Origin of the sequence: Pseudomonas chaetocerotis, from assembly GCF_015712105.2 — a bacterium.
Classification (GTDB): domain Bacteria; phylum Pseudomonadota; class Gammaproteobacteria; order Pseudomonadales; family Pseudomonadaceae; genus Aquipseudomonas; species Aquipseudomonas chaetocerotis.
Genome location: NZ_JACFYX020000009.1, coordinates 164,132 through 220,765, shown reverse-complemented (window position 1 = coordinate 220,765; position 56,634 = coordinate 164,132). Strand labels below are relative to the sequence as shown.

Here is a 56,634-nt window from a genome sequence, read left to right as displayed (position 1 = left end):
GGGCGTCACGCCTGGGCTTACCGCTCGAGGGTGAAACCGAGTTCGCCCTGCAGCTGGGCGACGATGGGCTGCAACTGGTGGAGCTGGGCGACAAGGCGCCCGGCCCGGTACGGGTGGATTTTGTCGAGGGAGCTGCAGCGCATCGACGTCAGTTCGGCGGCGGCAGTGGGCAGATGATTGCTAAAGCCGTCGGCGTACAGTCAGGCGTTCGTCCACGAATTCTCGATGCGACGGCGGGGCTGGGGCGCGATGCCTTCGTGCTGGCCAGCCTGGGCTGCGAGATGACCCTGATCGAACGCCAGCCGCTGGTGGCGGCACTACTCGAGGACGGTCTGCAGCGTGCGGCGCTGAACCTCGACGTGGCGCCCATCGTGGCGCGCATGCGTCTGCTGACCGGTAACGCCATCGAGCTGATGCGCAGCTGGCAGGGGGAGGCGCCGCAGGTGATCTACCTCGATCCGATGTTCCCGCATCGCGACAAGAGTGCGCTGGTTAAGAAGGAAATGCGTCTGTTCCGCCCGTTCGTCGGCGATGACCTGGATGCGCCGGCGTTGCTCGAGGCGGCGCTGGCGCTGGCCACTCATCGCGTGGTGGTCAAGCGCCCGCGCAAGGCCCCGGTAATCGAAGGTGGCAAGCCAGGCTACGTGCTGGAAGGCAAGTCCAGTCGTTATGACATCTATCCGAAGAAGAAGCTGGAAGCCGGCGCATAGAGCGCTGTAGGTTCAGGACCGGTAGGCACGCAGGAACAGCTGCACGGCGTCCTGCACGTGATGCTCGGCGGCTTCGCCTTCCAGCGGTTCGCCACAACCGATCAGCAGGCGGAAATGCGCGCCACCCTTGAGCAGACTGAAGAAGTGATCGGCGGCCAGATGCGGATTATCCAGGCTCAGCAGGCCGCGCCCGGCAGCCTTGTGCAGTAGCACTTCCATCTCTTCCTGCACCCGCTTCGGGCCGGCTTCGTAGAACAGCTGCGACAGCTTCGAGCCCTGGCTGGCCAGGTTCACCATCATCCGGTGCATTTCTACCGATTCACGGCTGTTGACGAGTGCCAGGAAGCCGCGCGCGATGCCCAGCAGTTGGCTCTCCAGCGGCACGTTATCCGGCAGTTCGAACAGCAGTTCGGGAAGCTGCTCCTCGCACTTGGCCTTGATCGCCGCAGAGAACAGGGTCTCCTTGTCGGTGAAGTGACTGTACACCGTGAGCTTGGAAACGCCTGCTTCAGCGGCAATGGCGTCCATGCTGCTGCCGTCGTAACCGTTGCGCAGGAACAGACTCTTGGCTGCCTCGAGGATGGCACGACGTTTGGCGGGATCCTTCGGACGGCCGGGGCCGGAAGGTTGTAACAACTTGTCAGGCATTGGCGGATTTTAATACTGGACTGGCGAGTTTGCTATTTTTACTATACCCGCCAGTACAAATATTCCAAACCTTCTCCGAAAGGTCTTACACATGTCCCGCCACGTTCTCCCGCTTGTTGCGTCTTTGGCTCTCGTATCTCTGCTGTCTGCCTGCGGTAACGGTGAGCAGGTGGAGCAACCGATCCGTCCTGCCATGGTGGTGCAGCCGCAGCCGGCTACTGCGCTGGTCGACAGCTATCCGGGCGAGGTGCGCGCACGTTACGAGCCGGAGCTGGCCTTCCGGATCGCCGGCAAGGTGAGCAAGCGCATGGTGGACGTCGGCGACCGGGTGAAGAAGGATCAGCCACTGGCCGAACTGGACCCGCAGGACGTGCGCCTGCAGCTGGAAGCCACCCGCGCGCAGGTGGCGGCGGCAGAGGCCAACCTGCAGACCGTGCGCGCCGAGCGTGAGCGCTACAAGGCGTTGCTCGGGCGCAACCTGGTCAGCCGCTCGCAGTTCGATAACGTCGAGAATCAGTACCGTGCTGGCGCAGCGCGTCTGAAGCAGGTCCAGGCCGAATACGACGTGGCCCGCAATCAGACCGACTACGCCGTGCTGCGCGCATCGCAGGACGGCGTGATCGCCCGCCGTGCGGTCGAGGTGGGGCAGGTGGTGGCGGCGGGGCAGACGGTGTTCACCCTGGCTGCCGATGGGGAACGCGAGGTGTCGATCAGCCTGCCGGAGCAGAGCTTCGGTCGTTTCGAGATAGGTCAGGTGGTCGAGGTCGAACTGTGGTCGCAGCCTGATCAGCGTTTCCCCGGACGCATCCGCGAGATGGCGCCAGCGGCCGATCCACAATCACGCACTTTCGCCGCCCGTGTCGCGTTCACCGAAGGCAAGGTGCCGGCCGAGCTGGGACAGAGCGCGCGGGTATTCATCGCCAGTAATGGCGAGGTGCCGCTGGCTGTGCCGTTGTCGGCACTCAGCGCCGAGCAGGGCCAGTCGTTCGTCTGGGTCGTCGATCCCAAGGAGCACATCGTGCAACGCCGTCCGGTCCGTGTCGGCGCCTATGGTGATGATCGTGTGCCGGTGCTGGAGGGGCTGGCCGCTTCCGATTGGGTGGTCGCCGCCGGGGTGCAGATTCTGCGCGAGGGCCAGCAGGTACGCCCGGTCGATCGGGACAATCGCAACGTCGAACTGGCAGCCAAGGAGTAAGCCCGCATGAGCTTCAACCTGTCTGCCTGGGCGCTGCGCCATCGCCAGATCGTCCTTTACATCATGCTGCTGTTCGCCGTGGTTGGTGCGCTGTCCTACACCAAGCTGGGTCAGAGCGAAGACCCGCCGTTCACCTTCAAGGCCATGGTGATTCGCACCAACTGGCCGGGCGCCAGCGCCGAAGAGGTATCGCGCCAGGTCACCGAGCGCATCGAGAAGAAGTTGATGGAGACCGGTGAGTATGACCGTATCACCAGCTTCTCCCGCCCGGGCGAATCGCAGGTCACCTTCATGGCACGCGACTCCATGCGCAGCGCCGAGATTCCCGAGCTGTGGTATCAGGTGCGCAAGAAGATCAGCGACATTCGCCACACATTACCGCCCGGTATTCAGGGGCCGTTCTTCAACGATGAGTTCGGCACCACCTTCGGCAATATCTATGCGCTGACTGGCAACGGTTTCGACTACGCGGTGCTCAAGGACTACGCCGACCGCCTGCAGCTGCAGCTGCAGCGGGTCAAGGATGTGGGCAAGGTCGAACTGGTGGGGCTACAGGACGAGAAAATCTGGATCGAATTGTCCAACACCAAACTGGCGACCCTCGGCCTGCCGTTGTCGGCGGTACAGCAGGCGCTGGAGGCGCAGAATGCGGTCGCGGCTGCCGGCTTCTTCGAGACGCCCAGCGAGCGAATTCAACTACGTGTGACCGGGCGCTTCGAGTCGGTGGAGGAAATTCGCGATTTCCCCATTCGCGTCGCCGATCGTACGTTCCGCATAGCCGACGTGGCCGAGGTCAAGCGCGGCTTCAACGATCCACCCGCGCCGCGCATGCGCTTCATGGGCGAGGACGCCATCGGTATTGCCGTGGCGATGAAGGACGGCGGCGATATTCTGGTGCTGGGCAAGGCGTTGGAGGGTGAGTTCGCCCGCCTGCAACAGACGCTGCCGTTGGGCATGGAGCTGCGCAAGGTGTCGGATCAACCGGCGGCGGTGAAAACTGGCGTGGGCGAGTTCGTCAAGGTGCTGGTGGAGGCGCTGGTGATCGTGCTCGCGGTCAGCTTCTTCTCCCTGGGTGTGCGCACCGGCCTGGTGGTGGCGCTGGTGATTCCGCTGGTGCTGGCGATGACGTTTGCCGCCATGTACTACTTGGGCATCGGCCTGCACAAGATTTCTCTCGGCGCGCTGGTGCTCGGCCTCGGTCTGTTGGTGGACGATGCGATCATCGCGGTGGAGATGATGGCGATCAAGATGGAGCAGGGCTACGACCGCTTCAAAGCCGCCAGTTTCGCCTGGACCAGCACGGCTTTCCCGATGCTCACCGGCACGCTGATCACCGCGGCCGGATTCTTGCCCATCGCCACCGCGCAGTCCGGTACGGGCGAGTACACTCGGTCGATCTTCCAGGTGGTGGCCATTTCACTGATCGCTTCATGGATCGCGGCGGTGATGTTCGTGCCCTATCTGGGCGACAAGCTGCTGCCCGATCTGGCCAAGCTGCACGCGGCCAAACACGGAGGCAGCGCAGGCGGCCATGACCCTTATTCGACGCCGTTCTACCGCCGTGTTCGCGCCACGGTGGAGTGGTGCGTGCGCCGTCGTGGCGTTGTGATCCTGCTGACCATTGCGCTGTTCGTCGCCTCGGTGCTGCTGTTCCGCTTCGTGCCGCAACAGTTCTTCCCGGCCTCCGGGCGCCTGGAGCTGATGGTCGACATCAAGCTGGAGGAGGGCGCCTCGCTGAGCGCTACCGAAGCCGAAGTACATCGCCTGGAGAAGCTGCTCAAGGAGCAGTCCGGCATCGACAACTACGTGGCCTATGTCGGCACCGGCTCCCCGCGTTTCTACCTGCCGCTGGATCAACAATTGCCGGCGGCGAGTTTCGCTCAGTTCGTGGTGCTGGCTTCGAGCATCGAGGAGCGCGAGCGCCTGCGCACTTGGCTGATCCGTGTGATGAACGACGAGTTCCCGACCCTGCGCAGCCGCGTCAGCCGCCTGGAGAACGGGCCGCCAGTGGGTTACCCGATCCAGTTCCGCGTCAGCGGTGAGCATATCGATGAGGTGCGTGCCCTGGCCCGTCAGGTGGCGGACAAGGTGCGCGAGAACCCGCATGTGGTGAACGTGCATCTGGACTGGGAAGAACCGAGCAAGGTCGTGATCCTCAATATTGATCAGGATCGTGCCCGTGCCCTGGGGGTCAATACCGCCGAGCTGTCGCGCTTCCTGCAGGGCTCGCTGTCCGGCACCAGTGTCAGCCAGTACCGTGAGGGCAATGAGCTGATCGAGATTCTTCAGCGCGGTACGCCGCAGGAACGCAAGGCGCTAAGCCTGCTGCCGAGCCTGGCGGTGCCGACCGACAGCGGTCGCAGCGTAGCGCTGTCGCAGGTGGCGACGCTGGAATACGGCTTCGAGGAAGGCATCATCTGGCACCGCAATCGCCTGCCTAACGTCACCGTGCGTGCAGATGTGTATGGCAAGCAGCAGCCGGCCAGTTTGACCCAGCAGATCCTGCCGACGCTTGAGCCGATCCGCGCCGAGCTGCCGGATGGTTATCTGCTGGAGGTGGGCGGTACGGTAGAAGACTCAACTCGCGGGCAGAAGTCGGTGAATGCGGGTGTGCCGCTGTTCATCGTGGTGGTGCTGACGCTTTTGATGCTGCAGCTGAAGAGCTTCTCGCGCTCGGCGATGGTGTTTCTCACCGCACCGCTGGGTTTGATCGGCGTCACCCTGTTCCTGTTGATCTTCCGCCAGCCGTTCGGCTTCGTCGCCATGCTCGGCACCATCGCCCTGGCCGGGATGATCATGCGTAACTCGGTGATTCTGGTCGATCAGATCGAACAGGACATCAGCAGCGGGCTGGATCGCTGGCACGCCGTCATCGAGGCCACGGTGCGCCGCTTCCGCCCCATCGTGCTCACTGCACTGGCAGCGGTGCTGGCGATGATTCCGCTGTCGCGCAGCGTGTTCTTTGGGCCGATGGCGGTGGCCATCATGGGCGGTCTGGTGGTCGCGACGGCGCTGACCCTGCTGTTCCTGCCGGCACTGTATGCAGCGTGGTTCCGGGTCAGGGAGAACGAGGCGCGTTGAGTTGTGGGAGGTGCTTCAGCGGCGACTCGCTATCGCGGCTGAAGCCCTCCCAAAACGTTCGTTGTAGCTATAAAAAACGGGAGCCAGTGGCTCCCGTTTTCCGTCGAGCAGGTCGGACTTATTCGTCCATCTGCGATTGCAGGTAGTTCTGCAGACCGACGGCTTCGATCAGGCTGAGCTGGGTTTCCAGCCAGTCGATGTGATCCTCTTCGGAGCAGAGGATTTCTTCGAGCAGCTCGCGGCTGGCGTAGTCACCGATGCTTTCGCAGTAGGCGATGGCTGCCTTCAGGTCACCGTGTGCCTTGTGCTCGATTTTCAGGTCGCACTCGAGCATTTCCTTGGTGTTTTCACCGATCAGGATCTTGCCCAGGTCCTGCAGGTTGGGAATACCTTCGAGGAAGAGAATGCGCTTGATCAGTTTGTCGGCATGCTTCATCTCGTCGATGGACTCGTGGTACTCGTGTTCGCCGAGTTTCTTCAGGCCCCAATCTTCGTACATGCGCGCATGCAGGAAGTACTGGTTGATGGCGACCAGTTCGTTACCAAGAATCTTGTTCAGGTGTTGAATGACCTTCTTGTCGCCTTTCATGACCGCTCCTGCTGCTTCAATGACCGTGATGACCTCGAATTTTCGGCCTGGTTTTCTCTTATGTCAAACTTAAGTAGTTGAAACATAAGTAAAAATAAAACTGAATAAGAATGTTTTTATTCCGCATCACGGCGCCAAGTTATTGAATCAATGTAATAAAAAAGTTACTGAAAGTTCTGCGCTGACTGAAATGGATAAGTGACGTCGATATTTTATTTTTTCGTGCCCATAAAAAAGCCCCGCCAGGCGGGGCATGGGGCACGCAGAATTCAGGCGGCGTGAGCCGAATGCGGGTCGCGGCTGTTCAGGTAGTCCTGCAGTCGGGCCTGTTGCACCGGGGTCATGAACAGGCCCAGTTTGCTGCGCCGCCAGAGAATGTCGGCACTGCTGCGCGCCCATTCTTCACGGCGCAGGTATTCCACTTCACGGGTGTAAAGCCCGGCACCGAGATGTTCGCCGAGGTCGGTAAGGTTGTGTACGCCATCGAGCAGGCGCCAGGTACGGCTGCCATAGCTGGTGGCCCAGCGTCTGGCCAGGCTGGTGGGCAGCCAGCCATAGCGTTCGCAGAGCGCTTCGACCAGAGCGCTCTGGCCTTGTAGAACCTCGCCACCGGGGAGCGGGGCGGTGGCTGTCCAGCTCGGGCCCAGGTTGGTGAAATGCGCGGCCAGTTCCTGCATGGCGGACTCGGCCAGCTTGCGATAGGTGGTCAGCTTGCCGCCGAACACCGAAAGCAGTGGCGCTTCGCCCGGCGCACCGGAGAGCGACAGGGTGTAGTCGCGGGTAATGGCCGACGGCTCATCGGATTCGTCATCGCACAGCGGTCGCACGCCCGCGAAGCTGTGCAGCACATCGTCGCGGCTGAGCTGTTGCGTGAAGTGATCGTTGACCACCTTGAGCAGATAGTCGGTTTCCTCGGCGGTTATCGTCACCTGTGCGGGGTCGCCCTGATATTCGCGGTCAGTGGTGCCGATCAGGGTGAAGCGCTCCAGATAAGGAATGGCGAAGACGATGCGACGGTCTTCGTTCTGCAGGATGTAGGCCTGCTCACCGTCATACAGACGCGGCACGACGATGTGGCTACCCTGGATCAGGCGAATGCCGTACGGCGATTGCTGCTTGAGGTCTTCACGGATGAAGCGCGCGACCCAGGGGCCAGCGGCGTTGACCAGGGCGCGGGCGCGAATGGACAGCAGGCTGCCGTCGCTGCGCTCCAGATGGATATGCCACAGGCCCTTGCTGCGTCGGGCGCTGACGCAGCGGGTGCGCGGGTGAATATGCGCGCCTTTCTCCCGTGCGGCCATGGCATTGAGCACCACCAGGCGAGCATCGTCGACCCAGCAGTCGGAATACTCGAAACCGCGGCTGATCTCTGCTTTCAACGGGCTGCCGGCGCCGAAGCGCAGGCCACGCGAAGCCGGCAGGCGCTCGCGCTTGCCCAGGTGGTCATAGAGGAACAGGCCGGCGCGGATCATCCAGGCCGGGCGTAAGTGCGGGCGGTGCGGCAGAACGAAGCGCATCGGTTTGACGATATGCGGCGCCTTGGCCAGCAGCACTTCACGCTCGGCCAGCGCCTCACGTACCAGGCGAAATTCGTGGTGCTCCAGATAGCGCAGACCGCCGTGGATCAGCTTGCTGCTGGCAGAGGAAGTGTGGCTGGCCAGGTCGTCCTTTTCGCAAAGGAACACGGACAAGCCACGACCGGCTGCATCGGCGGCGATACCCACACCATTGATACCACCGCCAACGACGGCGAGGTCATAGACTTCCGCAACGGGGCTGGCGAACTGGTCATGGGGCATGTGGCACGCTCGGCTATTGGATTCGAATGCGTTTATGTTCACTTTCGAAAATATGCTAGACGAAAATGCGCAGTTTCGCTAGCCCGGCGCGCTGGGCGGTCATGCACAAAGGGGATCAGTCGTAGGGCGGGTGTAACCCGCCATCGGCATGTTGGCGGGTTTCACCCGCCCTACGTGAGTACCTGCTAACCGCGCTGATCAGACCAGGTCGAGCTGGACCTTGTGGCTGTGCAGCAGGCGGATGATGGCTGCAGAAGGCGCGCTATCGGTGAAGACGCGGTCGACCAGCGCGATTGAGCCCAGGCGCACCACCGCGTTGCGGCCGAACTTGCTGGAGTCGGCTGCAAGCAGAACCTGCCGAGCGTTGTCGATGATGGCCTGGGAAACCCGCACTTCCTGATAGTCGAAATCGAGCAGGCTGCCATCGTCGTCGATACCGCTGATGCCGACGATGGCGTAATCGACCTTGAACTGCTGGATGAAATCCACCGCGGCCTGACCGACGATGCCGCCGTCGCTGCGCACCGTACCGCCGGCTACCAACACTTCGAAGTCGGCCTTGGCGCTGAGCTGGGCGGCGACGTGCAGGTTGTTGGTGATGACCTTCAGGCCCTTGTGGTTCTGCAGTTCGCGGGCGATGGCCTCGGTGGTCGTGCCGATGTTGATGAACAGCGAGGCGTTATCCGGGATCTGTGCCGCCACGGCTTCAGCGATACGCTGTTTTTCCTCGCGCATCTGCCCGGCGCGCATGCCGTAGGCGGTGTTCTGAATGCTCGACGATTCGCACGCCGCGCCACCATGGGTGCGGCGCAACAGACCGTGCTCGGCCAACTGGTTGATATCGCGGCGAATGGTCTGTGGGGTAACGGCGAACGCTTGAGCCAGCTCGTCGATGCTGACGTAGCCGCGTTCGCGGGCGAGGTTGAGGATGTCGTGCTGGCGGGGAGCGAGATTCATGAGCGCTTCCTGTGAGGGTCACCCATTATAGGCTGTAGATACGGAGGATTTCGGCCTGTTAATGTAGGGTATCTTTCACAGCGTTTTCACATTCGAACATGACTCCAGCAATCGATCTGTTGAAGAAGGCCAAGGCCGAACACCGTGTGCATAGCTATCAGCATGACCCCAAGGCGCCGTCTTATGGGCTGGAAGCGGCGGAAAAGCTCGGTCTGGCGACCGAGTGCGTGTTCAAGACCCTGCTCGCGGCGTCCGAGAAAGGCGAACTGCTGGTGGCGGTGGTGCCGGTGGTCGGCAGTCTCGATCTCAAGGCGCTGGCCGCAGCGGCCGGTGTCAAGAAAGCCGATATGGCCGACCCGACCGCCGCGCAGCGCGCCACGGGTTATCTGGTCGGCGGCATCAGCCCGTTGGGGCAGAAGAAGCGCTTACGCACGTTTATCGACGAATCGGCACGTCAGCACCCAACCATTCACGTCAGCGGCGGCCGGCGCGGGCTGGAACTGGAACTCTCGGCCGAGACCCTGGCCCAGCATACCCAGGGACAGTTCGCCGCTATCGGCAAAGCCTGAACCGCGCAGTATGCTGCCAGTAAAAACAAGCCACTCTGCGGTCAACAGCAGCGAACGTTACCGATAACAACAAGGAATCTTGCATGACCCAATACCTGCTAGCCATTGACCAGGGTACCACCAGCTCCCGTGCCATCATCTTCAGTGCCCAGGGATTGCCGGTTGCGCGTGCCCAGCAGGAGTTCAAGCAGTATTTTCCGCAGGATGGCTGGGTCGAGCACGATGGACAGGAAATCTGGCTGTCCACGCTCAAGGTTTGCCGCGATGCGATTGCCAGCAGTGGCTTGCAGCCGGAAGCGATCGCCGCCATCGGTATCACCAATCAGCGCGAAACCACCCTGGTGTGGGATGCCGTCAGCGGCACGCCGATCCATCCGGCCATCGTCTGGCAGGATCGCCGTACCGCAGACTACTGCGCCGGGCTCAAGGATCAAGGACATGAGGCGATGGTCTCGGCCAAGACCGGCCTGCTGATCGACCCCTATTTCTCTGCCACCAAGCTGCGCTGGATCCTGGAGAGCGTACCCGGCGCCCGTGAGCGGGCCGAGCGCGGCGAGCTGCGTTTCGGCACCGTCGACAGCTTCCTGTTGTGGCGCCTGACCGATGGCAAGGTGCATCGCACCGACGCCAGCAATGCCTCGCGCACGCTGATGTTCAATATCCATACCCAGCAGTGGGACGAGGAGCTGCTCAAGCTGTTCGAAATCCCCGCCAGCCTGCTGCCCGAAGTGCTCGATTGCGCTGCCGAGTTCGGTCACACCGACAGCGAACTGCTCGGCGCCAGCATCCCGGTGTTGGGTATGGCGGGCGACCAGCAGGCAGCCTTGATCGGCCAGGCCTGCTTCGAGCCGGGTATGGTCAAGAGTACCTACGGCACCGGCTGCTTCATGATCCAGAACACTGGCGATCAGCCGGTGAGCTCGAAGAATCGCCTGCTGACCACGGTCGGCTACCGCCTCGATGGCAAGGTCACCTATGCGGTGGAGGGCAGCATCTTCGTCGCTGGCGCGGCGGTGCAGTGGCTGCGTGACGGTATCAAGCTGATCAGCCATGCGCGCGAGAGCGAGGCGTTGGCCGAAGCGACCGGCGAAGCCTGCGGCGTCTATCTGGTACCGGCTTTCACCGGCCTGGGCGCGCCGTATTGGGACCCCAAGGCACGTGGTGCCATCTTCGGCCTGACCCGCGACACCGGGATCAAGGAGATCGTCACCGCCGGTCTGCAATCGGTGTGCTACCAGACTCGCGACCTGCTCGAAGCCATGCGCCAGGATGGTGCTGCGGCGCCCAGCGCGCTGCGTGTCGACGGCGGCATGGTGGAGAACAACTGGGTCATGCAGTTTCTCGCCGACATCCTCGGCGTCAGCGTCGAGCGTCCCGAGGTCACCGAGACTACTGCGCTCGGCGTCGCCTACCTGGCGGGGCTTAAGCTCGGCCTGTATCAGGACCTCAACACCATCGCCAGCCACTGGCATCGGCAGCAGCGTTTCGAGCCGCGAATGAACGAGGCGCATCGCGAGCGTCTCTATGCCGGTTGGCTGGATGCGGTGAAACGGGTGCGCAGCGAAGCGTGAAGCGGCACGCTCTGTGGCGACGCAGCGGCGCTTGCGTGTTGCTGTTGCTGCTGCTTGGCAGTGGGTTGGCACGGGCCGAGAAACTGGTGATCGCCGGTGATCTGTGGTGCCCGATCAACTGTGCCGCTGATGCCGAGCAAAGCGGCATTTTTGTCGAGCTGGCCGAGCAGATATTTGCCGAGTCCGGCATCGAGGTGGAGTACCGCGTCATCAACTGGGCGCGTGCGGTGCACGATACCCGGCGCGGCAAGCTGGGGGCGTTGATCGGCGCCGGGGTGCAGGATGCGCCGGACTTCATCTTCACGCCCACGGCTCCCGGTGTGTCGCGCATGTGCTTCTACGCTCTGCGCGGCGGAACCTGGCGTTACCAGGGGCTGAAGTCGTTGCAGGCCGTACGTCTTGGCGCGATCAACGGCTACAGCTATGGCGCCGAACTCGATCTGTATCTGCGCGAGCACCATGACCTGGCTCGGGTGCAACTGATGACTGGCGACCGCGCGCTGCAGAGCAATTTGCGCAAGCTGCGTCACGATCGCATCGATGTGTTGGTAGAAAATGCCTGGGTGATGCAGGCGTTGCTCGGTGAACACTATCTGCACGGCGATGTCGTCGAAGTGGGTTGCCGTCAGCCAGATATACCCATCTACCTGGCATTCGCCCCAGGGCTGGCTGATAGCGCGCGTTATGCACGGCTGTTCGAGCAGGGGCTGCTGCGCTTTCGCGAGGACGGGCGCATGGACGAACTGTTACGGCGTTACGGCCTCCGTTGAGCCTTACTGTTCGGGGAAAATACAGACCGTCTGTACGTGGTTCGGCTTCGGTTAACTGGGCATGCTCTGCTTTCACAACTATGGCCAGGAACGCCCCATGTCCCTCGAATTTCACCAGATCGACGCCTTCACCGATCAGCCCTTCGCCGGTAACCCTGCCATTGTCTATCGCCTTGACCGCTGGCTCGATGAGGCGCTGATGCAGCGCATCGCCGCCGAGCACAATCTGGCGGAGACGGCATTCGTGGTGAAGGAGGGCAGGGCCTGGCATATCCGCTGGTTTACCCCGGTCAGCGAGGTACCGCTCTGCGGACATGCCACCCTGGCTGCGGCCAAGGTGCTGTTCGACGTCTATCGGGAACCGGCCGAGGTGCTGGATTTCAACTGCTTGTCCGGAGCGCTGCAGGTCACCCGGCAGGGCGATCGTCTGGAGCTGGATTTCCCGGTGCGGCGCGTGGAATTGGTGGTGCAGCCTCTACACGATCAGGCCGAATGTGCGCTGGAGCGCCAGGTCGAGCAGGTGCTGGCACTGCGCAACGGCGATGGCAGCGTGCAGGAGCTGATGGTGGTGCTGGGCTCCGAGGCCGAGCTTCGCGAGCTGAAGCCCAATCTGCCGGCGCTGGCCACCCTGCCTGGGCTCGGTGTGTTGGTGACTGCCGGCGGGCAAAAGCACGACTTTGTCTCGCGCTACTTCGCGCCGAGCATTGGTATCGATGAAGACCCGGTGACCGGCTCGACGCACTGCATGCTGGTGCCGTACTGGGCCGAGCGTCTGGGGCGTACCACGCTGAGTGCCTTCCAGTGTTCGGCGCGCGGTGGTGAGCTGCTCTGTCGTCTGGAGGGCGAACGGGTGAGGATCGCTGGCCACGCGCGGCATATCGCCAGCGGCCAGCTGATGCTCTGATCAGTTGCTGCTGACCCGGCGCACGCCACTTGATTCGCTCAGCTGCAATTGTGCGGCGACGCTGCCGAGAGCCGGAAAGGCCACCAGATGATCGGCGGCGACGCGGATGCCCACTTCGTCGCCCGGCTGGTGGTCGGCATGGCTGGGGAAGATCGATTCCAACTGGCTGCCGGTCGGCAGTTGCAGGCGGTAGAGCGTCGCAGCGCCGAGGAAGGTCTTGCCAACGATGCGCGCCTTCAGCTCGCTGCGCTCGTCCGGGACAATGTCGTCCGGGCGCAGCAAGACGTCCACCGCACTACCCTGAGCCCAGGTATAGGCACGGTTGCCGCGGATCATGCCGAGTTCGGTCTGCACCGTTTCCGGGCCGAGCAACTGGCCGCGAATGAAGTAACCCTGGCCGATGAAGCTGGCGACGAAAGGCGTCAGCGGCTCGTGATAGAGGTTGAACGGTGTGTCCCACTGCTCCAGACGACCCGCGTTGAACACGCCGACGTGGTCGCTGACGGCGAAGGCTTCTTCCTGATCGTGAGTGACCAGGATGGCGCTGGTGCCACGTGCCTTGAGAATTTCTCGTACTTCATGGCTCAGACGCCTGCGCAGTTCGCCATCGAGGTTGGAGAAGGGTTCGTCGAGTAGCAGCAATTTCGGTTCCGGCGCCAGAGCGCGGGCCAGGGCGACGCGCTGCTGCTGACCACCGGACAGCTCGTGCGGGTAGCGTTTGGCCAGGTTACCGAGTTTGACCAGCTCCAGCAGCTCTTGAGTGGCGCGCTCGGCGTTGGGCTGTTTGCGGATACCGAAGGCGACGTTCTCCGCCACGCTCAGGTGGGGGAACAGGGCGTAATCCTGAAACACCATGCCGATATGGCGTTTCTCCGGCGCCAGGGTAAAACCGGCGCGGGAAATCACTTCACCTGCCAGTTCGATCTCGCCTTCCAGGATCGGCTCGAAACCTGCAATGGCGCGCAGTGTGGTGGTCTTGCCGCAACCCGATGGGCCGAGCAGGCAACCGATATCACCAGCGTTGAGGTGCAGGTCGAGATCCTGCACCACCTTGTGCGCGTGGTAGCCGCAGTTCAGTCCGCGTAGCTGCAGCAGGGGCTGGCTCATGCGTGGTGGTACGCCGGCTCGACTAGCATCTCCAGCAGCGCCTTCTGGGCGTGCAGGCGGTTCTCGGCTTGATCCCATGCCACTGAGCGCGGGTCGTCGAGCAGGTCGAAGCTGATTTCTTCGCCACGGTGCGCCGGCAGGCAGTGCATGAACAGCACGTCTTCGGCGGCGGTGTCGAGCAGCTCGCGGGTGACCTGGTAAGGACGGAACAACGCCATGCGCTGCTCGGCTTCGTCTTCCTGACCCATGGAGGCCCACACGTCGGTGCTGACCAGGTGGGCGCCGGCCACGGCTTGGCGCGGGTCGCGCACGACCTGCACACGCTCGCCGGCCAGAGCGAGGAAGCGCGCGTCCGGCTCGTAGCCGGCAGGACAGGCGACCTTCAGCTGGAAGTCGAACTGCATCGCCGCTTCGATGTAGGAGTTGCACATATTGTTGCCATCGCCGATCCAGGCCACCGTCTTGCCGGCGATGCTGCCGCGGTGTTCGAGGAAGGTCTGCATGTCGGCCAGCAACTGGCAGGGGTGCAGGTCGTCGGACAGGCCGTTGATGACTGGCACCCTCGACTTGGCGGCGAACTCGGTAAGGTTACTGTGGGCGAAGGTGCGAATCATCACCGCGTCGAGCATGCTCGACATGACGATGGCAGCATCGCCGATCGGCTCGCCACGACCCAGTTGGGTGTCGCGCGGCGAGAGGAAGATGGCCTGGCCGCCGAGCTGGATCATGCCGGCTTCGAAGGACAGGCGGGTGCGCGTCGAGGCCTTCTCGAAGATCATGCCCAGTACGCGATTCTTCAGCGGCTCGAAGAGTACGCCACGGTTGCGCAGATTCTTCAGCTCGATGCCTCGGCGGATCAGTCCCACCAGTTCGTCCGGTGTGTAATCCATCATCGAGAGAAAGTGTCTGACGCTCATCGTTAACTACCTTTATCACTACAGTTCGCAAGCCCGCAGTCGGGGATAAAACCGACAAAAACAGCAGAACTTGCGGCAGGAGGCCGCAGGGTGCGACGAAACAGGGGAAGGCGCGATCTTATAAGGAAATGACGAGACGGCGCAAATTGCCGCCCGCAGGCTTGCTTGATCCTGTTTTGTAAGCCTTTTCCCAATTCGGCGTAAGCGATGTCATAAAACTGAAATTATAGATTGCGCCGCTCTAGAATGGGCCTCTAGGATACCGCCGCCTTTCCGAGGCAATGCATTGCCCCCCGCAATGGGGGACATCCATGGAATATCTGTGCAAAGGAGTTTTGCATGAAACACGTAGCCTATGCTGCCACCTTGTCCGCCCTGGTCCTGCTGACTGGCTGTGCCAGCCAGAACGTCAGCCAGCCGACCGCACCACTGAATGGTGCCGTTAAAACCAACCTGAAAGCCGACGTGAAAGTAGGCGAATCCATCTCTGGCCAATCTTCGGTGAACATCCTGTTCGGTGTGTTCAAGCTCGGTGGTGATACTCAGTTCGCCGACGGCGTGACGTACGGTGGTGGTGAAGGTGGTTTCGCGCTGGGTCTCGACCCGGTTGCTTCTGCCAAGTCCGCAGCTGCTTACAAGGCTGTCAAGGCTTCGGGCGCCGACCTGATCGTCGCCCCGCGTTACGAAGTTAACGTTCAAGATTACTTCGTATACAAAACCGTTAACGTCAGCGTTACCGGCAAGAAAGGCACCGTTACCTCCATCCGTTGAACGGATCGGTAATTGCCTGAATCGGCAGGCTTGATGCCTGCCGATTCATGAGACGAACGCTGCTGGCGTCGCTCCCGCGCTCGGCCCATAGTTCAAGACCCGCGACCTGACCGGTCGTCTCGGATCAGAACAAGAGGCCAGGCCATGACCAAGTCCCTCCATTACCGTGCGTGTCATCTGTGCGAAGCCATCTGTGGACTCGCCATCGAAACCGAAACCCAGGCAGACGGCGCAACGCAGATTCGCTCGATCAAGGGCGATGCCCAGGACAGTTTCAGCCGCGGCCATATCTGCCCCAAGGCTGTGGCGCTGCAGGATATTCAGAATGACCCGGATCGCATTCGCCAGCCCATGCGCCGCGTTGGTGAGCAGTGGCAGGCCATCGGTTGGGACGAAGCTTTTGCTCTGGTGGCAGAGCGCCTGAGCACAATCCAGGCGGCACATGGGCAGAACGCCGTGGCGGTCTATCAGGGCAATCCCAGTGTGCACAACTACGGGCTGATGACCCACAGCAACTACTTTCTCGGCCTGCTGAAAACCCGCAATCGGTTTTCCGCCACGTCGGTTGACCAGTTGCCGCACCACCTGACCAGCCACCTGATGTATGGCCACGGCCTGCTGATTCCGATTCCCGACATCGATCACACTGACTTCATGTTGATCTTGGGCGGCAACCCGCTGGCTTCCAACGGCAGCATCATGACTGTGCCCGATGTGGAGAAGCGCCTGAAGGCCATCCAGGCACGTGGCGGCAGGTTGGTGGTGGTCGACCCACGGCGCAGCGAGACCGCGGCCATCGCTGATCAGCATCTGTTCGTGCGCCCCGGCAGCGATGCGGCGCTGCTGCTGGCGCTGCTCAACACCCTGTTCGAGGAAGGCCTGACGCGTGACAGCCATCTGCCGGTGGAAGGGCTGGAGCAGGTACGCGAGGCGATAGCCGGCTTCGATGCCGAAACCATGAGCGCGCGCTGTGGAGTGCCGGCCGAAACCATTCGGCAACTGGCGCGGGATTTCGCCGCAGCGAACAAGGCGGTGTGTTACGGCCGCATGGGGGTTTCCACACAGGCGTTCGGTACGCTGTGTCAGTGGCTGGTGCAGGTGATCAACCTGGTGACCGGCAACCTCGATCGCAGTGGCGGCGTGCTCTGCACGACGCCGGCGGTGGATCTGGTGGCGAGCACCTCCGGCGGGCATTTCAACCGCTGGCAGAGCCGGGTTTCCGGCCTGCCGGAATACGGCGGCGAGTTGCCGGTCTCGGTACTGGCCGAAGAGATGCTCACCCCCGGCGAAGGGCAGGTCCGCGCGCTGGTCACGGTGGCCGGCAACCCGGTGCTGTCCACGCCCAATGGGCGTCAGCTGGAACAGGCGCTGGACGGTCTGGAGTTCATGCTTTCGGTGGATTTCTACATCAATGAGACCACCCGTTATGCCGACCTGATCCTGCCGCCCACCGCGCCGCTGGAGCACGATCACTACGACACCACCTTCAATGTGTTCGCCGTGCGTAACGTCACCCGTTTCAACGAGGCAGTCTTGGCCAGGCCGGAGGGCGCACTGCACGACTGGGAAATCTTCGTCGGTCTGGCCAAGGCCTTCGCCGCGCGTAATGGCCTCGAGTTGAAACCGACCATGGCGCCTGAGCAGATGATCGACATGGGCCTGCGTTTCGGCCCCTACGGTGATGGTAGCGAGCGCAAACTCAGCCTGGCGGCCTTGCGCGAGCATCCGCATGGGCTCGACCTGGGGCCCTTGCAGCCGAATCTTGCTGCGCGCCTGAAAACGCCGAGCAAGGCGGTGCAGGTCGCGCCCGGGCTGCTGCTGGCCGATCTGGCGCGCTTTGCCGATCAGCAGCAGCCGGCTGCCCATGAGTTGTTGCTGATCGGCCGTCGTCACGTGCGCAGCAATAACTCCTGGATGCACAACTATCACCGCCTGGTGAAGGGCAAGCCGCGTCATCAGTTGCTGATGAACCCGGCTGATCTGGCCAGCCGTGGTTTGACCGATGGCCAGCGTGTGCAGGTGCGCTCGCGGGTGGGTAGTATCGAGGTGGAAGTGGCGGCCAGCGATGAGGTGATGGCTGGCGTGGTCAGCCTGCCGCATGGTTGGGGCCACGCTCGACCCGGTGTGCAGATGGATATCGCCCGTTCGCAGCCGGGTGCCAGCGCCAATGACCTGACCGACGAGCGTCAGCTCGATGCGCTGTCCGGCAATGCGGTGCTTAATGGTGTGCCGGTGGAGGTGGTCGCTGCGTAACGACCTGCTGCGCGTCGGCCCTGCTGCGTTAAAAACAGGCTCGGACTGCTCATTTACAACTTGTAAACTCCGCGTCCTCGCCTGTTTTTGCCTTGCATGGCTCTAGCTCGCTAGGTCGTAAACAGTTCTAGGGATGCTCGGCAAGGCCGAGCATTATGCTCGGCTTTTCGCTACAATCGCGCCACCGTGGCGACCGTTGGGTCGCGAAGTCTATGCTGAGGTGCCCCCATGGATATCATCGAAACCATCAAAGAGCAGATCGCCAACAACACCGTTCTGCTGTACATGAAAGGCTCGCCTAATGCGCCGCAGTGTGGCTTCTCCGCCCGTGCTGCCCAAGTGGTGATGGGTTGCGGCGAGAAGTTCGCCTACGTCGACATCCTGCAGAATCCGGAAATCCGTGCCAACCTGCCGAAGTACGCCAATTGGCCGACCTTCCCGCAGCTGTGGGTCGGCGGTGAGCTGGTCGGCGGTAGCGACATCCTCACCGAGATGTACGAGAAGGGCGAGCTGCAGACCCTGATCAAGGATGCCGTGAGCAAAGCCGGCGCCTGATCACTGCGCTTGCACAGCAAAGAACCCGCCTAGGCGGGTTCTTTCGTTTCTACAGGGCGCTGCGCGCTCCCGGTGCGTGAGCGTGGCCGCTACTTCTGCAGCCACTGGCCGTTCAACTGGATGAACTGCCCCTTGGGCGTGCGTTCGATGGCCTTCTTGCCGGCGATGGCTTCCACGTCGTTCAGGCTGATGCCATTGTCCTGCGCCACCTTCTGATACTCGGCGCGACGCGCCTGGTTTATCAGGCGGGCGATTTCATCGGCTTGGCCGCCGGGTTTGATCACGCCCAGGTAGCCATTGGGTTGTTCGCCCAACTGGCCGCTGGCCTTGGCATCGCCGAGGGCGCTCATGGCCTGGTTGAGGTTCAGTGCGTAGGCCGGCAGGCTGAGGGTCAGCGCCAGCAGCAGGGTCGAAATGTATCGAATCATCGTCTCTCTCCATAGAACCTGTTCATACCGACATGGCGGTCTCAAAACAGACCACTGTCTTCGTTGAATACGCTGTCCAGAGCCTTGTCCACCTTGATGTAGATTTCGTGCTCGACCTTGACGTTCAGGTTGATGTTGATCGGTTCGTTCGGCATCGCCAGTTGTACCGTCGGGGTACAGGCCTGGCACAGCAGCCCCAGGCTCAGGACTGTGAGGAGGCGGTACGTGCGCATGGCGCTACTCCTTTGGTTCTTGAGGGACACGCTGGCGCATCCATTGCTGAATCCGTTGCTGGATGATGCCGCTTACCTTGTCGGTCAGTTGCAGGCTGGCCAGCAAGGCCGGAATGTCTTCTTCCAGATTGATGTTGAAGTGGATGGGCCGGCCTTTCTCGATGGCCGGGTTCTGTCCGTGCAGGCGCATGCCCAGCAGCAGTTTGCCGGACGGATCATAGTCGACGCTACTGCTTAGCTGATCGTAGTGAAAGTCTTCCAGTGCGTCAGTGACCAGCTTCATGCCGGGGTTGGCCTGACCCATGGCGCGAATGCGTGGTGAATGAAAACTCAGTCGCCCACCCGGTGACCGCGCTTCGATCAGGCCCTTCTCGATGCTGATGGCTCCATCCATGCGCAGCGGCAGGGTGCCGTCGATCAGCCCGCTACCGGCCAGCCCTTCGGCCGGATAGGCGCGAAACAGTTCCTGCAGATCCAGGCCGCTGAGCTGCAGGGGCAGCAACTGGCTGGGTTGCTCCAGCGCCCAGGTTGCGGGCGCCAGGCTCAGGCTGCCGCCCAGAATGCCCAGTTCGGCGCGCTGGTGGGTCAGGCTGCCCGCCAGCGGCTCTTGCAGGCTGGCCCGGTAGCTGGCCTGCAGCTGCAAAGGGCCGAGCTCGATGCCGGGGTCGAGCTGCCTGGCACTCAACCGAGGCAGGTCGAGGCGAAGTCGGTCACCGGTCAACTGCAGCTGCAGCTCGGCATCGAGACCGCTCAAGGTGGTGCGGTCATAGATGCCGGCCAAGCCCTTGCCTGTCAGGCTGGCCCTGAGTTGCAAGGGCTTGCTGCTGGGTATTTGCAGGTCGGCCTCGGCCTGAACGCGGCCGTTGTCCAGCGCCAGCAGCGGCGGCCAGTCGAACAGGGTTTGTGCCAGTGGATTGCCGGCGCGCAGGAACAACTCGTCCAGAGTGGCGTTGATGTTCAGCGCATTGGCCGTGTTGGTCAGGCGCAGCGCCATGCTCAGGCCCGAATCGGCCAGTAGTGCACCGTCGAGGGTCTGGCTGCCGTTGTCGGCCTGTATGCGTCCCTGCCATTGCCAGCCTTGCGCCTGCAATTGGGGATGGTGCAGGCGCTGGATACGCAGACCCAGCGGGCCGGACAGAGTGGGTGCACTCGGGGCACCGATCAGGCTGAGGCCGGCCAGCGTCGCCTGGGTTTGTTGCAGGTCCAGCTCGGCGCTGCGCAGGCGCTGGATGTCGATACGGGAGCTGTCGGCCAGGGTGAGCTGCAATTGCTGCGCCGTGACGCGGCCCTGAAGGCCAAGGTTCAGGCGCAGGTCATCGAGACGGCTGTCATCCAGGTCCACGCGTGTGCTACGAGACTCGAGCTGCAGGTGTCGGACTTCGAGTGCCCAGTCGGGGGATTGGTGCAGGGCGAGCTCGGCATCCGCCTGCAGTTCCAGCGGGCCTTGGCCGCTGACCTTCAACTGCAGGGCCAGCGCCTCATCGACATCGCTGTCCAGTGGCGTGAGGTGCAACTGCAATTGCTGCGGCCGCAGCCCGTTCGGCAGTGACGCCAGCCAGGGCGCGTCCTGCGTGTCGAGCTGCAGTTGGCCGTTCAAGCGACGGGCCTGCCATCTTCCCAGGGTGTTGCGTAGATCGAGCGCCAGTTCACCACTGACCAGGCCGACACCGGGAAGCGGCCAGGGGTGCGGTATGTGCGTGTCGACCTGCAGCCATCCGGAGGTTTCCAGCAGTTTGCTGAGCGTAGCGGTGCTCTGCGGCACCTGCAGTTGCCACTGAGCGTTCATGCCGGCTTGGCGGGGCGTGGCCGGTAGAGCGGCAGCGTCGAGCCGCGTCCACTCGCCCAGCCACTCGGCGAGCCAGGCCATGTCCTGCAGCGCGGTAACCTCAAGCTCGCCGCTCCATTGCAGGGCATCGGCCTGAGCCTGCAAGTCGCTATGCAGGGCGATCTGCGGCTGATCGTCGAGGTGCAGGTTCATCTGCAGCTGTCGCTGGCTGTTCAGCTCGCTGCCCAGTCCGGTCAGTTGGGCTTGCAACTGCGCCCTGTGTGCTCCGCGCAGCAGCAGCGTCTGCAATTGCAAGGTATCGTCCAGAAAACGCAGATCGATGTCGCCCTGCAGTGCGCAGCGGCCGCTGCTGCAGGGCAGTTGCGCCTGGGCGTTGCGCAGTTCGATGTGCCGTGGAAGCCATGGCAGGGCATTGCTCAGGGTTTGCAGGAGGCTGGTCAGATCGCTGTCGTTCCGGCTCTCGGACTCTCCCAGGGTGGGTTGCCATGACAGGCGCAAATCCTGGGCAACCAGGCGGTAGCGAGGTGCTTCACGGGCCAGCCAGTAGAGACGCAACTGACCGCTTTGCACCTGCAGCTCGCCGTCACGGTGCTGGACCAGGCTTGCACCCTGAAACTGCAGGCCGCGCCAGGACAGACCCAGTCGCTGCCAGTCCAGCTCGATGTGCTGTTGCTCGAGCAGGTGCTGCATGCGGTAGCCGACATAGCAGGCCAGTAGCGACAGCAGCGCCAGTATCGCTACGCAGGTGCTCAGCCAGAAACGCCGGCGGCTCATGAGTGTTCCTTGCTCGGTGCGGTCCACTGGACGGTACCCCATGCTCGAGTGAGTGCCAAGCGGCTTTCCATGCTATTGTGTATTTACAGCTTTTAATATTTATTTTGTCGTAAACGAGCGAAGGAGGATGTGATGAGTGCCGTGACTCGCTCTCAGCCCGATGCCGATGCGGTACTGGCCAAAGCCCTGCTCAATACCCGTGAGCATTTGGGGCTGACGCAGCAGGAGCTGGCCGATATCGTCGGCGTTCACCGCAGTGCCGTCAGCCGTTGGAGCGAGCAGGGCGGTTTGCGTCCGCAGAGCAAGACCGGCGAGTTGGCGCTGTTGCTGATTCGCGCCTATCGCGCGCTGTTTGCCCTGTTTGGCGGCAATCAGCAGGACATGCGCCATTTCCTGCGCACCGAGAATCACCATCTGGCTGGTGTGCCGCTGCAGCAGATGAGTCAGGTGCAGGGGCTGGTGCGCGTCGTCGAATATCTGGACGCCATTCGTGGCAAGGTCTGAGCACAGGTAGGGGGCGCCATGCGCACCGATTATCGACGCGGTTCGCGGCAGTGATATGAGGCAGGGAGGGATCACCATGGATATCTGGCAACTATGCGACGGCGAACGGCAGGTTCGACCGTTACGCGGCAAGCTGCTGCGCATGGTGGAGAGCCAGGCGCAGGTCGCGACACTGCAACTGGTGGATAATCTGGCCGAACAGGCCCTGCTCGAAGAACTGCTTGAGAGCAGCAAGCCGCCGCTGCCGGAGGCTGCCGAGCCACTGCACTATCTGCTCAAGACGCCGTTTCGTTATCCACCGCTACGTTGGGGCTCGCGGTTCGGCACCGCGCACGAACCCAGTCTGTTCTACGCGGCCATGCGCCTGGAAACGGCGATGGCCGAGGCTGCTTACTACCGCTTCGTACTGTGGAGCGGCATGGTCACCGCGCCGCCCAGTGGCCGTATTCTCTCCGAGCACTCCACGTTCGAGGCGCGTTACCGCGTCGAGCGCGGTATCCAGTTGCAACAGCCACCTTTCGATCAACATGACGCACTGTTGGCCCACCCCAGCGATTACCGAGTATCTCAGCGCCTGGGGGCGGTAATGCGTGCGGTCGGTATCGAGGCGTTCGAGTACCGTTCGGCGCGCTGTCCTGACGGTGGCAGCAATGTCGCGCTGTACGTGCCGGCTGCGTTCGCGGAAAAGCGCCCGCGCAATCTCACGGCCTGGTTGTGCGAAACCACGGGCGAGTATGTGGCGTTCAAGCATGCGCAGACGCCGGATCAGCCGCGCTTGTTTCACCGGGAGCAATTCCTGGTGCAGGGGCAATTGCCGCGCCCCGCGTAACGTCTGCATTGGCGCGGCAGATGCCCCGAAACAGAGCGCTGCGCGGATCTGTCGCAGGGAGTTGTGCACAATGCTGAAGCAGGCTGCCATATCACTGTCAGAAACGCCGCTAAACGTTTGATTTTTCGTGGTTGATTTTTAAGTCAATGAAAAATATGAATTTTTTCGTTGGTGAAAAAATCGACAGTTTGACTGAGAGCCCCACAGCATCAGGCCTGTGACTTCTTTCGCCCAAGTTGTTCACGGAGTTATCCACAGCTTCTGTGGATTGTGAGGGAACTCTTTTCTACCGCCGCAATCGATCCGGCAGGCAAGACTTTACCTTCGAGAAAAAAGGAGTAGAGTGGCGCGCCCCGGCAGTCACCCTCCTTTATTTATGCCTCGCGCTTTGCCTTCTTCAGCCCTCGCAACTCGTTCCGGTTCTTCTCGTCTGCCCATGCGCGTTGCGCTTTGGTTGCTCGACAGTCCACGTCTGGGACAAACGCCGAGCGTCAAACGCATCGCCGGCAACCTGCTCAAGCAGCCTGCCCGTAAAGGCTGTGTGCAGGCGCAAAGCCGGTTGGGCCAATTGCTCTGTCGCGATTGCGGTAATACCCGTGATCGCCGCATCGGTTATGAACTGCTGCGCCAGGCTGCTCGCGCGGGCGACCGTAGTGCTCAGCTTGAGCTGGAGCGTCTGTCGCGCTGATTGCGTGCTGGCTTCGTGTAAAACGTCGGCTGGTTATACTGCATGGCGATCAAACATGGAGCGTCTATGCCAATCGATCCCCTGTCTCTTGCCGTCGGCGCCGTCGTTGCGCTGGTTCCGTTAATAGCTGGCCTTTGGTCCTTGCAGCGCAGGCTGGCTCGCGAGCAAGGCGAGCAGGCGCTGCTGCAGGAACGACTGGAGCATGTGCAACTGGGCCAGGCCGGTTTGCTGGCTCAGCTCGATGCCTGTCGCACTGAGTTGGCCGAAGTCAGCGAGATCAAGGTGGAACAGCAGACCGAGCTGGCCGGCTTGCGTCGTGAGAATGAGTGGCTGCAACAGGAGCGGCAGATTGCGCGTGAGGCCGCGCAGTCCTGGAACCAGCAACGCGAACGCAACGAAGCCGAATTGCGCCGCCTCACTGCCGAGTGTGCGGCGTTGGCTGCTGAATTGCAGGAGAACCGCGACAATCAGCAACAGCGCCTTGATGATTTGCAGGGCGCGCGCAACGAGCTGCGTGCCCAGTTCTCCGAGCTGGCGACGAAGATCTTCGATGAACGCGAGCAGCGTTTCGCCGAGACCAGTCAGCAGCGCCTCGGCCAGTTGCTCGACCCACTCAAGGAACGTATCCAGGCGTTCGAGAAGCGCGTGGACGAGAGTTACCAGCAAGAGGCGCGCGAGCGCTTTTCCCTGAGCAAGGAGCTGGAGCGTCTGCAGCAGCTCAATCAGCGCCTGGGCGACGAGGCGACCAATCTGACCCGTGCACTCAAGGGCCAGAAGACCCAGGGCAACTGGGGCGAGTTGGTGCTGGAGCGGGTATTGGAACATGCCGGCCTGGAAAAGGGGCGTGAGTACCACACTCAGGTCAGCCTCAAGGGCGCTGGTGGCGAGCGCTTTCAGCCTGATGTGCTGATCCGCCTGCCGGGCGACAGACAGGTGATCGTTGATGCCAAGGTCAGCCTCAGCGCCTATCAGCAGTACGTTGTGGCTGCGGACGAGCCGATTCGCCAGCAGGCGCTGAAGCAACATCTGATCTCGCTACGCAGTCACCTCAAGGGCCTGTCCGGCAAGGATTATCAGCGCCTGGAAGGTTTGCACAGCCTGGATTTCGTCCTGCTCTTCGTGCCGATCGAGGCGGCCTTCGCCGCGGCGTTGCAAGCCGAGCCGGACTTGTTCCAGGACGCCTTCGAGCAGCAGGTGGTGATCGTCAGTCCGACCACCTTGCTGGCTACCCTGCGGGTGATCGACAGCCTCTGGCGCCAGGAGCGCCAGGGCCAGAACGCGCGCGAGATTGCCGAACGTGCTGGTCAGCTGTACGACAAGTTCGTTGCCTTTGTCGCCGATCTGGACGAGATGGGCAGTCGTCTGCAGCAATTGGACAAGGCTTACGCCAGTGCTCGCAACAAGCTGGTGGACGGTCGCGGCAACCTCATTGGCCGTGTGGAAAACCTCAAGCTGCTCGGCGCCCGCGCGAGCAAGAGCCTGCCGGGCGAGTTGCTCGAACGCTCTGCCGATCTGCCTGCGCTGGACGAACTGGACGAGTGAGCTGCAGTCATAGGCGATTGTGACGAGTAGGGGCGCGCGCACCGTCGTCAACTGCCCCCTGACCGCGCAACACCAGTCGAGTAGGGCGGGTGCAACCCGCCATTGACACGGCCTACAAGAGCCAAGGGAGTAGCCGTCGCCAACTCCCCCTAACCGCGCAACACCAGATGACGGCTGAGCAGGGCGCGCAGGGCCGCAGGTTTTACCGGTTTGGGCAGGTAGTCGAGGCCGGCGGCATGCACCTCGGCGATCAGCTCCGGGCGACCGTCGGCGCTGATCACCACGCCTGGCACCGGTTCGCCCAGGCGCGTGCGTAGCCAGGCCATCAGTTCGGTACCGGTTTCGCCCTCGTCGAGGTGGTAGTCGACCAGCGCCAGCTGCGGATGCACATCTTCGCTGAGCAGGTACTCGCACTCCAGACGATTGCGCGCCGTCCACACCTGGCAGCCCCAGCGTGACAGCAGGCTGTGCATGCCGGTGAGGATGCTGTCTTCGTTGTCGATGCAGATCACCTGGGTGCCCTGCAGAGGGTGGCCATCCACCGCCGGTGCGGCTGGGCCTTGCGGCTTCGGCGCCGGTTTTCTCGCCAGCGGCACGCTGACGCTGAATACGCTGCCTTTACCTGGCCAGGAACGCACTTCCAGTCGATGGGCGAGCACGCGGCAAAGACCGTCGGCAATCGCCAACCCCAGGCCCAGGCCTTTCTCTGCACGAGTCTGGTGACTGTCCAGGCGCTTGAACTCTTCGAATATCACCTTGCGCTTGTCTTCGGGGATACCCATGCCGCGGTCCCAGACCTCCAGGCGCAACTGTCCGCCTTCACGGCGCACGCCCAGCACCACGCGGCCCTTGGCGTAGCGGAAGGCGTTGGTCAGGAAGTTCTGCAAGACCCGGCGCAGCAGTTTGATGTCACTGTCGATCCACTGCCGGCTGCCGTGCACACGCAGGTCGATACCCTGTTCGGCAGCCAGCACGCCGAACTCGGCGGCGAGGGTATCGAACAGGCTGGAGAGGGCGAAGGCGTGACGATCCGGGGTGATTCGCCCGTTCTCCAGGCGCGAGATATCCAGCAGGTCGGTGATCAGGTCCTCGGCTGAACGCAACGAGCTGTCCAGATGTCGGACCAGCTCCTGAGCTTCGTTGGGCAGTGCGTCATCCTGGTGGGCCAGCGCCGCTGAGAACAAACGGGCTGCATTGAGTGGTTGCATCAGGTCATGGCTGACCGCGGCGAGGAAGCGCGTTTTCGACTGGTTGGCGGCTTCGGCGTGGGCCTTGGCTTCGGTCAGTGCCTGGTTCAGTTTCGACAGCTCAAAGGTGCGTTCGGCGACCCTTCGTTCGAGGCTTTCGTTGGCCTCCTTGAGGGCGCGCTCGGCTTCGCGGAACTCGGTGATATCGGTGAAACTCATGACGAAACCGCCACCCGGCATGGGGTTGCCGATCAGTTCGATCACCCGGCCGTTGGGGAAGACCCGCTCATAGCTGTGCGCAGTACCCTGGCGCATCCAGTACAGGCGTTTGGCGACGTTCTCTTCGAGGTCGCCGCCGCCGAGCATGCCGCGCTCGGCATTGAAACGGATGATCTCGGCTATCGGTCGACCGACGTAGATCAAGCCTTCGGGGTACTCGAACAGCTCCAGGTAGCGGTGGTTCCAGGCCACCAGACGCAGGTTCTGATCGACCACGCTGATGCCCTGGGTAATATTCTCGATCGCCCCCTGCAGCAGGGCGCGGTTGAACTGCAGCACCTCGCTGGCTTCGTCGACGATGCGCACCACGTCCTCGACCTGCATCTCGCGGCCTTCGATGGCGGCCTTGACCACCGCTCGGGTCGAGGAGGCGCCAAGGACACCAGCGAGCAGGCGCTCGGTGTGGGCGATCCATTCGCTGTTGGCCGGCTGGTTAGGGTCGAAGTCCTTGCCTTTGCCCTGGCGCAGAGCGAAGCGGGTAAAACTCTGATGTGCGCGTTCTTCGCCGACGAAACGGCTGGACAGTATCAGCAGGTCGGCCACCTGCACCGCCAGCAGGCTGCGGCTACTGGGTTTGGTGCCCAGGTCATGGCCGATGAAGCGCCCGGCCTGCCAGTGTTCGGAAACGCGCGTGCGCGAGAACCAGGAAACCCAGGCGAACAGGAGCATATTGCCAGCCAGCGACAGCACCACGCCGCGCGTCAGCGGGTCGACATGCAGGCCGATGGGGGCGTAGAGCAGGGTGGTCAGGCCGGGGAAGCTGTCCAGCGACCAGCCCATGCCACGCGCTGCCAGCGGCAACACCAGGGTGTAGAACCAGAGCATGGCGCCAAAGATCAGGCCGGCGAACACGCCGCGGCGGTTGGCCTGTTTCCACACCAGTGCGCCGAACATGGCGGGGGCCAGTTGGCCGATGGCGGCGAACGAGACCTGGCCGATCGTGGCCAGGCTGGCGCCCTCGCCGAGCAGGCGGTAGCAGACGTAGGCCAGCAGCAGGATCAGCACGATGCTGACCCGGCGCGCGGTGAGCATCCAGTGGCGGAAGGCCTCGAACGGCCGTTCGGTACTCTGCCGGCGCAGCAGCCAGGGCAGCAGCATGTCGTTGGAGATCATGGTCGACAGTGCCACCGAGGCGACGATCACCATGCCGGTAGCTGCCGACGCGCCGCCGATGAAGGCCAGTACCGCCAGGCCTGGATGGGCTTCGGCCAAGGGCAGGCTGATGACGAAGGAGTCCGGTGTCACGCCGGCCGGTAGCAGCATCTGGCCGGCGAGGGCGATGGGCACGACGAACAAAACGGCCAGCACCAAGTAAGCAGGGAATACCCAGCGCGCCAGGCGCAGGTCCTTGGGCTCGATGTTCTCCACCACGGTGACATGGAACTGCCGCGGCAGGCAGACGATGGCGATCATCGCCATGCCAGTCTGCACCAACATCGCCGGCCAGTTCACCGCCTCGTTCCAGAACTCGTCCAGCTCGGCGGTGTTGTGCGCCTGCTCGAGCAGGTCATTGAAACCGTTGTACAGGCCGAAGGTGACGAAGGCGCCCACGGCGAGGAAGGCCAGCAGCTTGACCAGCGATTCGAACGCGATCGCCAGCACCATGCCGCGGTGGTGCTCGGTGACGTCGAGGTTGCGCGTGCCGAACAGAATGGTGAACAGCGCCAGTGCCAGCGACACGATCAGCGCCGTGTCCTGCGCGCTGGTGCCGGTGTCCAGTGCGTGCTCGCCGATCAGCAGGTTGACCCCGAGGACGATGCCCTTGAGCTGCAGTGCGATATAAGGCAGCACGCCGACCAGGCAGATCAGCGCCACGACGATGGCGAGCGACTGCGACTTGCCGTAGCGCGCGGCGATGAAGTCGGCGATGGAGGTGATGTTCTCCTGCTTGCTGATCATCACCATCTTCTGCAGCACCCAGGGCATGGTCAGCAGCAGGATGATCGGGCCGAGGTAGATCGGCAGGAACGACCATAACTGTTCGGCGGCCTGGCCGACGGCGCCGAAGAAGGTCCAGCTGGTGCAGTACACGGCCAGCGACAGTGAGTAGACCCAGGCGCGAATCTTCGGCGGCATGGGTGCGCTGCGGCGGTCGCCATAGAAAGCGATGGCGAACAGAATGGCCATGTAGAGGAGAGCGACCGCGGCGATCAGCCCGGGGGACAGCGACATGCAGACTCCGAAGCGTGCAGTGAAACGAAATGAGCCAGGCCGCCGAGGCGAGGCCGATGCTGATCAGTGTTGCACAAAGCCGGGCGCTGTCGGCTGCGACCAAGGTCGCAGCCAGGCAGGCGTGCTTTGCGACAGGACTCGATTGTGCCAAAGCCTGGGGGCTGATAGTTTGGCCCGTTTGCGATTCTGCCCAAGGAAGGACCCTGAGGAAGCCCTATGTTCAAGCCGCAGTTGGTGACTTTGCAACGTGGCGCTCTGCGCCTGGAACCGCTTTCCGACGCCGATATCCCCGCGCTGGTGGCGCTGGCCGAAGCCAACCGGGAGGAACTGCTGTACATGAGCGGTACCCAGCGACTGGATTGGTACCGCAGCGCTCTGGCCGATATGCGCGAGCAGCGTGCACTGCCGTTCGTCATTCGCCTGGGTGACGAGTTGGTGGGCACCACCCGCTTCGCCGACTTCATGAATGCCCTTCCGGCCTGTGAAATCGGCTGGACCTGGCTCGACCGACACCAGCATGGCCGCGGATTGAACACCAGCATCAAGTATTTGATGCTCAGGCACGCTTTCGAAAACTGGGGCATGGTCCGCGTGCAACTGAAAACTGCCGCCAGCAACCTGCGTTCGCAACGCGCCATCGAGAAGCTGGGTGCCGTTCGTGAAGGATTGCTGCGCAACCATCGCCGTCTGGCCGACGGCCGTCTCGATGACACCCTGCTGTACAGCATCACCGATATGGAATGGCCGGCGCTGCGTGAGGCCATGGAGGCGGGCTTCAGCGCCTGACTCTCATGCACAGTCGCGAGCAGACCCGCTTCTGGCAAGCCTCCGCATTGAGCGGCGTCGAGCTGTTGCAGGCGCGCTACCTTGAACAACGCTTCGCACCTCACGTGCATGAAGGTTTTGTGTTCACCGTGATAGAACATGGTGCCCAGCGTTTTCATCATCGCGGCTGTGATCACCTGGCACCTCAGGGCAGCATGGTGCTGATCAACCCTGACGAAGTGCACACCGGCTCCAAGGCGCACGAAGACGGTTGGCGCTATCGCGGTTTCTATCCTGATAACGCCCAGGTACTGGGGGCGCTGCAGGAGCTGGGCCTGGCCAAGGCCGGTATGCCGTCGTTTTCCTTCAGCGTGCTGCATGATCCGCGTTTGCACGCGGCCTTTCTGCAGTTGCATCAGCTGCTCGAGGGCGGTGCTGAGGCGCTGCAGCAGCAACTGGCCTGGCGTGAGGCGATCCTGCTGCTGTTTCAGCATCATGCACAGCTTGCCGAACCGCCTGCCCCTGGACGCGAGCCCTGGGCAGTGGCGTGCGCCAAGCAGATGCTCGCCGAGCGGCTGATCGAGCCGCCCACGCTGGAGGAACTGGCGGCTGCGGTCAATCTTTCACCGTTTCATTTCGCTCGAGTGTTCCGCCGCGCGACCGGTTTGCCGCCGCATGCCTGGCTCAAGCAGCGGCGCCTCGAGCAGGCGCGGGCGATGCTCAAGGGCGGTTGTGCGGCGGTCAGCGTGGCGATGCAGTTGGGCTTCGCCGATCAGAGCCACCTGTCGCGACAGTTCAAGCAGGTCTATGGCGTGACTCCGGGTGAGTACCGCAGTGGCGTGGTACGGGGTTCGTAGGGGGCGCCGTGCGCACCAGCAGCCCGAACCTTTCTCCGGTGCGCACGGCGCACCCTACCGAACGGTAACAGCTGCCATAAAAAAGCCGGCGCTCCTTGCGGAGGCGCCGGCTTTTTCAGCCCGCTACATCGATCAGAATTCGTGATCGGCGGTGTCCGGGTTCAGGTCGCTGATGCCCAGCTTGCCCGCAGCCTGCTCGATGGCGCCGGTCTGCTTGACCAGCGCAGCGATGGCGTCACGTACCAGTTGCTGGCCTTCGGTGTTGCCTTGCGCGATCAACTGGTCGAAGTGCACGTTGTTCTTCTCGGCGCTGTCGACCAGCACCTGCAGCTTGGCTTCGGTTTCCTGCAGGTCGGCCTTGAGGGTGGCATCGGCCTGGGCGTCAGCCTTGGCCACCAGCTCGGACAGGCTTGGGCCGGTCAGGATGCTGCCGTCGACCTTCTTGTACTCGCCCAGGTAGACGTTACGAATGCCTTTACCGTTGTAGAAGTGCGAGTTGTGGGTGTTGTCGCTGAAGCAGTCGTGCTCGTCTTCGGTGGAGTTGGCTTCCAGCGCGACCTTCATGCGCTCGCCCGCCAGTTCGCCGAGCGACAGGCTGCCCATGCCGAACAGCATCTTGCGCAGACCGTTGTCGGCCGACTCGGCGACCAGTTCGCTGCGGTAGTTGCCTTCCACGCCGTCTTTCCACTGCTCGACCATGTCGTTCAGGTCGCTCACCAGCAGGTCGGTAGCTGCCTTGAGGAAGGCGCGGCGGCGCTCGTTGTGGCCACCGGTAGCGCCTTCACCCACTACATAGTCGGTGTAGGGGCGCTCGCCGGCGCCTGGCTCGGTGCCGTTGAGGTCCTGGCCCCAGAGCAGGAATTCGATGGCGTGGTAGCCGGTGGCGACGTTGGCTTCGGAGCCGCCTAGCTCGTTCAGGCTGGCCAGCAGCTCGCCAGTGATTTCGCTGACGTCAACCTTGTCTTCGCCAACCTGGATCTCGGTATTGGCGATGATATTGGCTTGCGCGCCCGGGTTGCCCAGGGCGTGCTGGTAGTCTTCGGCCACGTAGTCGATCAGGCCTTCGTCCAGCGGCCAGGCGTTGAGCTGACCTTCCCACTCGTCGACCACCGGGTTACCGAAACGGAACACTTCGGTCTGCATGTACGGCACGCGTGCGGCCAGCCAGGCTTCGCGCGCAGCGTTCAGGGTCGCTTCGCTGGGATCGGCAAGCAGTGCATCGACGGCAGTCTGCAGGGTCTTGCCGGTGCTGGCGGCGTCGCTGAACACGGCCAGGGCCAGATCGGCGTAATGGTTGACCACGGCCTTCGCCGCTGCTTCGTCGACCTTCGCCGCAGTGGCTGGCGCCGTGCTCTCGGTGGTGGCAGCAGGTGCAGCTGCCTGGGTCGCGGGGGCTTTGTCTTCGCCACAGCCAGCGAGGGAAATGGCGATGGCCAGCAGGCTGGCGGAGGCCAGAGGCATACGAATCATGGCGGGGTCCTTTGCATGTACGAAATGTGGATGGTACCCAGAAGTACCTGAAAAACTGCAACATAATGCAAATGTTTCGCATTATGTGTAAAGGCCATTATTCGTCGCTGTGCGGGATATCGCTACCGAGCCACCTCGTTGCCGTTAGAATGCCAGCACCCGATTCGCAGTTCTGCCTGGAGAAAACTGCATGAGCCTGACCGCCGTGATCATCATCGTTGTCCTCGTCCTGCTCGGCGCCTACGCGGTGTCGCTGTACAACGGACTGGTACGCCTCAAGCATGGCGTGAGCAAGGCCTGGTCGAACATCGACGTGCTGCTCAAGCAACGGCATGACGAATTGCCCAAACTGGTGGAAACCTGCAAGCAGTACATGCAGTACGAAGGCTCGACGCTGGAGCGGGTGATTGCAGCGCGTAGCGCCGTTGCCAGTGCTCGCGAACAACATGATGTCGGCGCCCTGGGCAAGGCCGAAAGCGGTCTGCGCGCGGGCCTCGGTCAGCTTTTCGCGCTGGCGGAGAACTACCCGGAGCTCAAGGCCAACGACAGCTTCCAGCACCTGCAGCAGCGCATCAGCGGCCTGGAAAATGGCATCGCCGACCGCCGCGAGCTTTACAACGAGGCGGTCAACCTCAACAACGTGCGCATCGAGCAGTTCCCCGACGTGCTCATCGCACGCATGTTCAACTTCCAGGCTGCCGAGCTGCTGGTGTTCAGCGAGGCGGAGAAAGCCGATGTGGACATGAAGTCACTGTTCAACTGAGAACTTGCCGATGATGCAGGTCGACCCTTTTGGCTTCTTCTTCACGCTCACCTTCACCCTCGGTGCCTGCCTGGGCGGTGCCTGGTGGTGCCTGCGGGGTTGGTCGCAGGCGCGCCATCTGCTCGACACGCCGACCTCGAAGATTCGCTCGGCGGCGCAGGGCTACGTCGAACTCTATGGTGTGCTCGAAGCCTTGCCGGACATGCAGTTGCGTGGGCCGCTGACCGGCAAACCCTGCCTGTGGTGGCGCTTTCGTATCGAGGAATATCGCTCCAGCGGCAAGAAGCGCAGTTGGCGGGTGATCGAGAGTGGCGCCAGTGACGCCTGGTTGCGCCTGGTCGATGGTACCGGCGAATGCCTGATCGACCCGCGTGGTGCAGAGATTCGTGCGGCGGTGCGTGAAGTCTGGGAGGGCAACCTGCGGCATCCGCTGGGGCCGGCCAAGACCGGATTGTTCGGTTTTCTCACCAGCGGCCAGCGCTATCGCTACAGTGAAGAGCGCTTTCACGTCGGCCAGCCGCTGTATGCCATCGGTGATTTTCGCACCCGCGGCGCTGCGCAGCAGGGGTTCGACAGGCATGCCGCTCAGGGCGAAGTGATCCGCGAATGGAAGGGCGATTACGTCGGCCTGTTGCGGCGTTTCGACAGTGACGGCAACGGCGAGCTCGACGAGCAGGAGTGGAGTCGCGTGCGTCTGGCGGCGCAACTGGAAGCCGAAGATCGGCACCGGCAAAAGGCGTCCGAGCCGGCGCGGCATCAGATGGCCAAGCCCGTTGAGCGCCAGCCGTTCATTCTCTCCAACAGCGGAGAGGACGAGCTGGCCCGCAGCTTCTACTGGCGAGCCGCTGGTGGCGCTGTACTGTGCGTGGTCGGCGCACTGGCCACGGCCTGGCTGCTGGGTGTACAGCACTGGTGAGTTGTTTTGCCGGGCGCGAACGAAAACGCCGCGATTGATCGCGGCGTTTTCGTTGGTGGTCGTGTCAGAGCGTTGCGGCTGAGCTCAGGCGTCTCGACTGCTTGAGGAACAGCGTCAACTCGCGCGCTGGCAGCGGTTTGCTGTAGAGATAGCCCTGACCCTCATGGCAGCCCTGGGCGATGATGTAGGCCTCCTGCTCGGCGGTTTCCACACCTTCGGCGATGACTTGCATGCCCAGGCTCTTGCCCAGCTGGATGATGGCGCGAACGATGGTGGCGTCGTCTTCGTCTTCGAGCAGATCCTGCACGAAGCTCTTGTCGATCTTGATCTTGTCCAGCGGCAGGCTTTTCAGATAGCTCAGCGAGGAATAGCCGGTACCGAAGTCGTCGATGGCGATCAGCGCGCCGGAGCGGCGAAGGCTGAGCAGGTGCTGGGCTGCGGTGCTGATGTCTTCCATCAGGCCGGTCTCGGTGACTTCCAGCTCCAGGCTTTTGGGCGGCAAGCGGTAGACCTGCATCAGGTTGTTGACCACGCGCGGCAGCTCGGCATGGTGCAACTGCACGGTGGACAGGTTGATGGCCATGCGCAGATCGCTGAAGCCCTGATCATGCCATTCGCGCAGCTGGCGGCAGGTCTGGTCGAGAATCCATTCACCGATGGGGATGATGGTGCCGTTCTGCTCGGCCAGCGGAATGAACAGGTCCGGCGCGACGAAGCCATGTTGCGGGTGCTGCCAGCGCAGCAGCGCTTCGACGCCGACCACGCGATGGTCGCGGTAGTCGATCTGGGGCTGATAGACCAGGTGCAGCTGGTTCTGCGCCAGAGCATCGCGCAGATCCTTTTCCAGCTCACGACGGCGACGCATTTCGCTGTCGACGCTGGCGATGTAGAACTGGTAGCGATTGCGCGAACGACTCTTGGCCAGGGTCATGGTCTGTTCGGCTTTCTGCAGCAGCTTTTCGGTGCTGTCGCCATCTTCCGGGAACAGGGTGATGCCGATGGTGGCGCGCAGGCGCACCTCGTGCTGATCGAGCAGGAAGGGCAGCTCCAGATCGTCGAGTACGCTCTGCGCCAGTTCGGCGGCTTCGTAGGGTTGTTCGATGTCGGCTTGAACCAGAGCGAACTGGTCACCGCCCAGGCGGGCGAGTGCGCCGAGACGGCCGCTGTGGCTGCGCAGGCGGTCGGACAGTGCGAGCAGCAACTGGTCGCCGCTCTGGTAACTGAATTGTTCGTTGATGCCCTTGAAGTCATCCAGGCCGACGCAGAGCACGGCGACGCGACGCTGCAGGCGGCCGGCATCTTCGAGAATCTGATCGAGCTGCTGTTGCAGCTGCTGGCGATTGGGCAGGCCGGTGAGGAAGTCGTACTGAGCCATGCGCAGCAGGCTGTTCTCGGCTTCACGGCGCAGGTGGGTGTTGCGCTCGATGGAGGCCAGCAACTGGTTGGCGGTGTTGATCCACAAACCCAGCTCGTTCTTCTCGTTGCCCTTGAGCATGGGCAGCTTGTGTTCGCTGGGGCGGTCGGGATTGATGTTGGTGAGGTGCTCGATGATCTTCGACAGCGGTTTGGTCAGCAGCCAGTGATAGACCAGATAGAGCACCAGGCCCATGGCCAAGGCGCGCAGCACCCCTGAGATGAAGATGATCACCGAGTTGGTGACGAAGCTTTCGCCATAAGGGGCCGTATCGAGGGTGATGTTGAGGTCACCGTAATACTCGCTGTAAGGGCCACGGCCGACCAGTTTGGTGGCGAACAACTGCTCCTGACCGAGGATCGGGTCTGTCAGCCAGCGAGTCGGCATCTGCGCCAGATCGCGAGTCCGCTCGGCCAGCATGGGTTCGTTGGGGTGGCCAATGGAGGCGTGACGCACCGATTCGTGCTGGAACAGCCCCTCGATCACCTGCATGCCCATCTCGCGGTCCAGGCTATATACCGCCTGGGTCGAAGGATCGCGGAACATGCCGAGGATGCGATGGGCATCGTTGGCCACCGCCTGACGTGTCTTGTAGGCGTCGAAGACAATCTGCGCACAACTCAATACCACCCCTACTACGAGTGCTGACAACAGCACCACGCGGAGCAACTTGAGTGACAAGCTGTTCTTCAATTCCAGCTTCAAAGGCAATTCCTTATGTCGATGCTTGCAGCGTCAGTCAGACGAGAGTATTGGCAATCTAGGCCTGGCCGTCAAAGGGCCATCATGCCTGGTGGCACTATTTATTCCACAAGGAACGCTCCTGGTGCGAATCGCCGCTTGGAGGCCGACTCACTGCTCTGTGTCGGTGCGATTGCGCCGTACTTGAACACCTTTTGTCATATTGACTTTCCGTCGTTGTTACGCCCTGTGACGCGCCACCTGTCGCCTGCTTCGCCGCTGGCACAAGAGTTGCGAAGGCCGGGCATCGACCAGGAGGGGACTCGTGATGAAAACGCTCATGCTGTTGCTCGTCGCTGTCAGCTTTGCCCCACAGGCCCATGCCGCCAGCGAAGAGGCCGCCAATACAGCCTGGCTGGTGTTGGCCAGCGTGCTGGTGTTCTTCATGCAGGCGGGGTTCGCCTTGCTGGAGAGCGGCATGTCACGGGCCAAGAACGCCGTCAACGTGATGATGAAGAACTACATGGACTGCTGCGTGGGCGGCATCGTGTTCTGGTTGTTCGGCTTCGGCCTGATGTTCGGTGCCAATGTCACGGGCTGGTTCGGCATGAGTCACTTCGCGCTGAATGACGGCGAGCCCTGGGATTACACCTTCCTGTTGTTTCAGATGATGTTCGCCGCCACCGCTGCGACCATCGCCAGTGGTGCCATGGCCGAACGCACACGCTATGGCGCCTATCTGATTGGCGCGGTACTGATCAGTGGAGTGATCTATCCGATATTCGGCAGTTGGGTGTGGGGCGGTCTGTACGGCGGTCAGGGTTGGTTGGCCAAGCTGGGCTTTATCGATTTCGCCGGCTCGACCGTGGTGCACAGCGTCGGTGCCTGGTGCGCGCTGGCAGGGATTCTGGTGCTGGGCCCGCGTCTCGGGCGTTTCGCTCCTGATGGCAAGGCACGCTTGATCCCGGGGCACAATCTTGGTCTGGTGGCATTGGGCGGTTTCATCCTCTGGGTGGGTTGGTTCGGTTTCAACGCCGGCAGCAACCTGGAAGTCAGCAGCAGTCTTGGGTTGATCGCCTTGAATACGCATCTGGCTGCGGTCGCTGGTGCGCTCGGCGCTCTGCTGGCACAACGCAGCACGGCCAGCCCGGTATTGCTGACCACGACGGTGAATGGTTCGATTGGCGGGCTGGTCGGCATCACCGCCGGTTGCGCCAGCATGGCGCCGGGTTTCGCTCTGCTCAGTGGTCTTGTCGCCGGTTTCGTCGTGGTCTACGGCATGCGTCTGCTTGATCGCCTGCAGCTCGATGATGTGGTCGGCGCGATTCCGGTCCACGGGTTCGCCGGCATCTGGGGCACGCTGGCGGCAGGCCTGTTCTATCAGGGCGACCTGTTCAACTGGGAGCGTGTCGCGGTGCAGGCATTGGGTGCTGCGGCAGCTTTTCTCTGGGCCTTTCCGGTTGCCCTGGTGTTCTACTTCCTGCTGGCCAAGATCATGGGGCTGCGGGTTTCGACCCAGCATGAGCAGCGCGGGCTGGATTTTGCCGAACATGCCGAGGTCGGTTATCCGGAGTTCAACCTGACGCAGACCTTCGACAGCGAGCAATGGTCGAGGAGGGGCTGAGGATGAGATTGAGCCTGCGTCGTCGCGCGATCTACACCGGCCTGGCTGGACACTTTTCGGATGAAGAGGTCTGGCCGTTGCTGGCGCTGTGGGAGAACAAATACGCCGAGCAACCGCCGTTCGCCCTCAATGAATTTCTGGCCGAGGTGGTGCTGCGTACCGAGCGCAAGCTCGAACGCGCACGTCTTTACCGAGAGTTGGTTGGCGCCCTGACGGGACCGCCCTCGCAGCTGCTGCCTGACCCAGAGGAGCAACTGGCTGCCTGGCGCCAGGGACGCAACGAGGCTGTGCGGCAGGTGGCGACCCCGGATAGTACCGCGCAAACCACCTTCCTGGCCCTGAACCAGGCCTTGCTGGAGCAACTCGATAGCGCGCAGCAGGCGGCGCTAAGACGCTTTGCCGCCGGCAACCTGTCCGGTATGGGGGTGAGCTCCGAACTGTCGGCGCGTTTACGTATCTGGTTGGAGCAGGGCGGGGGCGACGGTATCGCCAACCTGGGGCTGGAGCAACTGCGCAAATTGCTGAACCTGCTCTATATCGGGCTCTGCGAGTTTCTCGGGCCGGTCCGTGCCGACCGCGTACTGAGTCAGGCGGTCAATCGTGTGGAGGAGCAGGGGGTGGAGTTTTCACCGCGCAGATTGCTCTAGGCTCTGTACGAAAAGTGCCTGCGCTCGGTGATGCTTCGTTAAAAACCGGCTGGAACGCCAGCCCGGTCGAATGCTCATTTACCACTCGTAAACTGCGCTTCCTCACCGGTTTTTGCGGGGCCGCCATCGGTATTGCCTGACCTTCGCTCGACGACTTTTCGTACAGAACCTAGTTGCGCAGGCGAGATGCAGAAATGAAAAACCCGGCCTGCTGAGGCCGGGTTTCGTATTACGGGGCTGTGATTCAGGCCGCGTAGTTCTGGGCGACGAAGTCCCAGTTCACCAGGTTCCAGAACGCCTCAACGTACTTCGGACGCAGGTTACGGTAGTCGATGTAGTAAGCGTGTTCCCAGACGTCGCAGGTCAGCAGCGGCGTGTCGCCGGAAGTCAGCGGGCAGCCGGCGCCGATGGTGCTGGCCAGGGCCAGGGAGCCGTCAGCTTTCTTCACCAGCCAGCCCCAGCCGGAACCGAAGGTGCCGATGGAAACCTTGCTGAACTCTTCCTTGAATTTGTCGAAGGAACCGAAGGCAGCGTTGATGGCGTCAGCCAGGGCACCGGTAGGCTGGCCACCGCCGTTCGGCGACAGGCAGTTCCAGTAGAAGGTGTGGTTCCACACCTGAGCGGCGTTGTTGAAGATACCGCCCGAGGAAGTCTTGACGATTTCTTCCAGGCTCTTGCCTTCGAACTCGGTGCCCGGCACCAGGTTGTTCAGGTTCACGACGTAGGTGTTGTGGTGCTTGTCGTGGTGGAATTCGAGGGTCTCGGCGGAAATGTGCGGCTCGAGGGCATTCTTTTCGTAAGGCAGCGGCGGCAATTCAAAAGCCATGGTCTATCTCCTACTCAGGTCGTGTGCGGTATGCGCAAGGCCGATCACGGGCGGCCTACAGGCGGCGTCGAGTTTGTACTCTTTGCGCCGCAGACTCGGGATCATAGCACCCGGCCACGGCCATAACCACGCAACATCTGTGTGGGAAAGCCGGTGCCAGGGCCTTTGCAGCATTGGGTTCGACAGCCTCAGACGCCAGCAGTTGCCTCTTTCGGCGCGGTCGCGCGCAAACGCCAACAGGTCTTAGAGTGCGCCGGCTTTCTTCCAGGCCAGGTAGTTGCTCACCAGCTCCGGGCCCAGTTCGCCCGGGCGGGCGTCGAGCACCGGTACTTCGTGGGCTGCCAGGCGTTCGTGCAGGTCGGCGCGGGCATTGAGGTAGTCCAGCGTGCCGCAGTAGGCCAGGGCCTGATCGAATTGCTCCACGGGTGTCTGACGCAGGCGATCCAGCGCTTCCTCGCGCAGGCTGGCGATCAGCACGCGATGCTGGCGCGAGAGGCGACGCACGGCGGCGAGCAGGTCCTGATCGTCCTCGTCGCGCAGGTTGGTCACCAGCACCACCAGGGAACGACGCCGCTGGCGCGCCAGCAGCAGATCGGCGGCGGCGCTGAAGTCGGCCGGTTGCTGGCTGGTGTCTAGGTCATAAACGGCGTTGAGCAGCACGTTCAATTGCGCCTGGCCTTTGACCGGCGCCAGGTAACGCGACTGGTTACCGGCAAAGGTCGCCAGGCCAACGGCATCGCCCTGGCGCAGCGCCACGTAACTGAGCAGCAGGCAGGCGTTGAGCGCGTGGTCGAAGTGCGACAGCTCGTCGTCCTGGCTGCGCATGCGCCGGCCGCAGTCGAGCAGGAAGACGATCTGCTGATCGCGCTCGTCCTGATACTCGCGGGCGATGGGTGTGCGCTTGCGGGCAGTGGCCTTCCAGTCGATCTGGCGCAGGGTGTCGCCATCACGAAATTCGCGCAGCTGATGAAACTCCAGGCCCAGACCGCGACGTGGGCGCTGACGCACGCCCAACTGACTCAGCCAGTCGTCTACCGCCTTGAGCTGCGCGCCGTAGAGACGCGCGAAATCGGGGTAGACGCGGCTCTCGTCAGTCAGCGGCAGCAGACGCTTGGCCTGCCACAGGCGCAGCGGGCTAGGCAGTTTCAGCTCGCACAGGGCGAAGTGGAAGTGGCCGCGGATCAGCGGTTTCAGACGATAGCTGACCCGCGTCTGCTGGCCAGGCTGCAGAGTGATGCGTTGCGGCAGGAAGTCGAAGGCCATGCCTTCTGGCACATGGTCGAAGACCTCGATTTCCTGGGGTTGGGCGAAATCGTGATGAGCGATCAGTTGCACCTCGCTCCAGCGCCCGAGCGGCAGGTTGCCGGGCAGCACGCGCTCCAGGCGCGGCGAGTGCTGGCGGCGCAGCCACAGGGCATCGACGGCGGCGATCAGTGCCAACGCCAGCAACAATCCCCAGGCGACTGGCATCAGGCTGTCTGCCAGGCGAATGCCGAGCAGGGGCAAGGCGCCGAGCAGTACGGCGGCGGCGAACAGGCCGCCGAGCAGCCCGAGGAGCAGTCGCGAAGGTTTCATAGACGCGGTGCCGGCACCTGATCGAGCAATTGTTGCAGCACCTGATCCACCGACAGGCCTTCGATATCCAGTTCCGGCGCCAGGCGTACGCGATGGCGCAGCACGGCCAGGGCGCAGCTCTTGATGTCATCCGGCAGGACGAAATCACCGCCGCGCAGCAGCGCGCGAGCACGGGCGCCACGCACCAGGGCGATCGAGGCACGTGGTCCGGCGCCCATGGCCAGGCCCGGCCAACTGCGCGTGGCGCGGGCCAGGCGTACGGCGTAATCGAGCACCTGCTCATCCAGTGGCAGATCGCTGGCGATCTTCTGCAAGGCCAGTACGTCCTTGGCCTGCAGCAGGGTACGCAGCGGGCTGACTTCGAGCATGTCGGCCTTGGCCGAACGAGTCACCTGGCGCACCATGTTCAGCTCTTCATCCTGCTGCGGATAGTCCATGCGCAGCTTGAGCATGAAGCGGTCCAGCTCGGCTTCCGGCAGCGGGTAGGTGCCTTCCTGCTCGATCGGGTTCATGGTTGCCAGCACCATGAACGGCAGCTGCACCGGCAGGGCGCGGCCTTCCAGGGTCACCTGGCGCTCCTGCATCACTTCCAGCAGAGCGGCCTGGGTCTTGGCCGGTGCGCGGTTGATTTCATCGGCCAGCAGCAGGTTGGTGAACACCGGGCCCTTGCGCAGTTTGAACTGTTCGCTCTGCATGTCGTACACGGCATGGCCAGTGACATCGCTGGGCATCAGATCCGGGGTGAACTGAATGCGCGCGAACTCACCGCCGAAGCAACGCGCCAGCGCGCGCACCAGCAGGGTCTTGCCCAGCCCCGGTACACCTTCGACCAACACGTGGCCACCGGCGATCAGTGCGGTGAGCACATCGTCGATCACCGCGCTCTGGCCGATCACGGCCTTGCGCAGCTCGGCGCGCAGGGCCTGGGCCAACTGGCTGGCACGCTGGCGCTGCTGCGTTTGCGGGTTGCTCGGCGCGGCGGCCGGGATTTCCTGCGCCGGCAGGTTGTCGTTCTCGGGGGTCTCGCTCATAGGGCATTCCTGAGGGTTTGCAGGTGGGCGACCTGGCGGGTGAATTCACTGGCGGATAGGCGCTGCGGCGGCAATGGGCGCATGGCCTGGCTGATGTCCTTGGCGGGCAGGCGGGTCAGGCGACCAAGAACCTGCCACTGCTCGGCGACGGCGAGCTTCTCGAAACCGGGATGACGGCGGCGGGCGCGGCGATTGATGTCCTGTTGCAGGCCTTTGAGCAGGCTGTGCTGGCCGCTGCGGCGGAGCAGGAAGTCGGCGCTGCCACGCAGGTGTTCCTCGAGCTGGCGCCGTGCTCGGCTGGCCGGTGCCTGCAGCGGGCCATGACGCATGCCGACGTGCCACAGGGTGGCGATGATCAGCAGCGCCAGCACCAGCAGTGCCAGTGGGAAGTGGCGCAGCAGCAGGCGGGCCAGGCCGTCGCTGTCGGCATGGTAGAGCAGGGTCACCGCACTGTCCTGGCCCAGGTACCAGAGCAGCCAGGCGTGGTCGTAGTCGTCGATGTTGCGGTTCTGCCAGATCCACGGATCGCTCAGTACGGTGATCAGTCCGTCGCCGTGGTACAGCTGCAGCAGGTGCGTGGCAGCGTCGCTGTTGGCCCAGGCGTGCGCGCGGTTCTGCGCATCGTACAGGTGGAAGTCGGTGTCGAAGGCGATGTAGGCCGGGGCCTGCTCGTTCTCCAGGTAGAGCTTGGTGAGTTGCGGGTAGGCCTCGCTCGCTTCGCTGTCTGACTCGGGCTCACTGGCCTCTTCGTCGTCCAGCTCGTCAGTCATGTATTGCTGGACACCGAGCAGATCGAGCAGCAGGTCGCCGCTCTTGCCTTCCTCTTCGTCCCACAGGCGTTCGGCGATGAACAGCAGATGGCCGCCACTCGCCGTCCACTGCAGCACGCGCTCGACCTGACGTGGCGTCATGTTGCCGCGGTCGGCCAGCAGCATCAGGGTCTGGCCTTCGCTAGGCAGGCCATCGAGCACATCCAGGCCTTCGGCGCGGCGTGCGGCAATGCCCTGTTTGCGCAGGAAGTGCTCGGCTGCCAGGTAAGGGCTGCTGGCAACCTCGGGGGCCGGGCCGTGCTCGATCACGTCCTCGTAGGGTTCGAGTTTGCCCATCAGGTAGCTGGCGAGCAGTCCCAGTACCAGCAACAGGGCCATGGCGAGGATGAAACCGGCGCGCCGACTCATGCTGCACGCTCCTGACCGAACAGGCTGCGCCAGCCCTGGCACAGGCCCTGACGCAGCGATTCGGCAGGCAGGCGATGCCCATAGGCCAGGGCCTGCCAATGCAGGGTGAGCTGGCGACTGTAGTCTTCCAGGTTCTCTTGCCCGAGGCCGGCGACCAGGTGCAGCACTTCGCCTTCGGTGTGCGACTGCTTCAGGGGCAGGCGGTGCTCGTGCAAAAGCCGGCTGAGCAGGGCGCGGTAGAGCAAACCGAGGGCGGCGCGTGGTTGGTTGGCCCAGAGTCGCTCGGCTTCGCTGGCGACATCGTCGGGCAGCGTTTCTGGCGCGAGTTCGAGACCGAACAGCTGTTGCGGCGCGATCTGTCGGCGTCGTGTCGGCAGGCCGATGCGTTCGCCAAAGGCCTGCAGCCACTCGCGGTAGCGCCACAGAACGAAGACCAGCAGCGCGGCCAGCCCTGCCCATAGCAGCACTTCGAAAACCTGCGCGACGACATCCAGGCTCTTCCACCATTCGCCGAGTTTGAGCAGGTTTCTGAGCATGTCCAGGAAGGCTTCGACGTCTTCCGGCTTGGGTTCCTCAGCCGGCTTCTCTTCGCCCAGGCGCCAGCGCGTGACGGTTTCGCGGTGCTGGAAGGGCGGCTCGTCGAGCAGCGCTTCGATGCTTGCACGGGCGGCTTGGCTGGTCAGCGGCTGCTGGAGCAGGCGGGGTGCGTCCGGGCCCTGCGGGTCGGGCTGCTCGACCTCCGCGCTGACGATTGGCTGCGTGTCGGCCCATGCGTTGCTTGGCTGCTGCGTCAACAGCACGGCGCAACCGAGCAATAAGGCATAGGCGCTGCCGGTCAGGCGCTGGCGCAGGCGGCGGAAGGTCAGCTCGATATCCCAAGCTTCCAGGGCCGTGCGGCGGTTGAGATAGAGGGTGAAGCCGCAGGCGACATAGACTGGCTCCCAGATGATCAGCAGCAGCACATAAAGCAGATTGGACAGGTGCTCCAGCCACATCCACTGGCCACTGCTGGCGGCGATCAGGCTTTCCCAGGTCCAGTCCAGCTCCACCTGTTGTGGCAGCATCAGATAGAACAGGGCGACCAGGCCCATCCACAGGGCAACCTCCAGATGCATGCCCACCAGCGTCAGCCAGGTGGCAGCGGCGCTGTCGCGCTGACCGAGTACCACCAGGCGCTGGCTGCGTGCCTGACCGGCCAGACCCTCAAGTTGCAGCACGGGCAGATCGAAGCTGCGCGTCGGGCTCAGGCGGCGCCAGGTCAGGCTGGCCAACAATTGTGGCCATAGCAGTTTCGGCAGGGCGCGCAGGGCCTGTTTCAGCGAGGGTGTGTTGCCGAACAGCGCTTGCGAAAGGATGTACAGCGGCAGGCGCTCATAGGCCGGTTTGAGCCACCAGAAGACGAAGATGGCCCAGCCCGGATGCTGCCAGAGCAAAGCGCAGAGCAGGGCGAACAGCGGCAGTGTGACCAGCGCCCAAGTGGCCATCAGCAGGCCGGCGTGACGACGGGCGAGCAGCACGCCGAGATCGATGGCTTCCCAGGCGCTGCGCGGGCGGATGGCAACGCTGGCTTCAGTCAGGCGCATGCTGCCTCCGACCGGCCAGTAGCAGATAACCCAGAACCAGCGCCCAGAGCCCGGCACCGACGACGTACTTGATGTTCGGGCTGGCGAAGGTGGTGGAGGACCAGAAGGCCTCGATGAAGGCGGCCAGCAGCAGGAACAGGATCACCCCGGCCACCAGCTGTATCGCCTTGCCTGCGGCCAGGCGCAAGGCCTCGCCACGGGGCAGGCGGCCGGGGGCGAGCAGTGCCCAGCCGAGCTTGAAGCCAGCCGCGCCAGCCAGGGCAATGGCGGTCAGCTCGAAGGCACCATGGCCGATGACGAAAGACCAGAACGGTTCGCCATAGCCGATGCGCGTCAGGTGGCCCGCCACGGCGCCGATCATCAGGCCGTTGAACAGCAGGAAGAACAGGCTGCCGAGGCCGAGCAGCAGGCCACTGGCGAAGGTCTGAAAGGCGATGCCGATGTTGTTCATGATGTAGAAGCCGAACATTACCCAGTCGTCGCCCGAGCCGCGTTCGCTGAAACGGCCGAGACGGCGTGCGTCGGGATCGTACATGCCTTCCATTTCGCTGACCTGGTCGGGGCTGACCAGGCTGAAAATCAGGTCGGGATAGAGATAGGTCAGCAGTCCCATCACTGCCAGACTGCCGAAGAACAGCAGGCTGGCCACGCATACGCTGCGCCACTCGCTGCGCACCAGGCGCGGGAAACCGCCGAACAGAAAGCGCACCATCTGCGCGCCAAGGTGGCTGCGATGGCGGTAGAACTGCTGATGGCCACGCATGGCCAACTGTTGAAGCTGGTCGATCAGGTGGCTGCTGTAGCCGCGTGCCTGAGCCAGGGCCAGATGCTGGCAAAGCTGCCGGTAGCTGGCGGCGAAGCCTTGATAGGTCTGTGTTTTGGCCTTGCCGCGCTCGAGGGCTTCGAGCTGGCTGTTGAAGGCATCCCAGTCCGGCTGATGGCGACTTTCGAACAGGCTCTGTTTCACGGTGCGCTCCCCAGCAGGCCGCGCGCGATGCCATTGAGGCGCGGCTCGGCCTGTTCGGCAGGCACTTGTAGCGGATCGGCCAGCAGCGCCGCCAGCTCGGCTCGGCGTGCTGCGGAGAGCTGGCCACCACGTTCGGCAAAGCCGAGGATGGCGCGTTGCTCGTCAAGGCTGAGCGGGAAGGGTGCTGGCAGAGGTTCTGCGTCGGCGAGCAGCGGTTTGCTCAACGGCGCATCGCGATAGACCACCAGGGTGCCGGCGGCGATATCGCCAAGACGTTTGAATGCCGGGTGGTTCAGGCAGCTGATGATGCCCAGGGTGTAGCCAAATGGCAGGATATCGACGAAACGCAGCAGGTTGCGCGTCAGTGAAGCGGCCCAGCCGATTGGCGTGCCGTCATCGTGAACCACGCGCAGGCCGAGCATCTGCTTACCGGGAGAGCGGCCCTGGTTGAACACCTCGAACAGCACCATGTACCACCAGGTCACGAGAAACAGCAGGATCGTACCCAGGCCCATGCCGAACTGACCGAGCAGGCCGAGAATGATGAACATCACCATCAGGATCAGGCCGCGAATGGCCAGGTCGATGGCGAATGCCAGGGCGCGCGGCACCAGCCCGGCCGGTCGCAAATGCAGATCGATACCTTCCGGCGTTTCGACCTGGTAGCGAGTGTCCAGGGGCAGCTGGTTGAGCGGAAGGCTTGCGCGTGAGCGTGAGTGCATCGGCGGACTGCATCAAGGAAAGCCCGATGCTAGCGAGCAGCGGGCCACGAACGCAACCGGGCCAGTGAGCTGGCCCGAGCTGCATTGGCTTATAAGGACGTTGAAAAACGTAGGCGAGGTAGGCAAGACAAGGCAAAAACGACCGAAAAAGCGGAGTTTACGTATTGTAAATGAGCATTTTGAGGTCGTTTTTAACGCAGTATTGCCAACGCAGGTAGTTTTTCAGCGGCCTGTTATTGGGCGGCAGGCAGCACGCCAAAGATGGTGCGATACAGCACGCCCATGGCCACGACCATCAGCGGAATGCTCCACACCAGACCGATACCCAGCGGGATGGCACTGACCATGACGATCAAACCGAGCAGCAGGAACAGGCCGAAGACCTTGAACCAGTGCTGGGTGATGGCCTTGCGCGAGGCTTCCAGTGCCTGCCACGGCGACAGGCCACGCTCGACCACCAGCGGAATGGCCAGCAGGTAGGCAACGGCCAGGTAGATGCCCGGGATCAGCAGCAGGATCATGCCGAGATAGATCAGCAGCATCATCACCACGGCAGTGATGATCAGCGGTACGGTGCGCCCGAAGTGGCTGAAAATCTCGTTGAAGCTCAGTGGCTGGTCGGCGGCGCGACGAATGCCGACCATGTTGATGCCGGCCATGAAGGGGTAGGCCAGGGCCGAGGCCAGCAGCGAGATGAGGATTTCACCGACGATCATCAGCAGCATGTTTTCGCTCAGGGCGCCGAAGATGCCGACGACGCCGCCGAGGATGAAGGTGGCGGCCAGCAGCACCACGTAGAACACCAGGAAACCACCGATGATGATGCCTTTGGTGCCCTTGACCTTGCTCCAGGATTCGCTCAGTAGCTCGCCGATGCTGAAGTCATAGCCGCGAGCCAGCGCTTCTTCGATGCTCGGTGTCTGGTTAGGCGAGGTCTGTTGCAGGTCGCTGGTGGGAGCGGCATAGGGATTGGGGGTGATCGCGTCACTCATGGTTGCATCCTTGTAGGTAGAGTGTGAGGGCTGCCAATGCTAGTGGTTACGGCAGCTGCCCGACAAGTGCGGCGTGTCTGGCGGCGCAGCGGCTGTGCACTGGTTCATGGTTTGGCCGGGAGCGGCGAGCCCGGAAGTGGATGATAGACTGCCGACAACCTTACGTCCGGTACGGAGCCACCAAATGACTTCCAGCATCTTCTGGTACGACTACGAGACCACCGGTATCAATCCGCGGTGTGATCGTCCGCTGCAGGTGGCGGGTATTCGTACCGATGAGGCGCTGAACGAGGTCGGCGAGGCGCTGAACATCTACTGCCGCCCCAGCGATGACATTCTGCCGCACCCGGCTGCTTGTCTGGTGACCGGTATCGACCCCCAGCGCCTGCAGCAGTCAGGGCTCGACGAAGGCGAGTTCATGACCCGTGTGCATGCCGCGCTCTCTGCGCCCGGCACCTGTGGCGCCGGCTACAACAGCTTGCGCTTCGATGACGAGGTGACGCGCTACAGCCTCTACCGTAACTTCTTCGATCCTTACGCGCGTGAGTGGCAGGGGGGCAATAGCCGCTGGGACCTGATCGATCTGGTGCGCACCGCTTATGCGCTGCGTCCCGAGGGCATCGAGTGGCCCGAGGAAGAGGGGCGGGTGTCGCTCAAACTGGAGCGCCTGACCCAGGCCAATGGCATCGACCATGGGCAGGCTCACGATGCGCTGTCCGACGTGCGCGCCACTATCGGCCTTGCACGGCTGCTGCGCGACCGACAGCCGAAGCTTTACGACTTTCTCTACCAACTGCGTAGCAAACAGCGGGTACTGGATCAGATTCGCCTGCTGCAGCCGCTGTTGCACATCTCTGGGCGCTTCTCCGCGGCACGTCATTATCTGGCGCCCGTGCTGCCGCTGGCTTGGCATCCGCGCAATCGCAATGCGCTGATCGTCTGTGATTTGCAGGCCGATCCGTCGCCCTTGCTGAATCTGGATGCCGGCACGCTGCGCAGTCGTCTCTACACGCGCCGCGAGGACCTCGCCGAGGGCGAGTTGCCGGTGCCGCTCAAGCTGCTGCATATCAATCGCTGTCCGGTAGTGGCACCGCTTGCGGTGCTGCGCGAGGCGGATCGGCAACGCCTGCAACTGGACTGGTCGATCTGTCAGCGTAATGTCGAAGTACTGAAGAATGAACAGTCGTTGTGGCAGGACAAATTAGCGGCCATTTATCGTGAAGAAGCCTTCGCAGGCAGTGACGACCCCGAACAACAGCTTTACGATGGGTTTATCGGTGATCGTGACCGTCGTTTGTGTGAGCAGGTGCGTGGCGCTCAACCTGAAGCATTGGCCGACGGCAAAAAATGGCCATTCGATGATGCGCGACTGCCAGAGTTATTGTTTCGTTATCGGGCGCGCAATTTCCCTTCAAGTCTGTCAGCCGCTGAATCCCAGCGCTGGGAAGAGTTCTGCCGGCAGCGTTTGAGCGATCCAGAGTTCGGTGCGCCCAATACCCTGACGCAATTTCACGCGGCATTGGAGCAGTTGCGCACGGACTGCAGCGCGAGCCAATTGCAACTTCTGCAGCAGTGGCAGGCGTATGCACAGGCGCTGCAGGCGCGTTTTGCCGTGAATTCCGCTGGCGTTTGAACCGGACAAGAGGCTGCCAGGGTAATGCACAGAGACGATGGTCTCGTCAGTACTGTGTAAGCAAAATGTAGGAGTGGAAGTTTTTCGTTCGTTCAACGTAATTGCCGGTGCAGGCAATTGCCTAAAACGGTTAAGCCTGAAAAATATCGACAATAAAAAAACGCCAGCAAGGCTGGCGTTTTGGGTGTCGCTCAGGAATTAGCCCAGCAGAGTGGCCCAACCTTCGACGACGTCGGCGCCCCACTTGGCTTTCCATTCTTTCAGCGTCTTGTGGTTGCCGCCTTTGGTTTCGATCACTTCGCCGCTGTGCGGGTTCTTGTACTGCTTGACCTTGCGCGCACGCTTGGCAGCAACAGGCTTGCTGGCACGTACGCCTTTGCCGGTTTTGGCTTCAGGATCAAGCAGGGCGATGATGTCGCGCAGCGACTTCTGATATTCGCCCATCAGGGTGCGCAGCTTGCCTTCGAATTCCAGCTCTTTCTTCAGCTTGTCGTCTTGCGACATGTTCTTCAGACGCTCTTGGAGCTCTTTGATGCTTTCTTCGATGTTGCGGTATTCGTTGATCAGCGACATGGGCATTACCTTGGCGTGAATAAGTCTGTGGTAGTCAACAGTGGCCTAATAATAGTCATGCACTTTTAGCAAGTAAACAGCAGGCCACAAAATAACTGAAGTGTACTGCAACCCTATGTGTCGCTCAGGCTTGAATTAAATCGGCTACTGCAACTAGGCCCTGAAGTTTTCGGTGCGCTCAAATAGGGCACTTTCCGGGTGCCCGGTCGCGTGCTTTTGCAGGTGCGTGGCTGCTGCAGTTTTGCCGGCAAATCGTTAGAATGGCCGACTTTTTGCGCCGCCAGTGGGGTTTAGTTATGCGCACGTTCAGATTGGTCATCTCCTGCCCTGACCGCGTCGGCATCGTTGCCAAAGTCAGTAATTTCCTCGCTACCTATAACGGCTGGATTACCGAAGCCAGTCACCACTCCGATACACAGAGTGGCTGGTTCTTCATGCGTCACGAAATCCGTGCCGACTCGCTGCCGTTCGATCTGGATGGTTTCAAGCAGGCGTTCTCGCCCATTGCCCGCGAGTTCTCCATGGAGTGGCGTATCACCGATTCGGCGCAGAAGAAGCGCGTGGTGCTGATGGCCAGTCGCGAGTCGCACTGCCTGGCTGATCTGTTGCACCGTTGGCATAGCAATGAACTCGATTGCGAGATTCCCTGCGTAATCGCCAACCATGACGATCTGCGCAGCATGGTCGAGTGGCACGGCATTCCTTACTTCCATGTTCCGGTCGATCCCAAGGACAAGGCGCCGGCCTTCGCCGAGGTGGAGCGGCTGGTCAAGGAACATCGGGCCGATGTCATCGTCCTGGCGCGCTACATGCAGATTTTGCCACCGGCGTTGTGCGCCGAATTTGCCCAGCGCGTGATCAACATCCATCACAGCTTCCTGCCGTCGTTCGTCGGCGCCAAACCCTACCACCAGGCTTCGCTGCGCGGCGTGAAGCTGATCGGCGCCACTTCGCATTACGTCACCGAGGAGCTGGATGCCGGACCGATCATCGAGCAGGACGTGGTGCGCGTGACCCATCGCGACGATATCGAGGAAATGGTGCGCCTGGGCAAGGATGTGGAGAAGATGGTGCTGGCGCGTGGGCTACGCTATCACTTGGAAGACCGAGTGCTGGTGCACGACAACAAGACGGTGGTGTTCGACTGATCCTGCTGCGTGGGCCAGCCCGATGTACGTCAGAGGAGAACGCCCATGCTCAAGTCCATCAAGGTGCGCGACTACATGACTCGCCATCTGGTGACCTTCAGGTCGGATACCGATCTGTTCACCGCCATCAATCGGTTGCTGGAACACCGGATTTCCGGGGCTCCGGTGGTCGATTCCCAGGGCCACCTGATAGGCCTGCTGTCGGAGGGTGACTGCTTGCGTGGCATTCTCTCCGGTGCCTACTACGAAGCCGTCGGCGGCACCGTCAGCACCTACATGACCACCGAGGTCGAGACGGTGAGCCCGGAGGCTGACATCATCGAAGTGTCCGAGCGTTTTCTGCGGGGGCGGCGGCGACGTTTACCGGTGATCGAGCACGGTCGGCTGGTAGGACAGATCAGTCGTTGCGACGTACTGCGCGCCGTCAAGGAGTTCGCCCAGCACGAGCAGGGCTCCCTGGAGGCCGGTTGATGGAGGCTCGAACGGCATGACCGATCCACTGGACAAGGCGACTTCGAAGGCGCCGCCGACTTTGGGTGAAGGCTGTGTACGGCGATACGACCCCGATGCCCTGAGCGAAGAGGATGGGACCGAGTTCGCCGATGCGGCCGAACTGTGGCGTCAACTGCAGGAGCAGGCCGAAGACAAGCCTGAGCATGAGCGATAATGGAGAAGGGCGCTGCGGCGCCCTTCTTGTCACTGGCTGTTTCAGATTCGGAAGCTGTCGACCATCTGCTTGAGGCGCGCGGCCTGCTGCTCCAGATCGCCGCAGGCGCGCAGGGTGGCTTGCAGGTTTTCCACGCCCTCCTGGTTGAGGGTGTTGATCTCGATAATGTCCATGTTCAGTGACTCGATCACCGAGGTCTGTTCCTCGGTGGCGGTGGCCACCGACTGGTTCATTCCATCGATCTCGCCGATGCGGGCGGTCACCGTGCCCAGTCGCTCGCCGGCCTGGTTGGCGATGTCCACGCTGTCTTCGCTGTAGCGCTGGCTCTCGGTCATGGTGGTGACCGATTCTCGCGAGCCGACCTGCAGTTCCTCGATCATTTTCTCGATTTCCTGCGCTGACTCCTGGGTGCGGTGCGCCAGGTTGCGCACCTCGTCGGCGACCACGGCAAAGCCGCGCCCGGCTTCACCGGCTCGCGCGGCTTCGATGGCGGCGTTGAGCGCCAGCAGGTTGGTCTGCTGCGAGATGCTCTTGATCACTTCGAGGATCTGGCCAATGTCCACCGTCTTGCTGTTGAGCATCTCGATCTTGGCGCAGGCGTCGCTGATCTTGTTCGACAGCTCGCTCATCGAACGGATCGCTTGCTGCACTACCTTGCCGCCGTCTTCTGCCTGATGACGGGCATCCGATGCCTGGCTCGAAGCATCGGCGGCGTTGCGGGCAATTTCCTGTGCCGCCGCGCCGAGTTGATTGATGGCGGCTGCCACGCTGTTGGTGCGGCTGGCCTGCTCGTCAGAGTTGGCCATCGAGGAGTTGGAGGCATTGACCACCAGCTTGGCCACTTCATTGACCTGGACGGTGGCCGATGACACTTCACGGATGGAGCTGTGGATGCGTTCGACGAACTGATTGAAAGAACGCGCCAGGGCGCCGAATTCGTCATTGGACTGGATCGCCAGGCGCTTGGTCAGGTCACCTTCGCCCTGGGCGATGTCTTGCATGGCCTTGCCCATGGCTGTCAGCGGCTGCATCAGCACACGGATCAGCAGGCCGAGCAGGGCAATGATCAGCACCACGGCAATCACCGTGACGATGATCGCCGAGGCGCGAAACTCGGTGAGCATGGAATAGGCCTTGGCCTTGTCGATCGACAGGCCGATGTGCCAGTTGACCGAGGGTAGGCCCTGGACTGGTGCGAAGGTCAGAATGCGGGTGTTGCCATCGAGCTGCGCCTCGCTGAATTCGCTGCTGATGCGTGGCGTGTTCTGCGGGTAGATGTCCTTGAGGTTCTTCATCACCAGGCTCTTGTCCGGGTGCACCAGAACCTTGCCATCGGCGCTGACCAGGAAGGCATAGCCGATGCCGTCGAAGTCCAGTGCATTGATGATGTTGACCAGGGTCTGCAGGCTCAGGTCGCCACCGACCACACCAGCTGGCCTGGCCGGGGTGGCGATGGTGATGATCAGTTCACCGGTAGCGGCATCGACGTAAGGCTCGGTAAGGGTGGTACCGCCGGCAGCCAGGGCATCCTTGTACCAGGGGCGAGTGCGTGGGTCGTAGTCGGCAGGCATCTGCTCGTCCGGGCGCATGGTGAAACCGCCGCTTTTGGTGCCCAGGTAGGTAAAAGCGAAGGAAGAGGTCAGCGCTTTCTGCTCCAGCAGGTTGACCACACGATCCGGCTCGCTGTCGTTGCTGATCGACTGCGCTGCGCTTTCCACCAGCAAGATGCGTCCGGACAACCAGTTCTGGATGTTGCTGGCGGTCACGTTACCCATTTCATGCAGATAGCTTTCCAGGTCCTCGCGGATGGCGTTGCGCTGCAGGTAATCGTTGTAGAGGGTGAACAGCGAGAAGGCGGCAATCACTACCAGGGAGGCCGCGAGCAGAATCTTGTGGCTGAACTGCAGGTTTTTGCTCATGTTGTCTTGCGTCCGGATGGCTCTGGAACCAGTCTTGTATTCCGCGGCTGCGCTTTCAAGAGCGTTTCGCGGGCTGTTGCGGCAGATGGAATAACTGTTTGTTCTGCTGTTTGTATCGGTATAACTGCAGTAAAGCTTTAACCCAGGGGATGGCAAGATGCCTTTGAATTCACAGTTCGTATTGGGTGCTGGCAGTGATGGTCAGGCGGTAGGTCAGCCTTTGCGCCTGGCCAACCGTCACGGTCTTATCGCTGGCGCTACTGGCACCGGCAAGACGGTGACCCTGCAACGGTTGATCGAGACGTTCAGCGACGCCGGGGTGGCAGTGTTCGCCGCTGATGTAAAAGGTGATCTGTGTGGTCTGGGCGCTGCCGGTGCGCCGCAAGGCAAGGTCGCCGAGCGCATCGCCAGCATGCCCTGGCTGAATCATCAGCCGCTGGCCTATCCGGTGACGCTGTGGGACGTACACGGTCAGAGCGGCCACCCGCTGCGTACCACCCTCAGCGAGATGGGGCCGCTGCTGCTTGGCGCACTGCTCGAGCTGACTGACAGCCAGCAGGCGGCGCTCTACGCGGCGTTCAAGGTGGCTGACCGCGAAGGCTTGCTGCTGCTCGACCTGAAAGACCTGAAGGCGCTGCTCGGCTACCTCAAGGACAATCCGCACGTGCTGGGGGAGGACAGTGCATTGTTCACCAGCTCCTCGGCACAGGCGTTGTTACGTCGCCTGGCAGGGCTGGAGCAGCAGGGTGCCGAGGCCCTGTTCGGCGAGCCGGCGTTGCAACTCGAAGACCTTCTACACCCTGATCGCGATGGTCGCGGGCGCGTGCACTTGCTCGATGCCTCCCGCCTGGTTCATGAGGCGCCCAAGGTGTATGCAACCTTCCTGCTGTGGCTGTTGGCCGAACTGTTCGAACAACTGCCGGAGCGCGGTGACGCCGACAAACCGGTACTGGCGCTGTTCTTCGACGAGGCGCACCTGCTCTTTCAGGGTACGCCCAAGGCGCTGCAGGAGCGCCTGGAGCAGGTGGTGCGGCTGATTCGTTCCAAGGGCGTCGGGGTGTATTTCGTCACCCAGTCTCCGAGCGATCTGCCGGACGATGTCCTGGCTCAGCTCGGCCTGCGTATTCAGCATGGCTTGCGCGCGTTCACGGCCAAGGAGCAGAAGGCCCTGCGCGCAGTGGCCGATGGCTTTCGCCCGAACCCGGCATTCAGCGCGCTCAGCGTGCTCACCGAACTGGGGATTGGTGAAGCATTGGTTGGCACGCTGGAGGAAAAAGGCACACCGGCCATGGTTCAGCACGTGGCCATCGCGCCACCGCAGTCGCGTATCGGCCCGCTGAATGAGGCCGAGCGTGCGGCATTGGTGCGTCAGTCGCCGCTGGCTGGGCGCTACGACAAGCCTGTCGATCGCGAGTCGGCCTATGAGTTGCTTAGCGCGCGTGCCGAGCAGCCTCGCAATGTCGAGCCAGTCGAGCCGGCAGAGAAGCGGAAGGCGGAGCCGGGGCTGGGCGATATGGCCAGTGATCTGATTGGCAGCGCGATGAAGACCGCGCTGCGCCAGGCCGCCAACCAGATTGGTCGGCAACTGGTACGGGGGCTCATGGGCTCGCTGACGGGTAGCAGGAAGCGTTAGGTAAGTGCTGGAAAAGCCGTCATTCCCGCGGAGGCGGTTCAAGAGCAATTGGACTCCCGCCTTCGCGGGAGTGACGGTAGAAAGCCTGTTCCAGAACTTCCCCGGCTACGGGGAGCCTGGAGCAGCGTGTCACTAGCCGGCGGTTTCGTCGGCTGCGTCCTGCTTGTCCTGGCGTTCTTTCTCGATTTTCTCGATTTCTTTCTCGAAGGCCTGGTCGAGCAGGCTGGGCTTCTTGCGCCAGGGTTTGCGGTCGGGGTCCGGCTGGGCGGCGTAGGTGATGACTTCTCCGCCGTATACATCCTTGTAACGCTGCGCCTGGCGCTCGAGTTCGGCGCGCAGTTCGTCTTTCGTCACTGTTTTTACCTGTAGGTTGTGATCGACCCACACAACAGCCGAAACACCAGGTTTCACTGTTGCGCTGAGGGATCAATCTAAAGTGCTTTGCCTTGGTTGGCCGGGAGAACAGTTTGCAAAGTTTCACGCTTTGCATCTTTCTCCTTTCTCTTCAGTTACTTAACTATCTGTAACTTTTTTCCGAGAAAAGTTGCATTGGGCAACTGGCGGGTATTATCGCCAATGCCCTTTGAATGTCCAGTGATCAGTCTGCAAGCGTCTGGTAATGCAGGCTGAAACTCATCTGAACACTTTGCTCCGCTGCCAGTAATCTGAGCCCTGGTTGCCCCGGCAAATGGTGGGCGTTGACCGGGTGAGTGACGGGCTCGAAACAGAAGAAGTTCTGCGCTTGCGGGCAAAACAACAGAAACATATCGCTGCCCTGCGCCTCGCAGACGAGCTGATAACCTGCGTCTGGTTGAATGATGCGAGCACGCCCTGGCCATTGGGTAAACGCATTATCGACAAGTTGCTGCGGCAACAAGCCGGGCTCGTCGAAGTTCCAGGTCCGCGGTAACTCAATCCACTGGCTGGACAGTTTGTCCTCGCTGCACAACCAGGCGCCGCCTGCTTGCGCCTGCACGCGCGTGTGTGCAGTGCGCGGTAGATAAGGATGCAGGCCGAGTCCATACCAGGTGGGCTGCTCGCCGAGATGTGTGGCTTGTAACGTCAGGCGCAGGCGGCCGTCAGTGAGTTGTACGTGGAGCGTGGCGCGATAGGGAAAAGGTGTTTGGCTACGCAGTTCCAGGACGGCGCTGTCGGACGTCGCATTGACTATCTGCCAGGGTTGTTGCCAGGCACTGCCATGTATCGGCAGAGGTTCGTGTTCGGTATTGGCATCAAGCGCTTGCCAGCCGTCAGGGGTAGCGAAACCGCCGCCGCCAATACGGTTGGACCAGGGCAGCAACGGGTAGCAGGCCAATCGTCTGGGATTGGCGGCAGCCAGCGCCTGTTCGTCGCTGTGGCGAAGCAGCGGCAGGCCGTCGCTCAGGCGCACCCAGTTGACCAGGCTTGCGCCCAGTTCCGGGGCAAGGGTCAACTGGGTCAGGCTATCGCTCAGGGTCAGCAGAGTCGTTGGCATTTGACGCTCCGGGGGCTGTAATTGTCGGGAATTCATAGTGTCATCGTACAACTGCTAGGCTATCATTGCTGCAAAGCCTCAAGTCCTAAATCGAGAATTCGTCCGCCATGGAAACGCAAAACGCTCAACCTCGTGCTCGTCGCAAGCACCGCAGCCTGGCCCAGGAGTTGGTAGCCGATCTGTCGCAGCGCATTCGCGATGGGCTGATCAAGCGCGGTGAGAAGCTTCCGACGGAGTCGGCGATCATGGAAGAACAGGGCGTCAGCCGTACCGTGGTGCGCGAGGCCTTGTCGCGCTTGCAGGCAGCGGGTCTGGTCGAGACCCGTCACGGCATCGGCACTTTCGTGCTGGATACGCCCAGTGCCAGTGGTTTTCGCATCGATCCGGCAACCATCGTCACCTTGCGCGACGTGCTGGCCATTCTTGAACTGCGTATCAGTCTTGAGGTGGAGTCTGCCGGGATGGCAGCTCAGCGCCGTAATGATGTACAGCTGAAGGCTATTCGCGAGGCACTGGATGCCATCAACGAGAGCGCGATGCATGCCAGCGATGCAGTGTCCTCTGATTTCCAATTCCATCTGCGCATTGCCGAGGCGACCGGCAACCGCTACTTCACCGATATTCTCAGTCACCTGGGTACCAGCATCATCCCGCGTACTCGGGTCAATTCCGCTAGCCTGGCGCGTGACGACCAGACCCACTACATGGCGCGTCTGGAGCGCGAGCACGAGCAGATCTTCGAAGCCATCGCGCGCCAG

Annotated in this window: 50 protein-coding genes (2 of these 50 only partly in view); 26 read left to right on the top strand and 24 right to left on the bottom strand. The window is 62.4% G+C overall.

The window, feature by feature from the left end; genetic code table 11:
- On the top strand, window positions 1-710 hold the 3' portion of the coding sequence (locus tag H3221_RS17510; RefSeq protein WP_196475874.1) for a class I SAM-dependent methyltransferase. The gene continues 76 nt to the left of window position 1, outside the view; the window shows 710 of its 786 coding nt (coding positions 77-786); the start codon falls outside the window, past its left edge; its stop codon occupies window positions 708-710.
- Between the two features lie 12 nt (window positions 711-722).
- Here the strand turns inward: H3221_RS17510 and H3221_RS17505 are convergent, their stop codons facing one another.
- The gene (locus tag H3221_RS17505) at window positions 723-1,358 is read right to left on the bottom strand and encodes a TetR/AcrR family transcriptional regulator (RefSeq protein ID WP_196475873.1); all 636 of its coding nucleotides are present in this window, start codon (window positions 1,356-1,358) and stop codon (window positions 723-725) included.
- Between the two features lie 91 nt (window positions 1,359-1,449).
- Between H3221_RS17505 and H3221_RS17500 the strand changes: the two genes are divergently transcribed.
- Together H3221_RS17500 and H3221_RS17495 are read left to right on the top strand one after the other, a co-directional pair.
- Window positions 1,450-2,553 (top strand): efflux RND transporter periplasmic adaptor subunit, encoded by a 1,104-nt coding sequence (locus H3221_RS17500; RefSeq protein WP_196475872.1) that lies wholly within the window; start codon window positions 1,450-1,452, stop codon window positions 2,551-2,553.
- Between the two features lie 6 nt (window positions 2,554-2,559).
- On the top strand, window positions 2,560-5,634 hold the full coding sequence (locus H3221_RS17495; RefSeq protein WP_196475871.1) for an efflux RND transporter permease subunit: 3,075 nt from the start codon (window positions 2,560-2,562) through the stop codon (window positions 5,632-5,634).
- Window positions 5,635-5,752: 118 nt separating this feature from the next.
- Here H3221_RS17495 and bfr read toward each other — a convergent pair whose 3' ends face one another.
- From bfr to H3221_RS17480, 3 genes are all read right to left on the bottom strand, one after another.
- Entirely contained in the window at window positions 5,753-6,223 is a 471-nt protein-coding gene (gene bfr, locus H3221_RS17490; protein WP_003462607.1) for a bacterioferritin, read from the bottom strand.
- Between the two features lie 269 nt (window positions 6,224-6,492).
- Window positions 6,493-8,022: a glycerol-3-phosphate dehydrogenase gene (glpD, locus tag H3221_RS17485; protein ID WP_196475870.1), complete on the bottom strand. Its 1,530-nt coding sequence runs from the start codon at window positions 8,020-8,022 to the stop codon at window positions 6,493-6,495.
- A 198-nt stretch (window positions 8,023-8,220) separates the two neighbouring features.
- The gene (locus tag H3221_RS17480) at window positions 8,221-8,979 is read right to left on the bottom strand and encodes a DeoR/GlpR family DNA-binding transcription regulator (protein WP_196475869.1); all 759 of its coding nucleotides are present in this window, start codon (window positions 8,977-8,979) and stop codon (window positions 8,221-8,223) included.
- 98 nt (window positions 8,980-9,077) lie between these two features.
- On the opposite strand from H3221_RS17480, the gene ybaK reads away from it, so the two are divergent.
- The 4 genes from ybaK to H3221_RS17460 all read left to right on the top strand — a co-directional run bounded on the left by ybaK (window position 9,078) and on the right by H3221_RS17460 (window position 12,793).
- Entirely contained in the window at window positions 9,078-9,548 is a 471-nt protein-coding gene (gene ybaK, locus H3221_RS17475) for a Cys-tRNA(Pro) deacylase (RefSeq protein WP_196475868.1), read from the top strand.
- A gap of 83 nt (window positions 9,549-9,631) precedes the next feature.
- Window positions 9,632-11,119, top strand: coding sequence for a glycerol kinase GlpK (glpK, locus tag H3221_RS17470; protein ID WP_196475867.1), 1,488 nt, complete (start codon window positions 9,632-9,634; stop codon window positions 11,117-11,119).
- Window positions 11,116-11,889 (top strand): substrate-binding periplasmic protein, encoded by a 774-nt coding sequence (locus H3221_RS17465; protein ID WP_196475866.1) that lies wholly within the window; start codon window positions 11,116-11,118, stop codon window positions 11,887-11,889. Before glpK ends, H3221_RS17465 begins: the two co-directional genes overlap by 4 nt.
- A 97-nt stretch (window positions 11,890-11,986) precedes the next feature.
- On the top strand, window positions 11,987-12,793 hold the full coding sequence (locus tag H3221_RS17460) for a PhzF family phenazine biosynthesis protein (RefSeq protein WP_196475865.1): 807 nt from the start codon (window positions 11,987-11,989) through the stop codon (window positions 12,791-12,793).
- Here the strand turns inward: H3221_RS17460 and H3221_RS17455 are convergent, their stop codons facing one another.
- Both H3221_RS17455 and argF read right to left on the bottom strand, forming a co-directional pair.
- On the bottom strand, window positions 12,794-13,900 hold the full coding sequence (locus H3221_RS17455; RefSeq protein ID WP_196475864.1) for an ABC transporter ATP-binding protein: 1,107 nt from the start codon (window positions 13,898-13,900) through the stop codon (window positions 12,794-12,796).
- Entirely contained in the window at window positions 13,897-14,817 is a 921-nt protein-coding gene (argF, locus tag H3221_RS17450; protein WP_196475863.1) for an ornithine carbamoyltransferase, read from the bottom strand. The genes H3221_RS17455 and argF overlap by 4 nt, the downstream gene beginning before the upstream one ends.
- Before the next feature lie 339 nt (window positions 14,818-15,156).
- Between argF and H3221_RS17445 the strand changes: the two genes are divergently transcribed.
- The 3 genes from H3221_RS17445 (at window position 15,157) to grxD (ending at window position 18,396) form a co-directional block, all read left to right on the top strand.
- Complete coding sequence (locus H3221_RS17445) at window positions 15,157-15,588, top strand: hypothetical protein (protein ID WP_160019778.1); 432 nt, start codon at window positions 15,157-15,159, stop codon at window positions 15,586-15,588.
- Between the two features lie 144 nt (window positions 15,589-15,732).
- Window positions 15,733-17,841, top strand: a complete 2,109-nt coding sequence (locus H3221_RS17440) for a molybdopterin oxidoreductase family protein (protein ID WP_196475862.1) — start codon at window positions 15,733-15,735, stop codon at window positions 17,839-17,841.
- 228 nt (window positions 17,842-18,069) lie between these two features.
- Window positions 18,070-18,396, top strand: a complete 327-nt coding sequence (grxD, locus tag H3221_RS17435; RefSeq protein WP_013716756.1) for a Grx4 family monothiol glutaredoxin — start codon at window positions 18,070-18,072, stop codon at window positions 18,394-18,396.
- 89 nt (window positions 18,397-18,485) lie between these two features.
- Here the strand turns inward: grxD and H3221_RS17430 are convergent, their stop codons facing one another.
- The 3 genes from H3221_RS17430 to H3221_RS17420 are packed head-to-tail and all read right to left on the bottom strand — an operon-like array spanning window position 18,486 to window position 21,617.
- Window positions 18,486-18,824: a YdbL family protein gene (locus tag H3221_RS17430; RefSeq protein WP_196475861.1), complete on the bottom strand. Its 339-nt coding sequence runs from the start codon at window positions 18,822-18,824 to the stop codon at window positions 18,486-18,488.
- Between the two features lie 41 nt (window positions 18,825-18,865).
- Window positions 18,866-19,057 (bottom strand): YnbE family lipoprotein, encoded by a 192-nt coding sequence (locus H3221_RS17425; protein WP_196475860.1) that lies wholly within the window; start codon window positions 19,055-19,057, stop codon window positions 18,866-18,868.
- 4 nt (window positions 19,058-19,061) lie between these two features.
- Window positions 19,062-21,617 carry a YdbH domain-containing protein gene (locus tag H3221_RS17420; protein ID WP_196475859.1) on the bottom strand — a complete coding sequence of 852 codons (2,556 nt, stop codon included), beginning with the start codon at window positions 21,615-21,617 and terminating at the stop codon, window positions 19,062-19,064.
- Between the two features lie 132 nt (window positions 21,618-21,749).
- Between H3221_RS17420 and H3221_RS17415 the strand changes: the two genes are divergently transcribed.
- The 4 genes from H3221_RS17415 to rmuC all read left to right on the top strand — a co-directional run bounded on the left by H3221_RS17415 (window position 21,750) and on the right by rmuC (window position 25,180).
- Entirely contained in the window at window positions 21,750-22,121 is a 372-nt protein-coding gene (locus tag H3221_RS17415) for an antitoxin Xre/MbcA/ParS toxin-binding domain-containing protein (protein ID WP_160019772.1), read from the top strand.
- A 76-nt stretch (window positions 22,122-22,197) separates the two neighbouring features.
- On the top strand, window positions 22,198-22,950 hold the full coding sequence (locus H3221_RS17410; protein ID WP_196475858.1) for an RES family NAD+ phosphorylase: 753 nt from the start codon (window positions 22,198-22,200) through the stop codon (window positions 22,948-22,950).
- Window positions 22,951-23,386: 436 nt separating this feature from the next.
- Window positions 23,387-23,638 (top strand): SEL1-like repeat protein, encoded by a 252-nt coding sequence (locus H3221_RS17405; RefSeq protein WP_017675070.1) that lies wholly within the window; start codon window positions 23,387-23,389, stop codon window positions 23,636-23,638.
- A gap of 180 nt (window positions 23,639-23,818) precedes the next feature.
- Window positions 23,819-25,180, top strand: coding sequence for a DNA recombination protein RmuC (rmuC, locus tag H3221_RS17400; protein WP_196475887.1), 1,362 nt, complete (start codon window positions 23,819-23,821; stop codon window positions 25,178-25,180).
- A 149-nt stretch (window positions 25,181-25,329) separates the two neighbouring features.
- Here rmuC and H3221_RS17395 read toward each other — a convergent pair whose 3' ends face one another.
- Entirely contained in the window at window positions 25,330-28,818 is a 3,489-nt protein-coding gene (locus tag H3221_RS17395; RefSeq protein ID WP_196475857.1) for a hybrid sensor histidine kinase/response regulator, read from the bottom strand.
- Between the two features lie 216 nt (window positions 28,819-29,034).
- On the opposite strand from H3221_RS17395, the gene H3221_RS17390 reads away from it, so the two are divergent.
- Complete coding sequence (locus H3221_RS17390) at window positions 29,035-29,604, top strand: GNAT family N-acetyltransferase (RefSeq protein WP_196475856.1); 570 nt, start codon at window positions 29,035-29,037, stop codon at window positions 29,602-29,604.
- A 5-nt stretch (window positions 29,605-29,609) separates the two neighbouring features.
- Window positions 29,610-30,440: a helix-turn-helix transcriptional regulator gene (locus tag H3221_RS17385; protein ID WP_196475855.1), complete on the top strand. Its 831-nt coding sequence runs from the start codon at window positions 29,610-29,612 to the stop codon at window positions 30,438-30,440.
- Between the two features lie 132 nt (window positions 30,441-30,572).
- Here the strand turns inward: H3221_RS17385 and H3221_RS17380 are convergent, their stop codons facing one another.
- Complete coding sequence (locus H3221_RS17380; RefSeq protein ID WP_196475854.1) at window positions 30,573-31,910, bottom strand: imelysin family protein; 1,338 nt, start codon at window positions 31,908-31,910, stop codon at window positions 30,573-30,575.
- Window positions 31,911-32,100: 190 nt separating this feature from the next.
- Between H3221_RS17380 and H3221_RS17375 the strand changes: the two genes are divergently transcribed.
- Window positions 32,101-32,673 (top strand): LemA family protein, encoded by a 573-nt coding sequence (locus tag H3221_RS17375; RefSeq protein WP_074917075.1) that lies wholly within the window; start codon window positions 32,101-32,103, stop codon window positions 32,671-32,673.
- A 10-nt stretch (window positions 32,674-32,683) separates the two neighbouring features.
- Window positions 32,684-33,589 (top strand): GIDE domain-containing protein, encoded by a 906-nt coding sequence (locus H3221_RS17370; RefSeq protein WP_196475853.1) that lies wholly within the window; start codon window positions 32,684-32,686, stop codon window positions 33,587-33,589.
- Between the two features lie 64 nt (window positions 33,590-33,653).
- On the opposite strand, the gene H3221_RS17365 is transcribed toward H3221_RS17370, so the two are convergent.
- On the bottom strand, window positions 33,654-35,708 hold the full coding sequence (locus H3221_RS17365; RefSeq protein ID WP_072425838.1) for a putative bifunctional diguanylate cyclase/phosphodiesterase: 2,055 nt from the start codon (window positions 35,706-35,708) through the stop codon (window positions 33,654-33,656).
- A gap of 304 nt (window positions 35,709-36,012) precedes the next feature.
- Between H3221_RS17365 and H3221_RS17360 the strand changes: the two genes are divergently transcribed.
- Window positions 36,013-37,308 carry an ammonium transporter gene (locus tag H3221_RS17360; protein WP_196475852.1) on the top strand — a complete coding sequence of 432 codons (1,296 nt, stop codon included), beginning with the start codon at window positions 36,013-36,015 and terminating at the stop codon, window positions 37,306-37,308.
- A gap of 2 nt (window positions 37,309-37,310) precedes the next feature.
- Complete coding sequence (locus tag H3221_RS17355; protein ID WP_196475851.1) at window positions 37,311-37,955, top strand: hypothetical protein; 645 nt, start codon at window positions 37,311-37,313, stop codon at window positions 37,953-37,955.
- Window positions 37,956-38,199: 244 nt separating this feature from the next.
- Here the strand turns inward: H3221_RS17355 and H3221_RS17350 are convergent, their stop codons facing one another.
- From H3221_RS17350 to H3221_RS17315, 8 genes are all read right to left on the bottom strand, one after another.
- Entirely contained in the window at window positions 38,200-38,781 is a 582-nt protein-coding gene (locus tag H3221_RS17350) for a superoxide dismutase (protein WP_003462535.1), read from the bottom strand.
- 243 nt (window positions 38,782-39,024) lie between these two features.
- Window positions 39,025-40,356: a DUF58 domain-containing protein gene (locus tag H3221_RS17345; RefSeq protein ID WP_196475850.1), complete on the bottom strand. Its 1,332-nt coding sequence runs from the start codon at window positions 40,354-40,356 to the stop codon at window positions 39,025-39,027.
- The gene (locus H3221_RS17340; RefSeq protein WP_224490662.1) at window positions 40,353-41,387 is read right to left on the bottom strand and encodes an AAA family ATPase; all 1,035 of its coding nucleotides are present in this window, start codon (window positions 41,385-41,387) and stop codon (window positions 40,353-40,355) included. Before H3221_RS17340 ends, H3221_RS17345 begins: the two co-directional genes overlap by 4 nt.
- The gene (locus tag H3221_RS17335) at window positions 41,384-42,565 is read right to left on the bottom strand and encodes a DUF4350 domain-containing protein (protein ID WP_196475849.1); all 1,182 of its coding nucleotides are present in this window, start codon (window positions 42,563-42,565) and stop codon (window positions 41,384-41,386) included. The genes H3221_RS17340 and H3221_RS17335 overlap by 4 nt, the downstream gene beginning before the upstream one ends.
- The gene (locus tag H3221_RS17330; RefSeq protein WP_196475848.1) at window positions 42,562-44,148 is read right to left on the bottom strand and encodes a DUF4129 domain-containing protein; all 1,587 of its coding nucleotides are present in this window, start codon (window positions 44,146-44,148) and stop codon (window positions 42,562-42,564) included. Before H3221_RS17330 ends, H3221_RS17335 begins: the two co-directional genes overlap by 4 nt.
- Window positions 44,135-45,115 (bottom strand): stage II sporulation protein M, encoded by a 981-nt coding sequence (locus tag H3221_RS17325; RefSeq protein ID WP_196475847.1) that lies wholly within the window; start codon window positions 45,113-45,115, stop codon window positions 44,135-44,137. Before H3221_RS17325 ends, H3221_RS17330 begins: the two co-directional genes overlap by 14 nt.
- Complete coding sequence (locus H3221_RS17320) at window positions 45,112-45,837, bottom strand: RDD family protein (protein ID WP_196475846.1); 726 nt, start codon at window positions 45,835-45,837, stop codon at window positions 45,112-45,114. Before H3221_RS17320 ends, H3221_RS17325 begins: the two co-directional genes overlap by 4 nt.
- 233 nt (window positions 45,838-46,070) lie before the next feature.
- The gene (locus tag H3221_RS17315) at window positions 46,071-46,829 is read right to left on the bottom strand and encodes a DUF975 family protein (RefSeq protein WP_160019756.1); all 759 of its coding nucleotides are present in this window, start codon (window positions 46,827-46,829) and stop codon (window positions 46,071-46,073) included.
- Between the two features lie 184 nt (window positions 46,830-47,013).
- Between H3221_RS17315 and sbcB the strand changes: the two genes are divergently transcribed.
- Window positions 47,014-48,462, top strand: coding sequence for an exodeoxyribonuclease I (gene sbcB, locus H3221_RS17310; RefSeq protein ID WP_196475845.1), 1,449 nt, complete (start codon window positions 47,014-47,016; stop codon window positions 48,460-48,462).
- 198 nt (window positions 48,463-48,660) lie between these two features.
- On the opposite strand, the gene mvaT is transcribed toward sbcB, so the two are convergent.
- A complete protein-coding gene (gene mvaT, locus H3221_RS17305) occupies window positions 48,661-49,035 on the bottom strand; it encodes a histone-like nucleoid-structuring protein MvaT (RefSeq protein ID WP_017675049.1) in 375 nt (124 codons plus the stop codon).
- A 296-nt stretch (window positions 49,036-49,331) separates the two neighbouring features.
- On the opposite strand from mvaT, the gene purU reads away from it, so the two are divergent.
- The 3 genes from purU to H3221_RS17290 are packed head-to-tail and all read left to right on the top strand — an operon-like array spanning window position 49,332 to window position 50,850.
- Window positions 49,332-50,183, top strand: coding sequence for a formyltetrahydrofolate deformylase (gene purU, locus H3221_RS17300; RefSeq protein WP_017675048.1), 852 nt, complete (start codon window positions 49,332-49,334; stop codon window positions 50,181-50,183).
- Between the two features lie 45 nt (window positions 50,184-50,228).
- Entirely contained in the window at window positions 50,229-50,654 is a 426-nt protein-coding gene (locus tag H3221_RS17295; protein ID WP_196475844.1) for a CBS domain-containing protein, read from the top strand.
- Window positions 50,655-50,670: 16 nt separating this feature from the next.
- Complete coding sequence (locus H3221_RS17290; RefSeq protein ID WP_196475843.1) at window positions 50,671-50,850, top strand: hypothetical protein; 180 nt, start codon at window positions 50,671-50,673, stop codon at window positions 50,848-50,850.
- Window positions 50,851-50,891: 41 nt separating this feature from the next.
- Here the strand turns inward: H3221_RS17290 and H3221_RS17285 are convergent, their stop codons facing one another.
- Window positions 50,892-52,769 (bottom strand): methyl-accepting chemotaxis protein, encoded by a 1,878-nt coding sequence (locus H3221_RS17285; protein ID WP_196475842.1) that lies wholly within the window; start codon window positions 52,767-52,769, stop codon window positions 50,892-50,894.
- 157 nt (window positions 52,770-52,926) lie between these two features.
- On the opposite strand from H3221_RS17285, the gene H3221_RS17280 reads away from it, so the two are divergent.
- Window positions 52,927-54,402 carry a helicase HerA-like domain-containing protein gene (locus tag H3221_RS17280; protein WP_196475841.1) on the top strand — a complete coding sequence of 492 codons (1,476 nt, stop codon included), beginning with the start codon at window positions 52,927-52,929 and terminating at the stop codon, window positions 54,400-54,402.
- 132 nt (window positions 54,403-54,534) lie between these two features.
- Here the strand turns inward: H3221_RS17280 and H3221_RS17275 are convergent, their stop codons facing one another.
- Both H3221_RS17275 and H3221_RS17270 read right to left on the bottom strand, forming a co-directional pair.
- Window positions 54,535-54,756, bottom strand: coding sequence for a hypothetical protein (locus H3221_RS17275; RefSeq protein ID WP_017675043.1), 222 nt, complete (start codon window positions 54,754-54,756; stop codon window positions 54,535-54,537).
- 244 nt (window positions 54,757-55,000) lie between these two features.
- Window positions 55,001-55,876: an aldose 1-epimerase gene (locus tag H3221_RS17270; RefSeq protein ID WP_196475840.1), complete on the bottom strand. Its 876-nt coding sequence runs from the start codon at window positions 55,874-55,876 to the stop codon at window positions 55,001-55,003.
- Between the two features lie 107 nt (window positions 55,877-55,983).
- Between H3221_RS17270 and H3221_RS17265 the strand changes: the two genes are divergently transcribed.
- Window positions 55,984-56,634, top strand: partial view of a FadR/GntR family transcriptional regulator gene (locus H3221_RS17265; RefSeq protein ID WP_160019747.1) — the 5' portion only. It continues 105 nt past the right edge of the window; only the first 651 of its 756 coding nucleotides appear in the window; it begins with the start codon at window positions 55,984-55,986; its stop codon lies off the right edge, out of view.

Bases quoted from the DNA above. Each gene is read 5' to 3' on its own strand.
- H3221_RS17505 (WP_196475873.1), bottom strand. From the start codon at position 1,358: ATGCCTGACAAGTTGTTACAACCTTCCGGCCCCGGCCGTCCGAAGGAT.
- H3221_RS17500 (WP_196475872.1), top strand. From the start codon at position 1,450: ATGTCCCGCCACGTTCTCCCGCTTGTTGCGTCTTTGGCTCTCGTATCT.
- H3221_RS17495 (WP_196475871.1), top strand. From the start codon at position 2,560: ATGAGCTTCAACCTGTCTGCCTGGGCGCTGCGCCATCGCCAGATCGTC.
- bfr (WP_003462607.1), bottom strand. From the start codon at position 6,223: ATGAAAGGCGACAAGAAGGTCATTCAACACCTGAACAAGATTCTTGGT.
- glpD (WP_196475870.1), bottom strand. From the start codon at position 8,022: ATGCCCCATGACCAGTTCGCCAGCCCCGTTGCGGAAGTCTATGACCTC.
- H3221_RS17480 (WP_196475869.1), bottom strand. From the start codon at position 8,979: ATGAATCTCGCTCCCCGCCAGCACGACATCCTCAACCTCGCCCGCGAA.
- ybaK (WP_196475868.1), top strand. From the start codon at position 9,078: ATGACTCCAGCAATCGATCTGTTGAAGAAGGCCAAGGCCGAACACCGT.
- glpK (WP_196475867.1), top strand. From the start codon at position 9,632: ATGACCCAATACCTGCTAGCCATTGACCAGGGTACCACCAGCTCCCGT.
- H3221_RS17460 (WP_196475865.1), top strand. From the start codon at position 11,987: ATGTCCCTCGAATTTCACCAGATCGACGCCTTCACCGATCAGCCCTTC.
- H3221_RS17455 (WP_196475864.1), bottom strand. From the start codon at position 13,900: ATGAGCCAGCCCCTGCTGCAGCTACGCGGACTGAACTGCGGCTACCAC.
- argF (WP_196475863.1), bottom strand. From the start codon at position 14,817: ATGAGCGTCAGACACTTTCTCTCGATGATGGATTACACACCGGACGAA.
- H3221_RS17445 (WP_160019778.1), top strand. From the start codon at position 15,157: ATGAAACACGTAGCCTATGCTGCCACCTTGTCCGCCCTGGTCCTGCTG.
- H3221_RS17440 (WP_196475862.1), top strand. From the start codon at position 15,733: ATGACCAAGTCCCTCCATTACCGTGCGTGTCATCTGTGCGAAGCCATC.
- grxD (WP_013716756.1), top strand. From the start codon at position 18,070: ATGGATATCATCGAAACCATCAAAGAGCAGATCGCCAACAACACCGTT.
- H3221_RS17430 (WP_196475861.1), bottom strand. From the start codon at position 18,824: ATGATTCGATACATTTCGACCCTGCTGCTGGCGCTGACCCTCAGCCTG.
- H3221_RS17425 (WP_196475860.1), bottom strand. From the start codon at position 19,057: ATGCGCACGTACCGCCTCCTCACAGTCCTGAGCCTGGGGCTGCTGTGC.
- H3221_RS17420 (WP_196475859.1), bottom strand. From the start codon at position 21,617: ATGAGCCGCCGGCGTTTCTGGCTGAGCACCTGCGTAGCGATACTGGCG.
- H3221_RS17415 (WP_160019772.1), top strand. From the start codon at position 21,750: ATGAGTGCCGTGACTCGCTCTCAGCCCGATGCCGATGCGGTACTGGCC.
- H3221_RS17410 (WP_196475858.1), top strand. From the start codon at position 22,198: ATGGATATCTGGCAACTATGCGACGGCGAACGGCAGGTTCGACCGTTA.
- H3221_RS17405 (WP_017675070.1), top strand. From the start codon at position 23,387: ATGCGCGTTGCGCTTTGGTTGCTCGACAGTCCACGTCTGGGACAAACG.
- H3221_RS17395 (WP_196475857.1), bottom strand. From the start codon at position 28,818: ATGTCGCTGTCCCCCGGGCTGATCGCCGCGGTCGCTCTCCTCTACATG.
- H3221_RS17390 (WP_196475856.1), top strand. From the start codon at position 29,035: ATGTTCAAGCCGCAGTTGGTGACTTTGCAACGTGGCGCTCTGCGCCTG.
- H3221_RS17385 (WP_196475855.1), top strand. From the start codon at position 29,610: ATGCACAGTCGCGAGCAGACCCGCTTCTGGCAAGCCTCCGCATTGAGC.
- H3221_RS17380 (WP_196475854.1), bottom strand. From the start codon at position 31,910: ATGATTCGTATGCCTCTGGCCTCCGCCAGCCTGCTGGCCATCGCCATT.
- H3221_RS17375 (WP_074917075.1), top strand. From the start codon at position 32,101: ATGAGCCTGACCGCCGTGATCATCATCGTTGTCCTCGTCCTGCTCGGC.
- H3221_RS17370 (WP_196475853.1), top strand. From the start codon at position 32,684: ATGATGCAGGTCGACCCTTTTGGCTTCTTCTTCACGCTCACCTTCACC.
- H3221_RS17360 (WP_196475852.1), top strand. From the start codon at position 36,013: ATGAAAACGCTCATGCTGTTGCTCGTCGCTGTCAGCTTTGCCCCACAG.
- H3221_RS17355 (WP_196475851.1), top strand. From the start codon at position 37,311: ATGAGATTGAGCCTGCGTCGTCGCGCGATCTACACCGGCCTGGCTGGA.
- H3221_RS17350 (WP_003462535.1), bottom strand. From the start codon at position 38,781: ATGGCTTTTGAATTGCCGCCGCTGCCTTACGAAAAGAATGCCCTCGAG.
- H3221_RS17345 (WP_196475850.1), bottom strand. From the start codon at position 40,356: ATGAAACCTTCGCGACTGCTCCTCGGGCTGCTCGGCGGCCTGTTCGCC.
- H3221_RS17340 (WP_224490662.1), bottom strand. From the start codon at position 41,387: ATGAGCGAGACCCCCGAGAACGACAACCTGCCGGCGCAGGAAATCCCG.
- H3221_RS17335 (WP_196475849.1), bottom strand. From the start codon at position 42,565: ATGAGTCGGCGCGCCGGTTTCATCCTCGCCATGGCCCTGTTGCTGGTA.
- H3221_RS17330 (WP_196475848.1), bottom strand. From the start codon at position 44,148: ATGCGCCTGACTGAAGCCAGCGTTGCCATCCGCCCGCGCAGCGCCTGG.
- H3221_RS17320 (WP_196475846.1), bottom strand. From the start codon at position 45,837: ATGCACTCACGCTCACGCGCAAGCCTTCCGCTCAACCAGCTGCCCCTG.
- H3221_RS17315 (WP_160019756.1), bottom strand. From the start codon at position 46,829: ATGAGTGACGCGATCACCCCCAATCCCTATGCCGCTCCCACCAGCGAC.
- sbcB (WP_196475845.1), top strand. From the start codon at position 47,014: ATGACTTCCAGCATCTTCTGGTACGACTACGAGACCACCGGTATCAAT.
- mvaT (WP_017675049.1), bottom strand. From the start codon at position 49,035: ATGTCGCTGATCAACGAATACCGCAACATCGAAGAAAGCATCAAAGAG.
- purU (WP_017675048.1), top strand. From the start codon at position 49,332: ATGCGCACGTTCAGATTGGTCATCTCCTGCCCTGACCGCGTCGGCATC.
- H3221_RS17295 (WP_196475844.1), top strand. From the start codon at position 50,229: ATGCTCAAGTCCATCAAGGTGCGCGACTACATGACTCGCCATCTGGTG.
- H3221_RS17290 (WP_196475843.1), top strand. From the start codon at position 50,671: ATGACCGATCCACTGGACAAGGCGACTTCGAAGGCGCCGCCGACTTTG.
- H3221_RS17285 (WP_196475842.1), bottom strand. From the start codon at position 52,769: ATGAGCAAAAACCTGCAGTTCAGCCACAAGATTCTGCTCGCGGCCTCC.
- H3221_RS17280 (WP_196475841.1), top strand. From the start codon at position 52,927: ATGCCTTTGAATTCACAGTTCGTATTGGGTGCTGGCAGTGATGGTCAG.
- H3221_RS17270 (WP_196475840.1), bottom strand. From the start codon at position 55,876: ATGCCAACGACTCTGCTGACCCTGAGCGATAGCCTGACCCAGTTGACC.